This window comes from Rhodococcus sp. FG69, assembly GCF_057808915.1.
Window position 1 is genome coordinate 107,157 of the sequence record NZ_JBMDIX010000012.1, and the last position, 42,363, is coordinate 149,519.

Consider the following 42,363-nt stretch of genomic DNA (forward strand, 5'->3'; position numbering starts at 1 on the left):
CAACCACTCGGATTCTCTAGTTCGGGTTCACACGGGGGATGACAAGCAATATGCGGATCACAGTGTTCGGGACCGGCTATCTCGGAGCGACTCATGCGGCCTGCATGGCCGAGTTGGGCCACGAGGTGCTGGGCGTCGACGTCGACCCGGCCAAGATTGCCAAGCTCGAAGCAGGTGAGGTCCCGTTCTACGAGCCTGGGCTCGAAGAGGTCCTTCAGCGCAACATCGCGGCGGGACGACTCCGGTTCACTGCTTCGTATGAAGAGGCTGTTGAGTTCGCAGACGTCCACTTCCTCGGCGTGGGTACACCGCAGAAGAAGGGCGAATTCGCGGCCGACATGATCTACGTCGACTCCGTTATTGAGACCCTTGCCCCATTGCTTACCAAGCCGGCCGTCGTCTTCGGCAAGTCAACAGTCCCCGTCGGTACCGCCGCCCGTTTGGGTGCGCTTGCTCGCGAGCTCGCGCCCGCAGGTGACGACGTCGAGATCGCATGGAACCCGGAATTCCTGCGCGAGGGGTTTGCCGTCCAGGACACCCTGCATCCCGACAGACTGGTTCTGGGGGTGGATCGCGACAGGCCAGGTCGCGCGGAAGCGCTCGCCCGCGAGGTCTACGCGCAGCTCCTCGACGAGAACATCCCGTTCCTAGTGACCGATCTGGCGACAGCTGAGCTGGTCAAGGCTTCCGCCAACGCGTTCCTGGCCACCAAGATCTCGTTCATCAACGCGATCGCTGAGGTCTGTGAAGCCTCCGGCGCGGACGTGAAGATCCTGGCCGATGCGATCGGTCACGACGACCGTATCGGTCGAAAGTTCTTGAACGCAGGTATCGGGTTCGGTGGTGGTTGCCTCCCCAAGGACATCCGTGCGTTCATGGCCCGTGCGGGCGAGCTAGGCGCTGACCAGGCATTGACGTTCCTTCGTGAGGTCGACAACATCAATATGCGTCGGCGTACCCGCATGGTGGAGCTGGCCAGGGAAGCGTGCGGGTCCCTCCTCGGTGCTCGTGTCGGCGTCCTGGGTGCTGCGTTCAAGCCCGACTCTGACGACGTCCGAGACTCGCCTGCCCTCAACGTCGCTGGTCAGATCCAGCTTCAGGGCGCCGCTGTGAATGTCTACGACCCCAAAGCGATGGACAACTCGCGGGCGCTCTTCCCGACGCTTGGCTACAGTGCCTCGGCGCTCGATGCGTGCGAGGGCGCCGACGTCGTCTTGGTGCTCACCGAGTGGAAAGAGTTCAAGGCGCTGAAGCCTGCCGATTTCGATGGGGTGGTTCGGGCGAAAACCTTGATCGACGGCCGTAACTGTCTCGACCCGGAGGAATGGCGGGCAGCTGGCTGGACCTACCGCGGGCTTGGGCGACCGTAGCCATCCCTGGAGACTGACTTCGTCTACCTCTCGGGACGAAAAATTGGGGTCATTCGATTGACCTACAGATTCCTTGCAGCACGTTTGTGTAGTCATACCGAACCGGGCACAATCACCGGTTGCTACCGGTGAATCATCCACGGGATTGCTTCGTCTGAATTCCTCCTTCTGATAAGAGAACCAATCGTGCATTAATGTTTCGCCTGTGTTACTTCGCCGGTGGAGTGGAAACTGTTGTGATTTGAACTCAGAGATCGTCTGTAGCGCAGTGAGATTCGACAAGAAGTCGAGGTCGACTCGATACCTCGGTAACAAATGTTGACTGATTGTCGATTCATTCTGTGCCGGAAGTTCTCACGCGCAAACCCCGCGGGTCGATCGTGAGTGTGGTAAACAAACTGGGTCGGTGTAATCATTTTGTGATGTGACCCACTCAGCGAGTCGCTTTACAGATAGCGTGCGAAAATTTGAATGCTTGAGCAGCGCGACAGAGTTACAACCGGTCCTCATGTCAGTGACGACGTGTCGTGACCACAGTTCATGTACCAAAGGCAGTCGGCACAAGCTGCAAGGCAGAAGTGAGGAGGGGGGGTCGGTGGCAACAATCGGAACGGTGCAGCAGACTCCACGCGGGGGTGCTACTGACAAGGCCCAGAAGCCCGTGGAGAGAGTCAACCATCTGACGTCGAGACGGGTGTGGGAGCGCCAGTACGTCGACAGGCTCAGAGTCACCGACGTGGCGGTCGTGATCGCAGCGGTGGCGACCGCTCAACTCATTCGGTTCGGTGAACTACAGGTTGAGGGCGCGAAAGCGCTCGCAAGCTACACAGGTGTCTCGGTCGGACTAGCAGCGCTATGGATCGCCTTTCTCGCAATCTTTCGAACACGCTCTCCCCGCGTCATCGGCAACGGGGCTGAAGAGTATCGCCGGATCGTTTCCGCTACGTTCCGCCTTTTCGGAGTCATCGCAATTCTCTCCCTGTTATTGAAGATAGACATCGCGAGGCTCTATCTCGCTATTGCCCTTCCTGTTGGGCTGCTCGGGCTGCTGGTCAGTCGGTGGCTGTGGCGGAAGGGTGTCTCCAAGCAGCGCAGCAAAGGGAAGTACCAAACGGCTGTGTTGATCGTGGGCAGCCGCAAGGCCGCGGTATCGATGGCCAAGCAGTTCGAGCGATCACCGGGCGCCGGGTACAGCGTGGTGGGGATGTGCCTGCCTGGATACGAGCCGGAGCGCGACGCAATCTTTCTGGATGGCTACGAGATTCCTGTCCTGGGCGACGAGTACAGCGTTGTCGAAGCTATCGAGACCTCAGGGGCCGATACGGTCGCAGTGACCGCGACCGAACATCTAGGTACCAAGGGCATTCGCAAGATGGTGTGGGACCTCGAGAAGAAGAACGTCGACCTTGTAGTCGCACCTGGCGTCGTCGATGTCGCAGGACCCCGCCTGGTCATGCGCCCAGTCGCTGGCTTTCCATTGATCCATGTCGAGAAGCCTCAGTACAACGGTGCAACGCGCTTCAGCAAGACCGCATTCGACTTCCTCTTCGCTACTGCAGTCCTTCTCGTGATCGCACCGATTCTCTTGATTGCAGCGGTCGCGGTGAAGGCTACTAGCCGCGGACCGATCTTCTACAGGTCGGAGCGAATGGGCATCGACGGCAAGCCCTTCCCGATGATCAAGTTTCGCAGCATGGTTCAGGACGCCGATCAAAAGGTGGACTCTCTTCTTGCTCAGAACGAGAGCGAGGGCGGTGTCTTGTTCAAGATGCGTGACGATCCGCGAGTCACCAAGGTCGGGAAGTTCATGCGGCGTTTCAGCATCGACGAGCTACCCCAATTCATAAACGTGCTCAGACGGGAAATGAGCGTAGTCGGACCGAGGCCGCCTCTTCGCCGTGAAGTTGAGACATACGATGGTGACGTTCGCCGTCGGCTGTTGGTCAAGCCTGGCATCACCGGCTTGTGGCAGGTCAGCGGTAGGTCGGATCTGTCCTGGGAAGAAACAGTGCGGCTTGATCTTTCGTACGTGGAGAACTGGTCGATGGTCGGCGACCTGCTGATCATCGCGAAGACGGTGAAGGCAGTTGCGGTTAGCGACGGCGCTTACTAGCGAACTCTTGCGCACCGTTGGCGAAAGTACTTGATTGAGAGGACACCTGTTGTGGGCAGGTCAGTTGCAATTCTAGGAACAAGGGGATATCCGAGCTACTACGGCGGATTCGAGACATTGGTTCGACGCCTTGCCCCATCTCTAGCCGATGACGGGTGGGACGTCACGGTGTACGGACGCGCCGACGCGATCAAAGACGACGATCCGACAGTAGACCCCAGAGTCAAGTCCAAAACATCCTACGGCCTCGACACCCGATCGATAAGTACGCTCTCCTTCGGACTCAGTTCTACCATCGATGTGGTACGAAGTAAGCCGGACGTCGCTCTTGTCATGAATGTCGCCAACGGTTATTGGCTTCCAGCACTACGGGCCAGATCGATTCCGACGGTTGTCAACGTAGATGGGATCGAATGGGAACGGGACAAGTGGGGTCGTGTCGCAAAGTCAGTATTTCGCGGCGGAGCCGCGATGACTGGCAAATACGCAGACCACATTGTTTGCGACTCGATCGAAATTGAAAGACGATGGCAGTCTCAGTTCAGAAGGTCCGGGATATTTATTCCCTACGGTGGCGATGCTCCTGAGCAGCTACCCCTGGTGAAGCCATTCGAACGCAGGAAATACGTTCTTTTGGTTGCTCGGTTCGTGCCGGAAAATTCAATCAACGAATTCATCGAAGCGGCGGAAAGAATATCAGCGAGTCATGTTGTCGTCATTGTAGGGTCGTCAGGGTACGGTGGTGAGATAGAGGATCGAGTAAGGTCGCTCGCCGATCGCGCTCACCGGGTCCATTGGCTCGGACATCTGAGCGACGACCGAAAGCTCTTCTCTCTCTGGCAAAACGCCGGCGCGTATTTCCATGGCCACAGTGTAGGTGGAACCAATCCGGCGCTCGTGCAAGCTATGGCCTGCGGCGCACCAATTGTCGCGCGCGATACCGTTTACAATCGGGAAGTGTTGGGCAGCTCGGGAGTGTTCACAACACCAACTAGCGAAGATATCTTTCAGACTACTACTTCTCTGCTAAAAGACGCTGAACTAATGGAAAGTCTGAGTTGCGCTGCAGCAGCACGAGCTGCGAGTGACTACAGCTGGAAGGATGTCTGCGACCGTTACGCGAAGGCCCTCTCAGAAGCACTTCAACCCGTGGGGCGAGCAAAAGCATGATGAAAATGCCACACTCACCGGTTTGGATAATACACGCGGGACGATCCGAGGCTACCCGTGTCTACTGACCCTAGGCTGCGCATTTTGTTGGATGGGTACTGGTGGGAGGATGGCCCCCCGTCCGGAAAGATGGTCTTAAGAGAAATAGTTAAAGCATGGCAAAGCGAATTCCCACGCGACGAGTTGGGGCTCCTCGTACCGTCCGCAGCTGGTATCGAGGTAACAGTCCCCGATGAAGTGGAGATATTTCGGACACCATTTCGGTTGCACCCAATCAACAACTTCGCCTTGCTACCGCTTATAGCGAGGCAACACAAATTTGACGTTATGTTGTCGCAAAACTTCGCAGCGCCGGGTAGACGATCGTTTGTCTATGTTCACGATGCAATCTTCAAGACAAATCCTGAATGGTTTACCCGACGCGAGCGAGCATACTTATCCGCCATATTTCCCAGTCTCAAACTCTGTAGCACCATATTTACCTCGTCTACTACTGAGCGCAGGCGGATTACCCGATTCTCAGGGAGAGCCCCCGGCGATGTAATCCCGACTGGGTTAGCTGCTCCAAGCTCACTGTTCGATAGTTCAGTCAGACCCGATGTAGACCTGACCTCCAACAAGTTTATCTTGTCAGTCGGTCGACTAAATGTGAGAAAAAACCTCAAAAGGACGATTGAGGCTGCGGTGCAATCGACTGCTCTGTCGGCAGACTTCCCACTAGTCATTGTGGGCGAAAAATCAGGCAGGTTTGCTGAGCTCGGGTCCGAGATACAGGCCGCTGTCGAATCGGGCAAAGTCATCTTCATGGGGCATGTGGCTGACGAAAACCTACGATGGCTATACGGCAACTGCGCACTATTCTGTTACCTTTCTCTGGACGAAGGGTTTGGTCTTCCGCCAATCGAAGCTTCGATGTTGGGCGCTGCAGTGTTGGTTAGCGATATCAACATATTCCACGAAGTTCTAGGAGATAGCGCTGATTACGTTGAACCACATTCAACGGATCTGATAGCTGCGGCCATTGTCCGGATCATTAAAGAGGGCAAGGGTCGACGCCCAGAAATTGCTGGTAAATCCTGGGGATCGGTAGTGCGCACAATGCGAACTGTGATTATCCAGGATTCACTCCAATCTTCGGAGATTAGGAGCAGTCTTGCTTAGAAACATCATAAATAATCTATATAGCCGCGCACGAGGACTAGACGCAGCCGTCGACTCCAACGTCAGCAACGGATATCTAGCGCGAGAGGTCGGCGGCAAGATTACACAGAAGATCCGATCTGTTCGCAGAGGTTTCCCTGCTGCATACATTGGACCGCAAGTCCGGATCCGAGGAGGAGCTCAGCTCAAATTGGGGAAAAGCGTTGTTCTCGCGCACGGAGTGCTAATCAACGCTTTGTCGCTGGAGGGTGTAAGAATCGGCGCACGTTCCACAATAGATGAATACGCCGTCTTGAGAGGAAGTGGAGTAATTAGAAACATAGGTGTCGGTATAAGCGTTGGAAGCCGGACCGCGATTGGGGCGCGAAACATCATTTTAGGCCAGGGCGGGGTGTACATAGGGAACGACTGCCTGCTCGGGCCGAATGTGACTATTGTCTCTGAAAATCACAATATTTCCGATCCTGAGACGCCGATTAGAGCGCAAGGCGAAACGCGAGCATCTATACACATCGATGACGACGTGTGGATTGGCGCGGGTGCGACGATACTGGCTGGTGCGAAGCTCGGAAAGGGTGTTGTGGTGGCTGCCGGAGCTGTCGTACGGGGCAACATAGACGAGATGACAATTGTCGGTGGCGTTCCAGCTAAATTGATTGGATCGCGACGTGCATCGGATGCCCCCGTCGCCTGAGCAGACCATAATCCTGAAGGCGCTTGCACAAGTCGCGCATTCTAGGAATGCTTGAGCAGTAACTATGACAGGCTGGAGCTCCTGATGGCGACTCGGATTCACGATCGGCGATCCGCATCGATCGCGATTGCTCTTGTAATTTCATCAGTAGTGGTGCTCGGACTTCTCTACATAGTTGCTGAGTCTGCCTCGGTTGGAATCGCCAGCGTAGGTGTAGTTTTGCTTGCCCTCGCTGTAGTCACAGTACTTGCGTCGGCCATGAAGTACGAGCATGCTGCAGGCATTCTGCTCCTCTTCTGTCTTGGATTGTCGGGCTTAAAGCTCGACGTCGGGCCGGTTTCAGTTTTACCCGAGCATCTAGCGATCGCGGTCTTGACGCTCCACTTGATACGTTCAAAGCTAAATTCTAAAGCTGTCCAATCATCGTCTACACTCCTGAGTGCCGCATTCCTACTGACGGCCTGGTTTGCGATCGCGATCACGACGAGCATCGTTGCAGCGCCGCTTCCCGCCCAAAGTCTGAAATTGTGCATGTGGCTTGCAATTGGCTTTTACGGATTGATTTTGGTCTATAAATCTGATCGCAGCGCAGAGTCCTGGGCACGAGATAGCGCAGGCGTTGCGATCGCATATGCCTCAATCTGCATCGTCGGATGGATCACTGAACAGATCGCGGGTAGCGCGTCGTTGTTTGCTGAGAGAGACTACAACAACGGCTTCATCCGGGCCAAAGGCCTGATGTTGGAGCCGAATATCCTCGCGTCGTTCCTATTGATGTCGTTGTGCGTTTCTCTTGCGTTTGCATCAAAGATCAAGCCATCAATGCTCGTCATGCAATTCGCAACATCGGGCTTTCTAATCTTTGTGTCGCTCACTCGGGTCTCCTGGCCAATTTACGCCCTACTCGCGACGATTTTCTACTTGCGGCACGCCTCGTTCAGGACGTGGTATTTCACTGCTGTATCCGCAGTGACTGCTGTTTTCGTTTTTCCAAGGGTCGGACCTACTCTTGGGTTAGGGTCAGAGTTTGTCGACACATTGCAACAGCGGTTTACGGATTTGTTCGATACATCATCGGGAACGGGTAGGTCCAGGTCCTACTCGGCGGATAATGCACTAGAAATTATTCGGAACACCGGATGGTGGATTGGACGAGGAGTAAACGCGTATCCGCAAACTGAGATCAACGAGACCGCGTCCAACGGTCAAGACTACCTCTCCTTTTGGTGGCTAGCTCTAATCTACGACACTGGCCTAATTGGTGCACTGTTGTTTGTCGGGGCACTGGTTCTGGTAGCACTCCGCCTGGGCCGACGCGGTATATTGATAACGCTGACGATAGTACTGGTTTCTATTACGACCAACCCCCTTTGGTACGCATATCCGTGGGTGCTTCTGGGAATTGTGCTGAAAAAACACTCAGAGGATAGTAATATGTTCGATAAATACAATGACCAGAACGCAAACGCACGTTCTCGATCAAGCGGCAGTGGTGGCCAAATCGTACGTCTAGACGACCGCGCAGTCGGTCCAACCAAGCTTCGGGTCGTGCCGTGACCATGAAGGTGGCCTTTGTTACGAGGTCGCCACAGGTCTGGGGCGCGGAGGAGAGCCTCCTTCTGATTCTTGGTGAAATTCAGAAGCTTGGGATTGATGCAACTGTAGTCATCCCCGAAGACTCGCCTCTAACGGCACGGCTTGATGGGGAGGGTCTGAACTATCAAGTAGTGAAATTTCCTGAACACCGTGTATTCGGCGCTGGAGGAAGCTTCTCGAAGTCGTCGCGCCTGCAGAAACTTGGCGAAATGTTCGCAGTTCTGCAAGGCGTAGCGACATTTACCCGAACGGTCCGCAGATATGACCTGGTTGTCGGCTTCAGTTTGTGGAATTTGGCAGAGTTGCGATTGGCAACGATGCTCGTTAATAAGCCGTACATAGTGGATTTGCATGACACAATTACCAGTGAGTTTGGTAAAGCTCTGATTGGCTGTATCGGCCGATACAGCACCGCTGTCATATCCCCTTCAGCAACCCTGCTTAGGTCGTATGGTTTGGATTCACTCACAGAATCGCATCGAGTGCCTCGCCCACTCAAACCGTCATCAGCGGTTGCAGCGGCGCCTCCGAGGCTCTGCAATCGGATGAGAGTGGCTGTTTGCGGGCAAATGGTGGAGCATAAAGGTATCCGCAGGATAGTCGAAGGGTTTGAAAAGTCAAACAAGGACAATTTGGAACTGTGGCTGATTGGCGGGGTTTCTGATGAGGCGCAACGGTCTGCGTTTGAATCGGAGATCAGGGTCAGGGTCTTGAAGAGTCAGTTGGCGATACGTGTAATAGATAGAGTTGACGATGTGTATCCGCTATTGGCGGAATGTGACTGCGTACTCAACGCATCCGAACACGAGGCGTTTGGACGAACAATGATTGAGGCTCTAGAAGTTGGTCGCCTTCCAGTAGCGTTAGAAGGTGATGGTCCTGCTGAGATTATCGACTCCGTTGGCATAGGAGTCATTCTAGAGCGTGACGCCGACATATCAGAATTCTTCGACGCGGTATCTATTGGCAGGTACGATAAAGATATTCAGCAAGCGAGGGATACTGGACGTGCGGCCGCGAAAGAGTTCGGGGCGGAATCAATCGCACGAAGATATGCAAATGTGTTGAGAAGGTTCCTTTGATGGGCTTACGTCAGCGTAGGAAAAGGTATCGATCCGGCACCGCGCGCATTGACCCGCTAGTCGTAATGCAGTCGTTTACGTCTGTGTCGGACCAGTCCAATCCATTTGTACACCTCCTTGACCGGAGTCTACCAAGCAACGTCGTATCGATGCCCTTTTCATGGAGGTACGCTTTGCGCGGGGGTTACGATGTGTTCCATGTTCATTGGCCGGAAGCTATGGTACGTCGCCGTGGAAGGTTTGCAAGCGAGGCGCGATGCATTGTCTTGTTCGCCGTCCTGTTAAGGATATGGATTTGTGGAATTCCAATTGTGCGTACAGTCCACAACGTTTCACCTCATGAGAAGTCGGCGTCACTGACTGAGGGCCTTGCATTTAAGTGGATTGATGCCATGTGTTTTGACTACATTGATCTAAACGGCGCAGTAGGCGTCGATTCGCTTCGCGGAAATATTCACACAATTCTTCACGGTCACTACCGCGACTGGTACGCCGGTCAGCACCTCCAGATCGACCGCTGCGATCACGTCCCTAATCGTATTCTATTTTTCGGCTTGATCCGTCCGTATAAGAACGTTCTGGGCCTGATCAAGGCTTTTCGAGAGATTGACGATGAGGATCTCGAACTCAGAGTCGCGGGTGGAATTGACGATGATTCTTTAAAGGGCGACATTACATTAGCGGCGGCTCAGGACTCCCGAGTCTCGTTGGCATTCGGGTATTTGACAGATGTTGAGGTAGTCAAAGAGGCGCAAAATGCCAGACTGATCGTCTTGCCGTACTCCACTTTGTTTAATTCAGGCGTAGCATTACTGGCGCTTTCGCTCGGCACCCCCATCCTATTGCCTGCTGGTGCGGTTGCGGATTCCATGGTCAAAGAGTTTGGCAGTGTTTGGATCAGTCAGTTCAATCCTCCACTGACATCTGAAGCCATTAATTCTGCTCGATCGAAGGGCATTCCGAAGCAGCGTGTTACGTTCGGTGTTGAGCGAGAATGGGACTTCATCGGTCGACGACATAGCGAAGTGTATATCTCGGCAGTGGAACGTAGAGCTTGATGTCGCGATTTCGCTTCGACTCTGTGAAGGGTGGTATCGGAGCCACCTTAGCCGGCCAGATTCTTCGCTTTGGCACTCAAATCTTGTCCCTTGCGATTTTGAGCAGGATCTTGGAACCGGCGGATTTCGGTGCTGTTGCAATGGTAAGTTCAGTTATCGGAGTTGCGGCGGTGCTTTCAGATTTCGGACTCTCGATGGCTGCGATTCAACGTCGTTCACTGTCCGATCATGAATCGTCCACGTTGTTCTGGATCAATACTGCTATCGGAATATTTGTGTGCGGATGTATAAACGTCGCAGCCGGTCCTGTCGCTGACTTCTATGGTAGCCCATCACTTCAGGAAGTAATCAGTCTCCTGAGTCTCGTGTTTCTATTCAATGGAATGTCAGTCCAATTTAGGGTGCTACTTACTCGTAGATTACGTTTTGGAACGCTGGCGTTGGTAGAAATTTTGCCGCAGATCCTTGGTCTTGTTATTGCTGTAGTGTTAGCCCTATCAGGGCTTGGCGTTTACGCACTGGCCTGGCAACAGGTGGCGGTTGCGCTCGTAGGGGCTGTCGGCCTGGCTGCCGCGAGTCGGTGGGTCCCTAGCTGGCCTCGGCGGGGTGTATCTATTCGGGCCTTTTTGGGGTTCAGTGCTGCTACGACATTGACTCAGTTGGTCAACTATTTAAGCGTCAATCTGCAGACAATTTCGGTCGGTAGAGTGCTGGGTGCATCGATGGCGGGGGTGTACAACCGGTCATTTCAACTTTTCATGCTCCCACTCTCGCAAATTGCAGCGCCTATGACGCGAGTGTTGTTGCCCCATCTCTCGCGCCAGGTATCGACGGAGAACTACGGACGAAGTGTTACGCGTCTGCACGTTGCCTTCTCGTACGTCCTCGTGCCTGTTCTCGTCTTGCTTGGCATTAATGCCGCGCTGGTCTCGGATGTAGTTCTGGGTTCACAGTGGTCAGATGCAGAGTCCGTTATTCGAATTTTGGCGTTTGGTGGTGTGTTTCAAGCTTTAGGATATGTCTATTATTGGATATTTCTATCCGAGGCAAAAATGGGAAGTTTGCTCTTGGCCGAGCTCCCTGGCCGTGTTGCAATGATTTTTCTGACCGTTGTGCTGTGTTCATCTGGAGTCGAGTATGTTGCCTTTTCGTACGCGATCGGATGTATTCTAATCTGGTTGGCCAGTACGTTTATGGCAAAGCAGCGATCTTCTGCGGATACGCTGTCAGTTCTTTTTGTTTCGATGCGGTTAATAATCGTCACGTTGCTTTCGTTCATGGTTCCTGGCGCGGTGACTGTGTTTAGCCTTGATGATCCGCTTAGCGAGGTTGCCGTTCTGCTGATATCAAACGGGTTGTTGCTTGCGATTTGTACGGTATCGGCGTGTCTGCCTTGCTACCGCCGGGATATACGATCAATTCTTGCCGAATTACCAGCTTCGATGAAGAGCCGTTGATTCTCGTCCAGCCAGGTGAATTGCGTGTGCGAGGGATATTCGTGGCCGTGTCGGTCGGGCGCAGGAGTGACGGAGTGCCAAATGGCGCCAAGTCGGATCTGGTCAACCTGGTGAACCAACAAGCGCAACTGCTGGAGGCGTACTGATCCAGCGCGAAGCGGCCCCTTGGCTCGTTGTCGCGATCGCATCAACTCGCACTGTCATCGGTCAAGGTAGCCGCTCTGCGACGGACAGACTGGTTCGAGCGTCCAAGGACCGAACGAAAATCGTATGGCCTAGATAGGACGAAAGTCCGCGACCCGTACCACGGTCATGGCACCAATCGGACCCGTAGGTCGGGAACCCGCACCCCCACGGAGTGTCAGCATGAGTAAAACCACGACCCGATCGATCCTCGTCTGCGTTGCTGCCATACCCCTCTCTATCGCCCTCGCGACACCTGCCGCTGCGGCACCCGGAGACGTCACCTACTCAGTGACTACCGCCGGTGCCACCGTCACTAGCACGTTCAACAACAATTTGGTTGCTGAAATCCAGTGTGAATACTTTGGACTCAACGAGCCTTACGATCCAGAGACCGACTACGCCGGGAGCTACCCATACGCAGTGGCGACTGGAACTGTGGTTGTCCCGGTCGGCCAGACAGCGAGTATGACCGCTTTGGCCATCCCGGTCCGCTGTCCGGGTTCGTCCTCAGTCAGTGCTGCACTGTGTACGGCCGGCCAAACTGCGTGGAGACACCAGGTGCGAACAGCACCGAGTCCGGTGGCCGGCTGGAGACATTCGGAAGTCCCGCAGCTCCGACGAGCTGGTCGTTGCAGTGAGTGACCGAGGCATCCGACAGTTGCCAGCGCCGGTGCACGTTCGGCACGTAGAGAAGTCGTCCTGCGAAAGAAGTGTGCAGACCCCAACGCGCCGTGAGGAATACAGCAAGTGGGTCGTCGGACATGTCGCGCGAGCCACGAACCACGCCGAAATCTGTTGAGACGCCGCGGTGTGGTGGTGCCAGGCGCGTACTTCGGTAGGCGATCTTCGAGGTGTCGTCATCGATGGTCATGGAGGCCCATCGATAGGGAACGCGGGCGAGGTTGGTTCCCGCGACCACCGCGAGACGGCTCGCTTCGAGAGATCGGAACGCGACTCCCCGTCGGCCTTCTGCGTCCACCGAATACAGCCGAACGTTGATCTCTGGAAACGTGCCCAGATAGGGGACGGGACGCCGGTACCCCAACCCCGCACCCACCATGTGAAACCCGATCAGGCCAACCCACGACGAACCGTCGAACTCGTCGGGGACACACCCACGAGGCAGGAGCGGAGCGACAAGGTCACTGGGGACGCGCCAATGCAGGAACACGAGCCGTTCCCAGTGTTGGTCCATCAGAATCGGGCGCGGCAGAAGAGGAGGCCTCGGCCAGAGTCGTCGTCCACCATCGCGGTCCACACCACCCACAGTAGGCGTGGTTCTCAGTTGGTCGTCAACGCCGAACATCACAACGCTCACCAACGTCGGAATGCCAGCAGTCGGCCCATCCTGGAGCAAAACCAGTACTCGGTCACCGTCTCGGAGGGCTTGCGGACTCACGTCGCTGATGTACAGAACGGGATCCAGGCTTGTGGCTTTCGGAGACGTACTTGAATATCCGATTGCAGTCCTCCAGTGGGCGCCGCGACGCAAACTGAAGCCAAAATGAGGGTCCCGAGAATCACCGGCGTCGCCATGCCGGGAATTTGAACTGCCAGTCCGACAGCAGCTATGAGCTCGGTTGTCTTCATTGCCTGCGATGGGAACCGAGGCAATCCCGGTGCTGTTCGATCAGTTCTACCTCGATCCTCCCTTGCCTCCGATCAACAGCTTTGCAGTGGGAAATGCGTTGCTGCAGCTTGCTGTCCCGTCGGATTGCGACCGGATGGCTGCGGTCGCGGCGGACCGGACATTGGGCTCGGGTCGGGCGGCGATTCTGGAGTGGCTGATCAAGCAGGGACGCCCCGATGGTCTCGACATCGTCGTCGGTGAGGTCGAGGATCCATCCGTCCGCGCGCTGGGCATCAAGTAAATCCGTCAGTACAAGCCTCTGCCTTCCGGCCTGCGGCCCAAAATCGAGCCTTACGCGGATGATCCGGATAGCGAAGTCCGCAAGCAGGTCAAGCTGACATTGGCGAAGCTTCCGGGATAGCTCAGAGTCCCTGATTCTGTTGCGCTCGCTCGTTGACTTGCTGGCGAGCGGAAAGTCTCTCGCGGTGAACGAAGTCGACACCGGCGCCAGTCTCGCTTGCCTGCGAACATTTGCGAGGTCCTGGTCCACAACGCACCTGTGATGATCGATCGGCGATCAAACCGTATCCGACGGGCCGAGTTGTCGACGTTCCGGAACCCGCACGCAGATCGTTTCACCTGTTTGACCAATCGGTTGTATCCCTCCGTCTTGGCGTTGGTGATTCCGGTGGTGATGAACGCGTTGATCTCCGACCACCACGTGTCGACCACCTGACTTGGCTCAAATTAGTGTCCACGTCGGATCGCGTCCAGTGTTTCGCGCAGGTCCTCAGGTAGCGGGTCTGCTGCAGTGATGGTTTGTTGGCCGACTGAGATAGTGATGGTTCGGTAGCGGCGAGCGGTGGTGACGAACTCTTTGATCGACCATTCCGTGCGGCATGGCAGTCTGTTGTCTGGGAGACTGCCATGTATGCGGGGAATCATTTTGGCGGGCGGTACCGGGTCGCGTCTTCATCCGATCACGATGGGAATCAGCAAGCAGCTTGTTCCGGTCTACGACAAACCGATGATCTACTACCCGCTCTCGACGCTGATTCTGGCGAACATCCGCGACATCTTGATCATCACCACCGCGCAAGACTCCGAGCAGTTCCAGCGTCTGCTCGGTGACGGCTCGCAGTTCGGCATCAACCTCACCTACAAGGTCCAGCACACCCCGAACGGTCTCGCGCAAGCATTCGTCCTCGGTGCCGACCACATCGGGACCGAGGGTGCTGCTCTGGTGCTCGGTGACAACATCTTCTACGGCCCAGGGCTGGGCTCGCAGCTGGGTAGATTCGAGGCGATCGAGGGCGGCGCGATCTTCGCCTACGAGGTCAAGGACCCCAGCGCGTACGGCGTCATCGAATTCGACGCCTCCGGTCGAGCGATCTCGCTGGAGGAGAAGCCGAAGGACCCCAAGTCCAATTACTCTGTGCCGGGTCTGTACTTCTACGACAACGATGTCCTGGCCATCGCCCGTGATCTGAAGCCATCGGCGCGGGGGGAATACGAGATCACCGACGTCAACCGGCACTATCTCGATGCGGGCCGGTTGGCGGTGCAGGTGCTGCCGCGCGGGACTGCGTGGCTCGATACCGGCACCTTCGATTCGTTGCTCGATGCCTCCAACTATGTGCGCACCATCGAGCAGCGTCAGGGTCTCAAGATCGGGGCGCCGGAGGAAGTGTCGTGGCGTCGAGGGTTCATCAGCGACGACGAACTGCGTGAGCGGGCGGAGAAGCTCGTCAAGTCCGGATACGGGCAGTACCTGCTCGACCTCCTCGACCGCCGTCAGTGAGAAAAGTGAGCAATGAGTTTTCGTGAGTTGAAGATCGCCGGCGCGTACGAGTACACCCCGCGTCAGTTCGGTGACGATCGTGGTGTGTTCTTCGAGTGGTTCAAATCCTCGGCGTTCACCGATGCGGTCGGGCGGCCCTTGGCGTTGGAGCAGGCGAACTGTTCGGTCTCCGCTGCCGGGGTGCTCCGCGGAATCCACTTCACCGATACCCCACCGGGGCAGGCGAAGTACGTCACCTGCACCCGTGGCGCTTTTCTCGATGTGATCATCGACCTGCGGGTGGGGTCGCCGACGTTCGGGCAGTGGGACAGTGTGCTCATCGACGATGTCGATCGGCGTGCGGTGTATCTGTCGGAAGGTTTGGGGCATGCGATCTTGTCGCTCGAGGACGGTTCGACGGTGATGTACCTGTGCTCGATCGAGTACACCCCGTCTCTGGACCGGGACATCGATCCGTTGGATCCGGATCTGGGTATCGACTGGCCGACCCTCGCACGCGACGGGTCACCGCTCGAGTACCAACTCTCTGACAAAGACCGTGCGGCACCCTCGCTCGCGGACGCCATCGCCGCCGGCTATTTGCCCACATACGAGGGCTGATCCTCAAAACCGTTTCACGGCAACGGTTGTGTGGTGGCTCTCAATTGCACCCGGGTTAAAAGGCACTCTACTCAGTTGATCGATTGATTGACTCGAACCAAAATTCGTTCCGATTAGCTACTCACGAGTCCAACAACAGGCCGAGCACGTGCATTCCGAAGATTCGGGGCGAATGGGCCGCAATACTTCCAGTAGTTGTTTCACTATGTTCCAATGCAGAATCATTGGCCGTCCTTCCGGTCGTTGACTTAGAGACGCTATGGTTGGAACGGTGCGACATCGCGCTTGAATCCCCAGCGCCAAACTTGTTCCAACCGGGCTAGACGTGCGCCCCGCGACGATGACGATGCGCCGCCAGCGATGGCCCCTAATAGCGTGACGACCGCGAGCTCGACGCGCTGAAAATAGCTTGCGAATCGTCTACAGTGGTACGCACTGAGTCGAATAGCAGCATCAGCCCGCGCTCGTTCCACCAAGTGTCCGTAGCTCGTCTGAGACGAGGCGGCGACGTGAGCGACTTCAGCTCGTCTTGCCAGAATGAGTGACACGCCCTCGGCCGCCGCCCTCCGCGACAAATCGGCGTCTTCGCCGTACAGGAAGAACCGCGGATCGAAGGGGCCCAACTGCGCGAGTAGCGCCCGATCAGCGAACAGAGCTCCACCACATACCTTCTCGACGATGAGGTCATCATCAACGGCAGCTAGGGCAGCAGCAAACCTCCTACGCTTTCGTAATCTCGAGACTGAAAAGTCCCACTGCATGTACGCGTCGGATTGCACCACACCATCTCGGTGCAGCCAGCCGCCCACCAGAGATCGCTGATGATGCGCGGCGGACTGGAGGAATTGCGCTAGCCCGTCAGGCGCGATTGCGGCGTCGGGATTCAGCATCAAGATGGAGTCAGCCACGGAGGTCCGGACACCGTAATTGACGGCGCGGCCAAAGCCCACATTGATGTCCATGCGCAAGGTCTGCATGGAAGTCGTGTCGATTGTCTCGTCCACGGGCTTATCGCTCGCGTTGTCCACCAGAATGATGGATCCTTCGACTCCGCAGGCCTTGTACGACGCATGGACCGAATCTGTGCAGAGCTGCAATAGTTCTGGATCGGAGTTGAAGCAGACGATGACGACATCCACCTTTGTATTATCCGGCACTGAGGGACTCCTTGGATGAGTATGAACGCAGACCCAGAAGGCCGATCCCGACCCCGAACAACAGCAATGTAGATCGGATGTAGAGCGCGTCGTAGAAGATCCCTGAGACGACGACGGACACGATCAGCAGGGCCCCGGCACGATTGAGCGCTGAACTGGCTTGGGCGAGTGTCCGGATGGCCAACACGACAATGACGAGTATGCCGACCAGCATTAAGATGCCGAAGTCCCACAACAAGCTCAAGAACAGATTGTCCACCGTGGAGAACCCGCGAAACCCGAGTCCACTACTGAGCGCGCCGAGTAGGCTTCGGGCGCCCGAACCGAAGACAACACATGCACCGCTGCAGGATTGGCCCCAATCTGCGAATACCATTGCGGCGTAGTTTCGGTTTTCGAGTGATGCTGACCCAGTTAGCTCATTGAAGCTGAACACTCGCTGCTCGGACAACGTCTTCCATGAGAGTGCCAATGTGAGTACGCCTGCGGCCAGAAGCAACGGTGCTGCCCAGGCCAATTGGCTGTCGATCTTGGTCCGTCTGCTGGAGCTTCTGAACATAGAACAGGCAACGGTTACGGCTACGACGACCAATGCGCACAAGATCGCCGACCGGGTGCCGGATGTGATCACCGATACCCCGGTGGACGTAACAACCAGCCATCGAATTGTTGCTCGATAGCGATTGGCAGTCGATGAAAGCATAAATGCTGCTGATCCGAGACCGACTGCGATCATGCTCGCGGGCACAGCCTGTCCGATAAGGCCACGTGACCGAAAGATGTCGCGGGAGCTGGCCGTGTAGTTCTCAACACCGAAAAGCGGACCGAACAAATGATCCTGTGCAAGGTAGTCGGCACCCATTCCCACCGCGAGGACGATCGACATCCCTACCATCACTGCCAGTGGGTTTTTGAGTGCAACTGCAAGACCTGCACCGACAGCCACTGGCGCCAGGAGGGTTAGGAAGCCGATTGGGTTAAAACTCATAAGCTGGTTCACAGAAATGATGCAGAACCCGAATGCGAGCGTCGGCCAAACTACCGTTGTCGTCCTGCGGCTGAGCAGCAATAGTGACGCAAGAACTCCGACGAGAAGACTCGCTAAGGTGAGATAGCGCCACACCTGACCGACCTGCACGAAGTCGACTGGAACGAAGAAGGTCACTGCTGCAGCGACGAACACGGTCGGCGCCAGCAGGCCTCGTCTTTCGACAATGGGCCTTGAGGTAGACAATTCAGTCATGTTGCACCGCTCTGCTTTTCCAGCCGCAGCAATGCGTTCCCGGCATCCACGGCGCACAGGTCCGAAACACGGTCTGCGACCACGTCGTCATCCCAATCCCACCATCGGAGCGACCGCAAACGGGCGATGTCCTCGTCGCCAAAGCGTCGGCGGACTACCTTCGCGGGATTGCCCGCCACGATGGAGTAGGGCTCGACGCTATGGACGACCACACTCCCTGCGGCAATGATGGCGCCGTCTCCAATGTGCACACCCGAAACGATGGTTGAACCGAATCCGATCCATACATCGTTTCCGATAACGACATCCCCTTTGCTGGAGGGGAACCCGTCGGTACCGGCGCCGTTTAGGTTCAATTTGTGGCGAATAGGGAACGTGGTCAATCGATCAGTCGGGTGATTGCCTCCGAGTAGAATGTTGACCTCAGCCGCTATCGAACTGTAGCTTCCGATGTGTAAACGCGTGGAGTCATCGCCCGAGTACAAACGCACTTGCGGGATGCCGTAACTGTGGGCGCCCATCGTGACTCGACCTGATGCGATCAGTTTGCGCAGTACTCGTCGGCGGTATCTGTTGGGATCCAATATCTTTAGTGCGTGTCCGATCATGTGAGTACCTCCCGGACGTAGCGGACGGATGAAGCGGTGAACCACAGCGAAAGCGCCATCATCGCCGACGCCCACAGCGCTATTAGGGCAGTGCCGTTGTCCGTCGCGATCCCAGTGGCGTACGCGATCGCGACGATGCCTGCGAGAGGCACGAGGTAGCGGAGTTCGAAATCGGGGCGCCCCGCACCGGCCAGGACGTTCACTGGCGCGATTGTCATGCAATTTGCGCCGTGCGCCAACGCAATAAGTGCGACAACCGCGAGCGAGGGTGCGATTCCGAGTGCGGTCTGCTGCGCCAGATATGCCACGGCGGCTGCACCGACCATGAGCGGCACCATCAGCAAGAGGACGAGCTTTTGGACCCGAGCGAGGAGGGCCGTGCCCTCGTCTTTCGTCGCCAGTCTGCTGGAGTCGGCGACCAGCCCAGCGGCCAACGCGATGAGAACAATCTTTGGGATCATCACGAACCGGGTGGCGATGTCGTAGCGGGCAAGTAGTTCAGCATCGCCGAGAAGCCCCAAAGCCCATCGATCCAGCTGGGTGATCCACAAGCCCAACATTGCAACAAACACGCGCGTCTTCATGAACAGCAGTATCATTCGGCGAACTGCTGCGCCTGCATCGGGTCCTAGTCTCATATCGTTCCTGCTCTTGCCGCCCTCCATCGCGAATCCGATGACGAGTTGCACGAACCCCGCTGCGATCGTGCCGATACCGAGCGACACCAGTCCGGTACCGGCTTCGAGTGCCGCAAGCGTCACTGCGAGCTGCACGGACCCGCCAAAGAACAACACGGCGGTGCGACGGTAGAAGTGCATTCGGCCGAGGGCGGCTGCGCCGTACACGATTCCGATGCTGCGTAACATTCCACCGACCGAAATTAGGCCAATGAGGAGTATCGCTGTTCCGTTGTCGGAGTTGAGATCCGCAGCGTTTGAGTAGGCCGGCCAGATGCCAATCGATAGCACTCCGAGCGCAATTGGTGGAACTGCCGAGAGCCCGCACAGGGTCAACGAAGTGCGGAAATCCAATTCGCCCGATCCTGCCAACTTCGTGGCAAGCGTGGGAGTGCCGAAGTCGAACACTATGAAGATGGTCGACAGCGTCGCTGCCAGTGCCCATACCGCGTAGTCGTCGACTGAGAGATAAACAGAACCGAGTATCGGAACGAAGGCCACGAAGGCGCTCGCGGCGATGGCCGGCAACCCGCCTTTGACGAGGCGCAGCGCGAGGGCGGCGGTACCTGTCTTGGTGTCAGTTGACGCCATGGTCCACCGCCGGCCCGTGGGAACGCTCCAGCAATGTGCGAACTTGCACGTCAGACTCGAACTTCTTTGTCTTGAGCAGCACGAGCTCGGACCGGTCGATGAGCGCAACACAATCTGCGTTGGCGCCCTCCGGTAGGCCGGGACTGTCGAGGTATCTGCGCTGGGCGACGGGAGAATCGGTACTGGTCGCTCCGCCGGTACCGCAGGCTGGAGCCTCTGTCACGAACTACTCCGCTGTTCAACTGGTGTGACCAGAGTGAGCAAGTCCCGGGTCAGATTCTCACGCGCTTCAGACGACCGGGCGAGTGCGACGGTCACCGTCTCCGCGTATGAGGACCGTTCGGACTCGTTGTTTAGCAGTCTGTGCACCTGCCGGAGCACTCGGGCGGGTTCGAACTTGTTGACGTTGTGGACATAGACACCCAGACCTAGGTCGTGAAAGGCGCCGAATCCCTTACGCTCGTAGGCGAGGTGGATTACGAAGTGGCCCGCTCGGATTGCCATTAGCGCGGCGTGCAGACGCACGGCAACGACGACGCGTGAGTGCACGCCCGGTTCGGACATCAGCTCCGAGCGTGGGAGCAGTCTACGTGCGCCCAGCGACGTAACTGCATGCACGTCGTCGTTGCCCCCGGTGGCGCTTTGGATGTAGCCGTCAAAGGTTCCGAGCTGGCGCGCAAGGTCCAAGACCAGCGGACCGACTTTGCCACGAACCGCGCGCACTGTCAGCACTGGGACGGGATCGACCTGGAGGCCCTTGCGCTGGATCTGACCGGCTCCCAGGATCGCCATGTCACTGGTGCGACGGACCTTCGCCGTGGCGTAGTCAGCCGAGCTGCGATCGTCTCGGACGTAGAATGCGTCAATGCGTCCGATTGCACGTGCCAAGATTCGTCTGACCACTGATGCGGCAGGTCCGACGCTCTGCGGCAGGTAGAGGGTTGGGGTGACTGTATGTGCTGCCGCGCGCAACTGGGGGCCGTGTACGAGTAACGTCTTGACCGCCTCCAGCCCGTATCCCGCTCGTAGGTAACCTCCTCCGACGCCAACGACGAGGTCGAAGTCGTCTAGCGAACGGAGTAGTCGACGGTACTCGTTGTCGTAGCCGGTCACGGATGGACTGGAGTCGACGATTCGGGCGTCGATTCCGGTGAACGTTTCTGGATGAGAAGCCGCCAGCACAAATTCGACGCTATCCCCAAGAGCCGACCTCACGAGTTGAATTGCTTCGTCGACGAGCAACCCATCCCCGGCATTGTCGGCACTATAGCAGTGGAGTAGAACAACTTTCATCTGTCAAGGACCTTCTTGTAGATGCCGAGGTGCGCTTCGACGCTGGCATCCCAGGTAAACGAGGAAGCCCACCTGCGGCCGAGTTGCACGACGCGGGTACGCCAGTGTTCGTCGGTGACGGCCTGCACAATCCCTTCGGCTATTGATTCCGGCTCGGTGGAGTTGAGGGCCATGGAGGGACCCGAAATGTCCCGCAGCGCGCCAGCACGGGTAGTGAGTACTGGAGCACCTGCGGCCATCGCTTCGAGTACCGGGAATCCAAAGCCTTCGTAGCGGCTCGGAAACACGAATAGAGTGGCGCGCTGCATCAATGCGGTTCTGTCAGAATCCGAGACGAACCCAAGATGGATGACGTCGGGACTGCCTTCGATCGCGGAGAGAGCTGTCTGGAAGTTCCAGGCAGGTTTTCCCGCAACCACCAGTGGAAGGCCGAGCGCACGCACATCAGGAGACGTGATGGCTTCGACGAGGGCCAAGATATTCTTGCGAGGTTCGATGTTGCCGACGTACAACAGGAAATCACCGGGTACCCGCTCGCGAATATTGGGAGACATCTGCTCGGAGCGGTTGAACTTCTCCCAGTCGATACCGTGCGGGATGACGTTGATGTCGTCGATGTCGCAGCCGAATACACTGGCAATGTCAGTCGCGCTCGAATTCGACACTGTGACAACGGTGTCGGTGGAGTCAATAGCGCGTCGAACACGCGTTCTCCAGACTCGCTCCTGGGTGGGTGAACGAACGCCGTCTAGCCACCGACTCGCAACTCCGTGCACGGTCACAACCGATGGCGTGCGCGTGCGTACTAGGGGACCGGTGTCAGCTACGTAGTGCAGAACACTGTCGGTGCGTTGCCGCATACCTTGGGCCGTCTCCGAGACCATCGTCGCGACGGCATTTCCGTAAAACGCCATCGACTCTACATCGACTCCACGAGTTGTGAGGCCCAGTGCAAGTTCGCGCGCGTAAGTGGTATTGCCTCCAACGTGCCGATCCAGGATCCGGCCCGGCATCGAAACTCTCACCCAGCCCTCCCGTACAGTGCGGTCAATGCAGCGGACTGGATAACTGGGGAGTGCACCAGAACGGAGTCTTCTGTCGCAGCCTGGGCTGTTCTCCGGTAATTGCTGTCGCTGAAGAAGCGATCCACCGCTTGGGCGGCTGCACGAGGACAGTCATCGGTGAGCAGGTATCCAAGGCCTTCCATGGATTGAACCCCTCTCGCAAGCACGGGAGTCCCGACAGCGGCAGCCTCTAGCACCGTAATGGGCGCTCCTTCCCACTTAGCGGAATGCAAGTAGAGGTCGGCTTCGGCGATCTGTTGCTTGACGAGATCGTTCGGCAGCCAACCGGTGACGGTAACCCCGGCCCGCTCCAGCTCATTCCTCATGTCAGCGTCGCCGTCACCTACCCACGTCCACTTGACGTCACTGTGAGCCGCACGGGCAGTCATTGCGAAGAAGGCAGGGTCTTTCTGGGCAGATATTCGTCCAGCCATCACTACTTTGAACCGTTTGTTCGAGGCTGGGGACGACGGTGCAGGGCGGGCAACGTGGGGTACAACATTCGGCAGATACACGACCTCGGTAGATTTGCCTGCCATCTTCGCGGCTGATGCTGCCTCGAACGGACTGATGGCGGCTATTGTCTGGGTGCGCTTGCTCAGAGCCGATTCAGCGAGTTTGTAGACTCCGCGCGCTAGCAGCGAGCAGTCCCGACGCAAGAACGCGTACGCATGAGGTGTGTAGATGATCTTGATATCCGGTCCGAAATCGAACATTCGCAAGAGCCCGGCAAAGCTGGAGTGTAGGTGAACAATTGGGGGGCGACTTTGCGAGATGTGCGTGCGTGCAGCGACTAAAAAACCGGGAAGAGTACCGTTGTAGCATACGGCCCGTGCTGAACAGACTTCGGCGATGTCATGTTCGGTCCGAGTGCGTACCAATACTTGATGAACGAGTCTTGGTGAATTCTCGATGTATCTCGACATGGCTGATTGGACGCCGCCGCCATAGGCTTCGGAGACATGTAGAACATCTGGAATATTGTAGTCAGCATCCGAAAACTCGTGTACCACCGTGATACTCCCGACGAAGTTTGCCTGGTTGAAGCACCTGGGAAGGCTGTAGACCCAAGCTCAACCGGGCGGATGTCATTGGATGTTGATTGGACCAATGTCGATGGCGAATTGCTGCGAATTTTCGTCATCTAGCTAAATAACACACGTTCGGCGGAATGTTGTCAATCTGAGATCGATTGAGGCAATCGGCCAGATCGGTTTCTTTATATAAACCGAATCTGTATTCATCAAACTCTGTCATTGGTGGTCTTATGCGTGTTAATCAGGAGCGACAAAGGCGTTTCGTGCATATTGAGAGGATAAATTGGTCAGAGGCGAATAAATCTTTCAGAAAACAGTCAAATCGCCCAGAATATCCCGCCCCGCCACCGGTCCGCCCGTTTTCGGCCCCGCTTTGGCAGGTGCAGGAGTCCCGCATCGGTCCATCGATTGTGCTCTTTGCGCGGCGACAACCACAGCAGAAGGCAAGGCCGTAGTACCGACGTGCCGCCACCCCTCGGAGAGAGACGGTGGCCGCTCGTCGGACCCAAATGCCGGGGAGGGCGCTGGGGAAGGAAAGGGATGTGTCGGGGATGACGTGTCGATCAGGGACGGAGCCTTCATCTGGATGGACAAGGGGACGCAGTCTGATGGGTGTCCTGGTCTCACAGCTGCGATTGTGGACGCCGCAGGCGCGGCTGAGGTCGGATCCAACGCAGGAACCCTAAGTGAAGAGCAGTCAGTCGTTGCGCTTCCTGCCAGGCGCGAGACTGGATCGCGTGCACGCGGAATTTCAGGGCCAATTCGAGCTCAATGGATTCGCGCCATACGCCGATAGAGAAACCGTCTCTATCGGGTCGCAGTACGTCGGCGTCGACAGCTAGATAGTGGTTCCGGCCACTGACACGCTGGCCCGAACACGATGGTGGCTTGATGGAACGTGTCGGGGAACCTTCGACCGGGGAATCCGCACGAGAACGTCACCGGATATGTACGTCCTGGTCGCGTAGCTCAGGCCAACCGGCAACCTGGGTATCGGTGCTTAGTCCCCGTGCTCCCGTTTGCGAACGCGGACCTCCATCGACGACCCGGGCAGGTGGCGGTTGCTCAACCCTGCAGGAAGGAGCGAAGAGCGCTCGCTAGCAGGAAGGAATCTCGATGACCGCCTCGGCGTCTTCTGTCTGTGGCTGAATCGGTGCTTGCGCCTGTCCCGGTGCGACTGGCTCCTCGAACTCGTACTCGATGACGTTCGTCTGACCGGGCTCGGTGACGACCGGAACATAGTAGATCGGGTGACCGCGTTCCAAGCCGCCGCCGAGAAGGAACAGCGACGTGCCGTTCAGTGTCGCCTTCTTCAGCACTGCTCCCTGCGTCGCGTACAGCGAGACTACAGATCGATTGGTTCCAGGTGGTCCGTCGTACCGGGTGGAGTCGTTTTGCCGGCCAGCAATATAGACCGGATAGTCCTGTGCCGGAGCATTGTTGGTGATTGAGGCAGTGACCTTAGTTGGCCGCGTCGTGCCCTCGCACGAGCCTCCGGTGTACGTGACCGAACGCTCGAGGTAGTAGTCGAGCTTTCCGCCTGCACCGTTGTTGACGACGACCGCCGCGTACGGGGCTGGCGAATCGGGGACCTCGTGGCCGATCTTCGTCGGACCGATGATCCGCTGAATCTCCGGGTCGGCACTCCATACGGCAAGGTGCCCTTCGCTTGCTGCCTTTCCGATGGCGTCGAGTAGTGCAGACGGTGATGCGATGCCACCTTGCATCTTCAGAACGACTGCCGCGGCTATGTCCTGCAGGTACTGCTTTCGCGCGGCTTGATCGGTTGGGAACCGAAAGTAGGCATCCGACTGAGTAATTCGAACGACATTGTCTGCATTGATGACTTCACCGTCGGCAAGCTGGACTGGCCCGACGACCTCGAGGATGTAACTCAACGCGACCGGATCCGTGGCGATCGCGCCATCGATGACCTGCCCGGTTTCTTGCCGCCACATCGATTGCCAGATCTGCCCCGCGTAGGGGAAGTGAGGGCTCAGATTGCTGTTCTGCCAGTTCGACGTTGCCTGGAACCGTTGTTCGTAGGCGTTGTAGAAGTCAGGGCCGAGATCAATAGGGTCGTAGTTCCTCGAGAATTCTTTGTTGCTCGCCAGATCGTCGACTTGGACCCGGCCGTCGGCCGCGGACAGAATGGCGAATCCTCCGATCAGACCGCCGGTCCCACGCGACTCTGCGTTGGTCTGGAACGCCATGAAGTAGCTGCGCGGACCGTCGGCACCGATCATCGACGGCAAGACTTGAGCGGCGATCCTCGTGTTGGACAGTAGGCCGGCGAGGTCGGTCACCTGCTCTTGCAGTTGCACACGCGCGTCACCGATCTGGTCGATCGACGTGGACTCAGGGATGGCGTCGGCCTGGACTTTCAGCTCATCGGCGGAGTCGGCAATCTGAATGAGAACCGGCGCTGCGTCGCGCAACGCCTGAACATCGAGCCGGCCATCGGCGGAGCGAAGCTGGCTGGGGTCGAGAACGGGACCCAATTGCACCGCGGGTTCCAACACGTTCTTTGCGAGACCGTCGACCACGTCAATGATCTGTGTAACCGAGTCGAGTGGGTTGCCCAAGAACGGAACAGCCGCTGCAAGACGCCAAATGGGTGAATCGGAGGCTTGCTTCGCGCTTGCCGATGCCTCGACTGCTTCTGCGGCTTGCTTCACGGCATCGTCCGGTTTTCCTGAAGTCACGGACGCCCGTGCTGCCGATGCAGAGTTCTTTGCAATGTTCAGATCTGAGTACGCCGTCTTTGCTGTGTAGCCGAGCCATCCAAGCAGCGCCGCCACGACAACGATGCCGATTCCGCACCCGATCAGAATCCGACGGCGAAGGGGATGGCGCCGCTGACGTGCGGAGCTGCGGCGCCTGCGCCGTTCGCGGTTGCGGCGACTCGATGTGTCGGTCCAGCCGCCGTAAGCGTCGTAGCTGGACGGTCTGCCATTGCTCATGAGTCGAAACGGTCCCTTCGTCGAGCGTCAGACTATAAGAGTGCGCGGACGTTGACATCTCGGACATGTCACATGGAAAGAACGGTGACGGCGTAGTCACGCAAAACGGCGAAGTGCGCTGTGACATCACCCAATAACCAGCGATAGACCGGTTGTCGGAGTCGACTGAGGGCCCTGACCAGTTGTGAGTTCTGGGGCGCTGATCCAAGTCCCCCTGTTAACCTGACTCACGCGCCGGGGAGGGCGCTGGGGGAGGAGAAGGACATATGGGGGGCGACTGTGTAGTTCGTGGTCACTGTTGCCTGTCGGATCAGCACGGATACGCACTGTGATGGGCGTCCTGATCTCGAATGACCAGCACCAGATCCTAGCGACGGCCGCGGTGACTGCTCGCAGGGGACGAGGTAAAAGAAGATGATCGCGTCGTACCGCCTGGCAGTTGCTGCCATCTCGGCGGCTGTAGTGCTGGCGAGCGTGGTCTCCTGCTCGTCGAACGGAGGTAGAAACGTGAACGAGTCCTTGACGTCCGACGACGCGCGAGATCGGACAACGGAGTATTTCGAACAATCATTGGCCGCACTGCCACCCGGTGCGAGACTGGACCGAGTTCACCCCGACCTTCCGAGCAGCGGCGTCGGATTCGGCGGGTTCAAGCCCTGCTACGACAGCAACACGATCACCGACGGGCCACAGTACTTCGGCGCAAGCTACTGGGTAGTGGACGGCGGTGACGGGCGGGCAGGGTTGAAGGCCCTGATGGCGCGATGGAACGAGTGGGGCTGGACAGTAGAAGACGCGACGGTCGACGGCGGAAACTCCGCGCGTGGAGCGTCATCCGAGGACTACCGTCTGACGGTGAAGATCAGCACCAACGGATTTCTGAGCCTCAGTGGGTCGTCACCGTGCTTCCCGTTCGAGAACGGCGCCGATCTGGATGCGCAAGCCCCCGGGACTATCGAGCAGCCATAACGGCCGGTGCTGTCACTGGCACGAGCCGTCCAAGCTGAACGGCGGGCACGACAGCTCTTTGCGGATACGGGTGGAGTAATAACTTTTATCCTCACCGCGAGGGATGTGCTCGCGCTTCAAATCCCTCTCCGATCACACGATGCCGCTGCTATTCTGACCCACGCGCCGGGGAGGGCGCAGGGGGAGGAGAAGGACGTATGGGGGATAGCGGGCACAGCTGTCCGATGGATCAACACGGACGCGCGCTCTGATGGGCGTGCTCGTCTCGCAGCTGCGTTCGTGGGCGCCGAAGGCGCTGGTCGATGTCTCGACTGCCGTCGGATCCATCAACGCTGATTTCGACGCCCGACTGACTCAGATGGAACGCAGCACCGACGAAGCCTTGTCGGATTGGGAAGGCGACGCGGCTGCCGCTGCGTTGGCTCGCTCCCTGTCCGACCGGATTGCCGGGACTCACATCGTGACAGCTGTAGCCGCTGTTTCCGAAGCATTCGGGCAGGCCGCCAGCCAACTTGTTGCTGTGCGAGATCCAGCCCTGAGAATCGTCGATTCTGCGATCGCAGAGGGCTTTTCCGTCGACGATTCCGGCAAAGTGACCGCCCCGTCCAGTTCCACCGGTGATGTCGTGATCGACATGCTCATGCAGTCGAGCTTCGATGAGAAGGCCAGAACCTTCCAAGCCGGCCTCGTCCCTCTACTCGAGTCTGCAGCGGAAGTCGATCGCGCGTGCGCCGCACGCCTGGCCGACGCCGTGGCCGATCTCGCCGACATCACCACTGCGTCGCCTGCTGCATCCTCGTATTCGCCCGAGGTCCGAGCAATCCTCGACGGGAATGCACTCCTGCCTGAGGATCCGGTGGCGCTCGCAGCGTTCTGGGACGAGCTGTCACCGGCCGAGAAAGACGGACTTGCTGCCTGGGATCCCACCATCGGCAATCGTGATGGACTGCCCGCATTCGACAAGTCCCGCTACAACGAAGAACTGCTGGAGACGTTGTCCGCCAACGCAGATGCGAATCTCGATGCAATCGTGGCCCGCCACCCCGACTGGATGAGGGGAGAGAACCTCCCTCCGACCGAGGGAATCGTCAGCGACGAGGACAGTGATAGGCAGCGCGAATTGGACCGATGGCTCGACGAGAGGGCCGCAGCCGAAGAAGCCGCCTTCGGATACCACGAGGTTCGCACACAGCTCGACAACGACGGCGTGCCCCGCTATCTGATGAATATCGATGGCGAGGGCCGAGGTGCCATCGCCCTCAACAACCCCGACAGCGCAGGCCACGTCGCCACGTATGTTCCCGGGACGAGCTCGGGGTTGCCGTCCCTCGGAGGCGATATGATCCGAGCCGAGAATCTGCTGGCCGAAGCCTCGTTCGACAACGATTCGCCCACTTCGATCGTCACATGGGTCGGTTACAACGCCCCACCCGAAGTTCACAATGCCGGATCCTCCGAGTACGCCGCAGCAGGCGCACCAAGGCTGGACAGTTTCCAGGACGGGCTGCGGGCAGCGCACGAGGGCGCACCGTCGGTCAATACCGTGATCGGACACAGCTACGGCAGCACTGTCATCGGGCACGCGATGAGCGGCGGCAATTCACTCGACGCCGACAGCGTCATCTTCGTCGGAAGCCCGGGCGTCGGAAACGGTATCGACGGGGTGGAAGACCTCAGACTCGACAACGTAGACCCGTCGTCGAATCACGAACGCATCTTCGCAACGGCGGCGGCGACGGACCCGGTGACCTGGATCGGCGGAGCGGCCGACAGTTTGTCCGAAACAGCTTCGGTGATAGGCCTTCCCGGTGACATCAGCCTGATACACGGATCCGACCCGACCAACTCGTCGTTCGGAGCGACCGTCTTCGAGAGCGACCCAGGCCCGAGCATCGATATCGGCGGCATGGACTTCGGGGTCTCGCCGTCCACTCACAGTGACTACTTCGTCATCAACAATCCGGGACTGCAAGAAATGGGCAGAATCATTGCAGGCACGAGGTAGACGATGACACTCTTGTATCGCCGGGTCTTGGTAACCCTGTCGACGCTGTGGTCCTGTCGACTGCAGTAGTTGCGTGCTCGACCAGCGGAGGTAGGAGCCTCAACTAATCCTTGACGTCCGACTCGTCGATGAAGCAGACGATCGAGTACCTCCAACTATCTGTTTCCGCGCTTCCCGCCGGTGCCAGATTGGTCCGCGTGCACCCGGAACTGCAGGCGGACCTGGCATTTGGCGGGTTCGGGCCCTGCTATGACAGCAACACGATCACCGAGGGGCCGGAATATTTCGGCGCAAGCTACTGGGTCGTCGATGGCGGTGACGGGCTAGCAGGTGTGAATGCCCTGGTGGCGCGATGGAACGAATGGGGCTGGACAGTAGAAGATGCGACGGTCGACGGCGGAAACTCAGCGCGTGGAACGTCATCCGACGACTACCTTCTGATAGCGAGGATCAGCAGCAATGGATTTCTGAGTCTGGGTGGGTCGTCACCGTGCTTCCCGTTCGAGAACGGCACCGATCTGGACGCGCAGGCTCCCGGGGTGATCGAGCAGCCCTGATGGCCGGTTCTAAGAACGCAATCGGCATAGCGTGGCTGCCCGGTCGCTTGCCTGTTGGTGACACGATGTTCCATGCCTGCGCTGTGTGTCGCGTGCAACGGCGGTTTGCGAAGTACGAATGGAAAGTCTGGCCGCCCAGCCATTTAGGGGTGATAGACAGGTGGCAACGAATCGTCAGGACGATGACGCCACAGTGAAAGAACTGTGAGGATCACTGGAATCAGGAAGACGGCGTAGGGAGCTGCGACAACCCACTCCTCGCCAGCCGTCAACTCGGGACTCCAGCTGGTCGGGTCGCGCGGGGCAGGCGGATCGATCGTGTTGAGGATTGGATTGGACAACTCCAGCAGGCAGAACAGTGCAGTCAACGATAATCCTGCGGTGGCATACCGACGACCTCGGCGGAACGTCGTCGGAGACTGAAGGTGCGCGACGCTGTTCCCCGCGAACATCGCGGCCGGGATCAAGAGGATCAACCCGACCGCGGTGTCGATATTCCAGGTCACCACGACGTTGCCGATGGTTTCCCACCAGAGCCCTAGTGCAGCGGCGGCCAGTGACAGGCACCACCACAGCAACGGGAGCAGAACCACGACGGTCACTCCCAGCGTGAGTCGTGTCGCTGGCGCCGTGGAGTTCGTCATGAATGCCATCCTTCCTTTCGCGGTCATGGAGGCGGTGGTGCTAGTTCGAGAACGTGTGCATCAGAATCCGGTTGCGTCTGCGAATTCTCGAGGTCATCACTACAGCTGTCACGATCATTCCGGCGCCAACCACGAGCGCGATACTGGACCAAAGGTCGACTTCGTACACCTCGTATGCCACGTCGAACTCGGCGGCAACGCAGGCGACAACGACCGGCACGACTGCTCTGTGACTGTCCTGGACGAACGATCCCGGCAATCGGATGGCGCAGAGTTCTTGCGCCGATCTGCCAAGCCCGAGAGATGTGAACGCGCCGTATGCGGCGAGCACTAGCAGAATCCCAGTGACGACCAGCGCCGCAGCGATGAGACTCGCGCGACGATTCTGGTTCATATCAAGAAACCGTACTGGCGATGACCATGGCATGGGTGCGGCCCGCTGCATTTCATGGGACTGCCTGCTGGCGGATTGGTCACCGCGATTCCGCTGATCGGTTGGCCATCCCGCGCCGCAGGCCGTAGATCAGGGCACCGACCACGATGACCGCAGCTCCCGTCGTCACCGACACCAGCGGCAGCGCGAATGCGAGCACCACACACCCGGCAAGACCCACCACCGGCACGATCCGGTTGGGACGGCCCTCAGCCGAAGTCAAGGTCCACGCTGCGGCATTGGCGATGGCGTAATAGATCAACACCCCGAACGACGAGAAGCCGATCGCGTCGCGCACATCAGCAGTCGCGGCGACCACCACGACGACAGCGGCGACGGCCAGTTCGGCGCGATGAGGGACTTTGAACCGCGGGTGCACAGCGGCGAGCGCATGCGGCAAGTGGTGATCGCGGGCCATAGCCAACACGGTCCGCGACACCCCCAGCACCAGGGCCAGCAGCGAACCCAACGCGGCGATCGCAGCTCCTACCTGCACGACCGGCACCAGCCACGGCACACCTGCGGCGCGTACCGCATCGGCCAACGGGGCAGTCGACGCGCCCAACGTGTCGGCTCCCAAGACAGCCAGCACCGCAACCGCCACAAGGGTGTACACGACCAAGGCAATCCCCAACGCCAGCGGGATCGCACGCGGAATCGTGCGAGCGGGGTCGCGGACCTCCTCGCCCAACGTGGCGATGCGGGCGTAGCCGGCGAACGCGAAGAACAACAACCCGCCTGCTTGGAGCACTCCACCGATGCTGACGTCTGCACCGATATCCATACGCGCGACATCGGCCTGTATCGAGGACGAGCTGGCCACTACGACGAACGCCAGGACCGCCAGAACGATTGCCACGATGACGCGGGTCAACAGCGCCGACTTCTGCACGCCCCGATAGTTCACCGCGGTCAACGCGACGACGGCTGCGACCGCGACAGCGTTGGCATGCGCAGGCCAGGCGTAGGCGCCGACGGTCAACGCCATTGCCGCACATGATGCAGTCTTGCCGACGACGAACGCCCACCCGGCCAGATAGCCCCAGAAGTCGCCCAGCCGCTCTCGCCCGTACACGTATGTCCCGCCCGATACCGGGTATCGAGCAGCCAGCTTCGCCGACGATGTCGCGTTGCAGTACGCCACCACTGCGGCGACCGCCAACCCGACCAGGAGACCCGATCCCGACCCCGCTGCCGCAGCAGCGGGCGTCAGGGCGACGAAGATGCCCGCGCCGATCATCGACCCCAGCCCGATCACCACCGCGTCGAACACACCGAGTCGACGCTGAAGTTGTGGCTCATCTCGTGACGGCGTGCTCATCTGTGTCCCCTCCGACCGAATCATCGGCAGCGCTAACCGCTACCTGCGTGAGGGCGACGACTGTATATGGAAAGGGTGACAGCTCGTGGCTACGAAATCGATATTGGGCCGATGTTCCGCGTGACGTGCCAGCCGTCGTTCGATTCTTCGACCAAGTACGTAGTTCCGAAGCCGCAATCGACGCCGCACCAGAAGCCGGCGCCGACTACGACTGTGCCCTCAGGGGGTTCTTCGATAGCCGAGAGGCCGATGACAACTCCGTCGTTCTGCACGCCGGTCACGCCCTGTCCGCCTAGAGCGGCTCGAGTATCGAATTGATCGACGAATTCGACGGGCGGCAACCCATCGGACAGTTCCACGATCTCGGACTTCAATGCTTCCTCCAACGGCGCGCCGTCCGCGTCGATGAAGAGGTCCGAGCTACCGGATGAGAGGGCATCGAGGACGTACACGGCCTTGAACGGTGACGGATAGCCAACTCCGAAGGTGTGGTCCGTCAAGACCAGGCGATGAACGACAGCGGAGTAGATCTGAGCTTCCGGACTGAACACTGGTGGCGCTTCCGACGACGTGGACACACTGCGGTCATCGGATCCACCAGAGTCCGTGGAGCACCCGGCCACGGCGAACACAAAGAGGAGAAGCAGTGCGACCGCGCGATTGCCCATTGCAGGACCGTACCGCCGACTTCGACGTGGGTGGATCGAATCCTCCATCGAGTGGGGAATGTTCCGAGCTCGGTGCTGGATCGGCGGCCCGCGCGGAGCTGTTGATTGCAATTGGCTGAAGTAAGAGGCCGCCACCACGAATGGACGATGACAACGTTGGTTCTGCCAATCATCGGATCACTACGGTGGTTCGTATTCGGAAGATCGAGGGCTTCGGACTGGCGCCCGACGTTTCGCAGGGAGCTGGCAAGCTGTATTCGGGCTTGCTGTTCGGTATCGGGATCGAGTCCCTCGGCAAGAGCTGCCTGGTACAGCGGGATGGCGTTTCCCTCGTTGCCTCGCGCATCTTCGAACGACGCTTGCTGGACAGTCCGGTGGTGGCTCTGTCATCGAAACGTCCTTCCTCGGATGGGTCCGAAGCCAGCAGGCGGTGGGTTTGGAAAGTGCCGGGGTCGTTGCTTATTCGAGTGGTCATGCTTCGATGGCGTCGGACCTAACCATGAGATCGCTCATCGCATCTCGAAAGTCTGAGCGTCGCTGTTGATTCCAACCCGCTGTAAGTTCGGCGAAAACCTTCTCCTGCCAGGCATGAGCCTGGTCCAGGATCGCATGCCCAGCAGTAGTAACGGTTATTTCCCGGCGACGCCCGTCGCCCGCGCACCGGGACATCTCAAGGTATTGAGTGTCGATGGCATTTTTGACGAGGCGGGAGGCCCCGCTTTGATCGATTCCGAGCTCGCGTGCGATCGCGTTCACCGAAGCGGGTATGTTGCGTGCGATCAACGAGTTCACCGCCTCGATCGTCATCATGAGCCGGCCCTGCTCCGGGAGCAGAGCATCGCCACTGGGCGCCCGCCGTGACCAATGCCGAACGAAGGTGAACAGGAGCTGGCCCGGCCCTGACGTGTTCATTCGGACGCGGCCATCTCGCGGCAGATGTAAGCAAGTTCCAAAGCTGATCTCAAATCCGGTAGCCGTAAGGCCGCAGTCACTTTGGTGTCGGCGACGCGAAAGACCGTCGCTACGCGCGTAGGTTGTTGGTTCTCCGGCCAGGTCGCATCCTGTTCTACTACCATCAGACGCTCGCTTATCGGGTGCCAGGAACGCGGGATCAATCGGATGCCTGATCGTTCGACCCAGTCGGCGAACTGGCTAGGTGTGATCGGGCCCGCGCCTTTCGGCCCGAGAACGACTACCGGATTGCCGACGGCCGCAGCGGACCGCATGAGAGCCCCAGCGTTCACGCTTGCGTGCCATTCGTTGATGGCCGCTTCCAAATTCATGGTCATGGCAAAAGTGTATGCGAATCGCATATAGTAGGCCAAGGATGAGCGCCGTCACCGACGGAAGTTCTTGTCGGTGCTCGGTTGTAGCTTTCGGGGCATGCAGAAGTTGGGGGACTTTCAGAGCGCACACACGCTCTCCGATCAGGAGCTCGTGTCCGCACTGGCGCATATCCACACCACCGAAACCTCCCTCGCCGCATCGAAACTGGCAGTCCTCGCCGAATCCGACCGCCGAGGACTGGGCTTGAAACTCGGCTACTCCTCCGTCGCCTACTGGCACGCCAAATCCACCCGAACCCGCGAAGCCCAGTCCACCCACCACATCCGCCTCGGCTACTGGCTCACAGAACACCCCACCGTCGCCGAAGCACTCACCGACGCCGACATCCACCACGCCCACGCAACCGCCATCGCCGACGGCTACACCCTCATCCACACCGCAGACCCCGCCCTCGACGACGCTGCGATGGCCGCCCATGTCGCGACGCTGCTCGACGTCGCCACCCGCTCCCTCGCCTCCACCGTCACCACACGCGCCCGCGAACTCGCCCACCACGCCGCAGCCGACGCCCAAGCCCGACACGACGCCACCCGCAAAGCCGCCGAAGCCCACGAAGCCGCCCGGCGCGCACGTGAAGAGCAAGCCCGACGCGACGCGGAAGAGAAAGCCCGCCGCACCGGCACACCTTCACCTGACCCCGAACCCGAAGACACCGACACTGCTGACCCCGCGCCCGATCTGCCCGACGGCCCCCGCCCACCATCAGCGGCAGAGAACCCCGCACTGAACGTGTTGAAGATCTTCCAGCTCCCCGACGGGCGGAGCCGAGTCGAAGGCAACCTCGACACCCTCACCGCCGAGAAACTCCGCACCGCCCTCTCCCCACTGACCGCACCGAAACCCGGACCCGGCGGCGCCCTCGACCCGCGGTCCCCCGCCCGGCGTAACGCTGATGGTCTCGCCGAGATCCTCGACCGCCACCTCGCCGGCGGCAAAGGTACGACGTTCACCGCCCCAGCGCGGGTCAACCTCATCGTCAACCTCGCCGACCTCCTCAAACGACCCTGCAGTCACCACAGTGCCGGGGAAGGCAGTCCGCTCGATCGGGAATGGCCGTTCGACATGGAGTGGACCGGACCGATCTCGGGACAACTCGCCGAACTCCTGACCTGCGATGCCGATATGACGCCGATCATCGTCGACGGCGCAGGCGTGCCCCTGGCGATGGGCCGAGAAGTTCGCCTCGCCCCACCGGAACTGCGGAACGCAGTCATCGCACGAGATCGATGTTGTGTCATGTGCGGACGACCCGCAGGCTGGTGCCAAGTCCACCACATCGAGTACTGGACTGACGGCGGACCGACCGATCTGACCAACTCGGCGCTGGTATGCGGGCGCTGCCACCGCTCCATCCACCACGGAGACTGGGAAGTCGTCCTCGGCGAGGACGGACACCCACACGCCATCCCGCCCGCCGCCGTCGACCCGAACCGACAACCTATCCCCAGCTACCACCGCCGACGACAACGCACCGCCTGACACACGGGGGCATCCCAACGATGCACAACTTCGATCTCGGCGGGAGGGTTGGGAGTGGCCCGAGAATTCGGTGGAACCGGATGCGCACCTGGTGCGTCAAAGGAAAGTGTAGGGGTGGTGCGGTCGGCGGGCGCTTGGGCGCGTTCGCCCGAGCGAGGGGAGCGAAAGATGCTCGAGGTCGACTCGGAGTCGTTGCGAGCGTTGTCGTCATCGCTGATCGAGACAGCGGACGCCGTCGCCGCGCTCGACCCGTCACCGCCAGTGGAGACCGGTGCCGCAGCCATGCCCAACTCGGCGTTCGGAGCAGCGGCAGCCGCATCCGCGGAACCGATACTCGCCGCTTACCGAGCAACAGCCGAACGCATCCGCGCGATGGCCGACGCCGCACTGGCCAGCGCCCACAGCTACGACGAAGCCGAAGCAGCCTTCCGTGACCAGCTCATCGAATACCAAGGCGGGCTGTGATGGCAGTATCCGTATCGCAGCTACGGGGGTGGAATCCGGTCCTGCTCACCGGCATCGCCGAGGACATCGCCCGGGTCAACAACATGTTCGACGTACGCGTCCACTACGCCCGGCGCACCGTCAGCGAGACACGTCCGCACTGGCAAGGCACCGCCGCAGATGCAGCCGACGCCCGCTCACTCGCCGACGAACTCGCCAACACTCACCTCATCGCCGCCGTCGACGCGTACTCCGCAGCATTCGGGACCGCAGCACGCGAGATCGACGCCGTCCGGAATTCGGTCCTCGCCGTGGTCGACTCGGCCCTCGCCGACGGATTCAGCGTCCTCGACGACGGACGTGTCCTCGCCCCCGTCAGCTCGACCGGCGATGCCGTCGTCGATCTCGTTCTGCAGTCGGACTTCGAGGAGCGAGCACGCGGCATCGAGGCGCAGCTCAAGCCGTTGCTGACGGACGCCGCCGACACCGACGGAACCTGCGCCGCCAGACTCCAGCAGGCCGTCGACACCGTCCGCGGCCTCGAGCCCACGGAAAGTGCAGCAGAGTCCTACAGTCCACAGGTCACGGCGATCCTCGACGGGCACGCACACCTGCCGGACGAACCGGCGGCGCTCGCCGACTTCTGGGATCAGCTGACACCCACGGACAAGGACGGCCTCGCGGCGTGGGATCCGACCATCGGTAACCGGGACGGACTCCCCGCCGTCGACAAATCCCGATACAACACCCAACTGCTGGGCACTCTCACCGTCGACGCCAGGGCCAACCTCGACGCCATCGAAGCCCGCCACCCCGACTGGATGACGGACCGCAATCTCCCGCGCGAGGTGGGCGCGCATCCGGCCGAGGACGCGGAAGTTCTACGCGAATACGCACGGTGGCTCGACGACCGTGACGCCGCGGAAGTCAGCCTCGCCGGCTACGAGAACGTCCACACCCAACTGGGCCGAGACGGCGCTCCCGCGTTCCTGCTGAACATCGACGACAGTGGCCGTGGGGCGATGGCGCTCAACAACCCCGACACCGCCCAGAACGTCGCCACCTACGTGCCGGGGACGTCGACGGTGCTCGCCTCCATCGACCGTGACATGAGCCGCGCCGAGAACCTGCTCGACGCCGCCAACATGGCCAGTCCCGGACCCAATTCGGTTGTCACCTGGCTCAATTACACCGCACCGCCCGATCTGCACGCTGCGACCTCGGAGAAATTCGCCGACGCCGGCGCGCTCCGGCTCGACCGATTCCAGGACGGTCTCCGGGCGGCACACGATGGACTGCCCGCACACACCACCGTGATCGGCCACAGCTACGGCAGCACCGTCATCGGACACGCGATGCGCGACGGTGCCTCACTCGACGTCGACGACGTCGTCTTCGTCGGAAGCCCCGGTGTCGGGGTGGCCGCAGCCGAGGAACTCTCGTTCCACGGATTCGACCCGTCCGAGAACGCAGCCCACGTATATGCGACCGCCGCGATGTCCGACCCCGTCGCATGGACAGGCGGTGTCGTTCCTGACGCGCACGGATCCAACCCCGTCGCAACGCACTTCGGTGCCACGGTGTTCGGGAGCGACCCCGAAACAACACCGACTTCACACAACAACTATTTCGATCGGGGTAACCCGGGGCTCGACACGATCGGCGCGATCATCGTCGGGCGGGGCGCGAGCGCATGAACCAATCGATGACCTCGACACAGGCGCAGGACCGTTCGATGGACGCGCTGGAGCAATCGCTGTCCGTGCTGCCCGCAGGCGTCCGGTTGGACCGCGTTCACCCGGAGTTTCCCTGGGCGCAGCTCGGATTCGCGAAATTCGAACCCTGCTACGACGACAACACCACTATCGATGGACCACACCGCTTCTCGGCCACGTTCTGGGTGGTGGGCAGCGACGGCCGAGCCGATCTGACGCTGCTGATCGAACGATGGACTCAGTGGGGGTGGGCCGTCGACGACCGGTCCGAACAGCGACTCGGATCGGCGCGCGCAACCTCGAGCGACGACTACCGTCTCGTCGCGAGGCTCAACGAGGACGGAAAGTTGAGCCTCGGTGTCTCGTCGCCGTGCTTCCCGTTCGAGAACCTCGACAACGTGCGCGCGATCGGGCACCGATGACCGAGTGGGAACAGCTCACGGTCAGGGCCGCCCGCATCCAGCGCGCGGTGCACGCCGTGCGGGGGAGCGCAGTCTCCGACGGCGGACACGTGCGCATCGAGGTGGGTGTCGACGGATCGATCACCGATATCGTTCTCAGCCAGTCCTTTTCGATGTTTCCCGCCGAGGCGGGCGCTCAACTGATCGCGTCTACCCACGCTGCGGCACTGACAGCAGCCAACCAGGCCGCGCACGGCATCAGGCGGGAGCTGCTCGAGGACCCGCGCGTCGCACGGTTGGTCGATCAGACCATGGCGCAGCCCGACCCGCCCGCGCCGATACCGACCCGGCCCAGGCGACGAGACGACGACTACGCCGTCGCCGAACCCGTGCAGCCCACGTCGATCTACGACCGCTGGTAGGGGCGGCACGCGGTGGGGGCCGACAGCGCAACTAGCTCGTCGAACGTCGAGACGATCGGGAAGGCGGGGAGGGCAGGGACGGAGCCAGGTCGATCCTGCCGCCTCCGCGGTCGGACGCTCGCCGCGACCTGGTGTCGGGTGTAGGGGCTCGTCGTGGCGGTGCAGGTGAGTCCTCGGTCTCGATGCGATCGCGTCTGGGAGCCGTAACACGTCGACACTTGGAAATGCGTATGAGTCGAACTTAATTCACCTGAATGACAATTAGATGTCGTCGGTGCCGGAGAATCACCACCGGGTGTCGTGATCGTAACGTGATGGTGATTACATACGACATTGAAGTGAGGTGTCGGGAAGGTGGAACGAGTTCGTGTCGAGTGAACGGGTGGACCGAAGCGACGATGAGTCGTCCCATTCGGCTGCCGCGACCGTGGCCTTGAGTTCGTGGGATGCGGGCGTCAAATCGATTTTCGACAAGATCGTTTCGACGGGAATGCTCGTAGTGCTGGCACCGATCCTTTTGTTGTGCTGGGCATATGTGAAAAGTGCCAATCCTGGAAAGCCCGCAATCGTGAAGTTGCCCAGAATTGGATTCGGTGGACGCCGGTTCGAGGTACTCAACTTCCGCTCCGCACCCGGCCACCCGATGATCACGTACGGGCTCGTTCACCTGCCCGAACTCATCAACGTCCTGCGCGGAGAGATGAGCCTGGTCGGCCCACGTCCCCGGCCCTTCGACGACACTCGGGTGGGCACCCTGGACACTCCGGCATCGGTGCGGGTCGAACTCCACCCGGGCATGACCGGACTGTGGATTCTAACTCCCCGTACCGAACTCACGCCACAGGACATTTTCTCGCTCGACCGCTCGTACCTGGAGTCGTGGTCGCTTTCCCGAGACATCCACATCTTGTTCGCCGCCGCGCGAAAAGTTCGGTACGGACGCGAAACTGTTTGACTCACCGGATGCGGGTGCGGAAACAAGCGGTTGGACCTTTTTTCGACGGCTTTTCGAGTGTCCACCGGAATTCGTAGATCTAACGGTCGAAGAATGTGCACGACAATGTTCGACGAGTAGAGCAATTTCCGTGTGTCCACTAGTTTGTACATGGGGGCGCTGAGAATCAACGTTGCTGGGCGACGTTCGGGGTAAGAACGCACAGTCGTCGAGATCGTTGAGGAGGGGTTGCAGAAGTGGCAGTTGCGAGTGGGCTGTTGACTCGGCCTGACTTTGGGCACTCCCCGACTTCTGGTGCCCAAATGAACACCCACCTCGAGTTCGCCGGTCGTCCATGTCAGTGCAGCGTCGACGTCTACGAGTGCGAACCGAACCATCCCAGCTCGGGGGAGAAGTGCGTCACCGTCGGCCCGGCCGACGTGACCGGTGCACTCTCTGCTTCGTATCGGTCCAGGGGTAGAGGAATGTTCCCGCACACCACACTAATTCGACCACAGGTTCGGTTCATCATGGAAGACAACGCCCCAGGCGGCAGGCCAGCTCTGTCCGATATGGGTGGAAATCCGCAGACGCCGAGGCCACAGCCGATGAGTTGACCGAGCGGCACCACCGAAGACCATGAAACTATTGCTGAAGCTGTGCACAAAGAATGAGGGAGCCCCAAGTGGAAATCCAGGACTACCTGCAGATCCTGCGCGCACGATGGATGGTCATCGTCGTCACCGTTGCTGTGGCGGTGTTGGGGGCACTTGCTGTCTCGCTACTCACCACGCCGACGTACCAGTCGTGCAGTCGCGTGTTCGTTTCCACCTCCGGCGGGTCGACCGTCAGCGAGTCGTACCAGGGCAACCTGTTCTCACAGCAGCGCGTTGCGTCGTACTCCGAACTGGTCACCGGTGAAACATTGGCGTCGAGGACGATCGACGACCTCGGCTTGAGCATGTCGCCGGCCGCGTTGGCATCGAAAGTGACAGCGACGTCGACGCCGGACACCGTGCTGCTCGATATCTGCGTGGTCGACTCCGCTCCTGCCCTCGCCAGCGGCATCGCGAACTCCCTCGCATCGCAGCTGACCACCCTGGTCCGTGAACTCGAGACACCGGAAGACGGCGGATCACCGGCCGCCGGAGTGCGTCTGGTCGAGGAAGCAAAGGAATCCGCGACACCGGTCAGCCCGAAGACCACACGTAACCTCGCGCTCGGAGCGGCCGTCGGTCTGCTGCTCGGCATCGCGCTCGCAGTGCTTCGTGACCGTCTCGACAACACCATCAAGACGCGCATCAGGCTCGAAGCTGCATCCAAGACGCCGCTCGTCGGCACCCTGCCGTTCGACAAGACGCTCAAGGAGACGGCGGTCGTCAAGTTCGGTGCCGGGCATTCGCCGAGTGCCGAGGCGTACCGCGAACTGCGTACCAATCTGCAGTTCCTCGAGGTCGACCACCCGCCGCGCGTCATCGTCGTCACCAGTGCTGTCCCCGCCGAAGGTAAGACGACGGTTGCCGTCAACCTTGCACTCGCGCTCGCCGAGGCTGGGCACCACGTTGCCCTCGTGGAAGGCGACCTGCGTCGTCCTCGCGTCTCGAAGTACCTGAATCTGATCGGCTCGGTCGGTCTGTCGACCGTATTGGCAAATCAGGCCGACCTGTCCGACGTGTTGCAGCCGACCCCCTACGAGGGCCTGGAAGTTCTTGCGTCGGGACCTCTTCCGCCGAACCCGTCCGAACTGCTCGGTTCCGAGGCGTCGCGCCGCGTGATCGAGGAACTGCGTGGTCGGTTCGACTACGTCATCATCGACGGTGCTCCGTTGCTGCCGGTGACCGACTCTGCGCTGCTCACCACACACAGTGACGGCGCGCTCATGGTCGCTCGTTTCGGCCACACCACCGAGAGCGAGGTCGGCCGGGCGGTCGGCAATCTCGAGACGATCGGCGCGCACATCCTCGGCGCCGTGTTCACGATGATGCCTGCCGGACGCAAGGGCAGTGACAACTACTCGTACTACTACGAGACCGACAGCACCATCCCGCGCCAGACACCCCACCCCGTCGCTCCGGGATCCATCGTCAACCCGGTAGCCGGAGCCACTGCATGGGACGGGTCGATGCCGTCGGCACCGCAGGTCTCGCAGCCGACAGCACCTGCGCCGCAGCCTATTGCGACGCCGGCAGCTCCGTATGTATCGGCACCGCCGGCTCCGCACGCGTCGACACCGCCGGCCGAACCCGAACCTGAGGCCGCGGCACCGGTATACGCGCCGATACCACCTCGGTCGACTCCTCGTCCGCCGTCATCCGTCCCGCGTCCACCGGCAGCGACGCCTCGTCCGCCGTCGGCGTCCACGCGCGCGTCGGGAAGCGCACCGCAGAACGGTGCGGCACCGTCCTCGCGGCGATACAAGGAATGACGGCGGTACAGGAATAGCGGCGGTACAGGAGTAACGATGCCGGGGTGCAGGCGATTTCGCTGCACCCCGCCAGTAGATTGCCACCACCAGCGGGGGCGTGGATGTAGT

The 42,363-nt window shown here is 59.6% G+C and carries 39 protein-coding genes and 1 pseudogene; 22 read left to right on the plus strand and 18 right to left on the minus strand.

Annotation, left to right across the window (positions count from 1 at the left end):
• The first annotated feature begins 50 nt into the window (after positions 1-50).
• The 9 genes from ACODSO_RS12020 to ACODSO_RS12060 all read left to right on the plus strand — a co-directional run bounded on the left by ACODSO_RS12020 (position 51) and on the right by ACODSO_RS12060 (position 11,701).
• Positions 51-1,370 carry a UDP-glucose dehydrogenase family protein gene (locus ACODSO_RS12020; RefSeq protein ID WP_068372556.1) on the plus strand — a complete coding sequence of 440 codons (1,320 nt, stop codon included), beginning with the start codon at positions 51-53 and terminating at the stop codon, positions 1,368-1,370.
• 661 nt (positions 1,371-2,031) lie between these two features.
• Positions 2,032-3,483 (plus strand): sugar transferase, encoded by a 1,452-nt coding sequence (locus ACODSO_RS12025; protein WP_231912458.1) that lies wholly within the window; start codon positions 2,032-2,034, stop codon positions 3,481-3,483.
• A gap of 51 nt (positions 3,484-3,534) precedes the next feature.
• Positions 3,535-4,653 (plus strand): glycosyltransferase, encoded by a 1,119-nt coding sequence (locus tag ACODSO_RS12030; protein ID WP_082897718.1) that lies wholly within the window; start codon positions 3,535-3,537, stop codon positions 4,651-4,653.
• A 327-nt stretch (positions 4,654-4,980) separates the two neighbouring features.
• On the plus strand, positions 4,981-5,814 hold the full coding sequence (locus ACODSO_RS12035; protein WP_442971336.1) for a glycosyltransferase family 4 protein: 834 nt from the start codon (positions 4,981-4,983) through the stop codon (positions 5,812-5,814).
• A gap of 190 nt (positions 5,815-6,004) precedes the next feature.
• Positions 6,005-6,508 (plus strand): acyltransferase, encoded by a 504-nt coding sequence (locus ACODSO_RS12040; protein ID WP_156520291.1) that lies wholly within the window; start codon positions 6,005-6,007, stop codon positions 6,506-6,508.
• A 51-nt stretch (positions 6,509-6,559) separates the two neighbouring features.
• On the plus strand, positions 6,560-8,065 hold the full coding sequence (locus ACODSO_RS12045; protein WP_156520292.1) for an O-antigen ligase family protein: 1,506 nt from the start codon (positions 6,560-6,562) through the stop codon (positions 8,063-8,065).
• A 2-nt stretch (positions 8,066-8,067) separates the two neighbouring features.
• On the plus strand, positions 8,068-9,186 hold the full coding sequence (locus tag ACODSO_RS12050; protein WP_068372565.1) for a glycosyltransferase family 4 protein: 1,119 nt from the start codon (positions 8,068-8,070) through the stop codon (positions 9,184-9,186).
• Between the two features lie 311 nt (positions 9,187-9,497).
• A complete protein-coding gene (locus ACODSO_RS12055) occupies positions 9,498-10,244 on the plus strand; it encodes a glycosyltransferase (protein ID WP_197480688.1) in 747 nt (248 codons plus the stop codon).
• 23 nt (positions 10,245-10,267) lie between these two features.
• A complete protein-coding gene (locus ACODSO_RS12060; protein WP_068372570.1) occupies positions 10,268-11,701 on the plus strand; it encodes a lipopolysaccharide biosynthesis protein in 1,434 nt (477 codons plus the stop codon).
• 697 nt (positions 11,702-12,398) lie between these two features.
• Here the strand turns inward: ACODSO_RS12060 and ACODSO_RS12065 are convergent.
• Positions 12,399-13,145 carry a YqjF family protein gene (locus ACODSO_RS12065; protein ID WP_489037164.1) on the minus strand — a complete coding sequence of 249 codons (747 nt, stop codon included), beginning with the start codon at positions 13,143-13,145 and terminating at the stop codon, positions 12,399-12,401.
• A 340-nt stretch (positions 13,146-13,485) separates the two neighbouring features.
• Here ACODSO_RS12065 and ACODSO_RS12070 point away from each other — a divergent pair, with 340 nt between their 5' ends.
• Complete coding sequence (locus tag ACODSO_RS12070) at positions 13,486-13,758, plus strand: hypothetical protein (protein WP_231912460.1); 273 nt, start codon at positions 13,486-13,488, stop codon at positions 13,756-13,758.
• A gap of 50 nt (positions 13,759-13,808) precedes the next feature.
• Here ACODSO_RS12070 and ACODSO_RS12075 read toward each other — a convergent pair whose 3' ends face one another.
• Positions 13,809-14,189: a transposase gene (locus tag ACODSO_RS12075; RefSeq protein WP_082897725.1), complete on the minus strand. Its 381-nt coding sequence runs from the start codon at positions 14,187-14,189 to the stop codon at positions 13,809-13,811.
• 199 nt (positions 14,190-14,388) lie between these two features.
• Between ACODSO_RS12075 and rfbA the strand changes: the two genes are divergently transcribed.
• Entirely contained in the window at positions 14,389-15,258 is an 870-nt protein-coding gene (gene rfbA / locus ACODSO_RS12080; RefSeq protein WP_489037165.1) for a glucose-1-phosphate thymidylyltransferase RfbA, read from the plus strand.
• 12 nt (positions 15,259-15,270) lie between these two features.
• A complete protein-coding gene (locus ACODSO_RS12085) occupies positions 15,271-15,858 on the plus strand; it encodes a dTDP-4-dehydrorhamnose 3,5-epimerase family protein (protein ID WP_489037166.1) in 588 nt (195 codons plus the stop codon).
• Between the two features lie 257 nt (positions 15,859-16,115).
• On the opposite strand, the gene ACODSO_RS12090 is transcribed toward ACODSO_RS12085, so the two are convergent.
• From ACODSO_RS12090 to ACODSO_RS12130, 9 genes are all read right to left on the minus strand, one after another.
• On the minus strand, positions 16,116-16,997 hold the full coding sequence (locus tag ACODSO_RS12090; RefSeq protein WP_197480693.1) for a glycosyltransferase family 2 protein: 882 nt from the start codon (positions 16,995-16,997) through the stop codon (positions 16,116-16,118).
• Between the two features lie 7 nt (positions 16,998-17,004).
• Complete coding sequence (locus ACODSO_RS12095) at positions 17,005-18,258, minus strand: hypothetical protein (RefSeq protein WP_156520296.1); 1,254 nt, start codon at positions 18,256-18,258, stop codon at positions 17,005-17,007.
• The gene (locus tag ACODSO_RS12100) at positions 18,255-18,779 is read right to left on the minus strand and encodes a CatB-related O-acetyltransferase (protein ID WP_489037167.1); all 525 of its coding nucleotides are present in this window, start codon (positions 18,777-18,779) and stop codon (positions 18,255-18,257) included. Before ACODSO_RS12100 ends, ACODSO_RS12095 begins: the two co-directional genes overlap by 4 nt.
• A gap of 83 nt (positions 18,780-18,862) precedes the next feature.
• Positions 18,863-20,134 carry an oligosaccharide flippase family protein gene (locus ACODSO_RS12105; protein WP_068372617.1) on the minus strand — a complete coding sequence of 424 codons (1,272 nt, stop codon included), beginning with the start codon at positions 20,132-20,134 and terminating at the stop codon, positions 18,863-18,865.
• Positions 20,121-20,357: a hypothetical protein gene (locus tag ACODSO_RS12110; protein WP_068372619.1), complete on the minus strand. Its 237-nt coding sequence runs from the start codon at positions 20,355-20,357 to the stop codon at positions 20,121-20,123. The genes ACODSO_RS12105 and ACODSO_RS12110 overlap by 14 nt, the downstream gene beginning before the upstream one ends.
• Entirely contained in the window at positions 20,354-21,427 is a 1,074-nt protein-coding gene (locus tag ACODSO_RS12115) for a polysaccharide pyruvyl transferase family protein (protein WP_068372620.1), read from the minus strand. The genes ACODSO_RS12110 and ACODSO_RS12115 overlap by 4 nt, the downstream gene beginning before the upstream one ends.
• Positions 21,424-22,440 (minus strand): glycosyltransferase family 4 protein, encoded by a 1,017-nt coding sequence (locus tag ACODSO_RS12120; protein WP_068372621.1) that lies wholly within the window; start codon positions 22,438-22,440, stop codon positions 21,424-21,426. The genes ACODSO_RS12115 and ACODSO_RS12120 overlap by 4 nt, the downstream gene beginning before the upstream one ends.
• An 8-nt stretch (positions 22,441-22,448) precedes the next feature.
• Complete coding sequence (locus tag ACODSO_RS12125) at positions 22,449-23,504, minus strand: glycosyltransferase (RefSeq protein WP_231912463.1); 1,056 nt, start codon at positions 23,502-23,504, stop codon at positions 22,449-22,451.
• Between the two features lie 1,121 nt (positions 23,505-24,625).
• Positions 24,626-26,491: a DUF4012 domain-containing protein gene (locus tag ACODSO_RS12130; protein ID WP_082897727.1), complete on the minus strand. Its 1,866-nt coding sequence runs from the start codon at positions 26,489-26,491 to the stop codon at positions 24,626-24,628.
• 414 nt (positions 26,492-26,905) lie between these two features.
• Here ACODSO_RS12130 and ACODSO_RS12135 point away from each other — a divergent pair, with 414 nt between their 5' ends.
• The 3 genes from ACODSO_RS12135 (at position 26,906) to ACODSO_RS12145 (ending at position 30,022) form a co-directional block, all read left to right on the plus strand.
• Complete coding sequence (locus ACODSO_RS12135; protein WP_082897728.1) at positions 26,906-27,460, plus strand: hypothetical protein; 555 nt, start codon at positions 26,906-26,908, stop codon at positions 27,458-27,460.
• Between the two features lie 250 nt (positions 27,461-27,710).
• Positions 27,711-29,465, plus strand: coding sequence for an alpha/beta hydrolase (locus tag ACODSO_RS12140; RefSeq protein ID WP_068372633.1), 1,755 nt, complete (start codon positions 27,711-27,713; stop codon positions 29,463-29,465).
• A gap of 110 nt (positions 29,466-29,575) precedes the next feature.
• Entirely contained in the window at positions 29,576-30,022 is a 447-nt protein-coding gene (locus ACODSO_RS12145) for a hypothetical protein (RefSeq protein ID WP_082897729.1), read from the plus strand.
• Between the two features lie 143 nt (positions 30,023-30,165).
• On the opposite strand, the gene ACODSO_RS12150 is transcribed toward ACODSO_RS12145, so the two are convergent.
• From ACODSO_RS12150 to ACODSO_RS12180, 7 genes and pseudogenes are all read right to left on the minus strand, one after another.
• Positions 30,166-30,666: a hypothetical protein gene (locus ACODSO_RS12150; protein WP_156520297.1), complete on the minus strand. Its 501-nt coding sequence runs from the start codon at positions 30,664-30,666 to the stop codon at positions 30,166-30,168.
• Between the two features lie 40 nt (positions 30,667-30,706).
• Entirely contained in the window at positions 30,707-31,060 is a 354-nt protein-coding gene (locus tag ACODSO_RS12155) for a hypothetical protein (protein WP_489037168.1), read from the minus strand.
• Between the two features lie 79 nt (positions 31,061-31,139).
• Positions 31,140-32,420 (minus strand): APC family permease, encoded by a 1,281-nt coding sequence (locus ACODSO_RS12160; RefSeq protein WP_489037169.1) that lies wholly within the window; start codon positions 32,418-32,420, stop codon positions 31,140-31,142.
• Between the two features lie 89 nt (positions 32,421-32,509).
• Positions 32,510-33,088: a hypothetical protein gene (locus ACODSO_RS12165; protein WP_068372648.1), complete on the minus strand. Its 579-nt coding sequence runs from the start codon at positions 33,086-33,088 to the stop codon at positions 32,510-32,512.
• 200 nt (positions 33,089-33,288) lie between these two features.
• Positions 33,289-33,444: pseudogene (locus ACODSO_RS12170) on the minus strand (tetratricopeptide repeat protein); the annotation flags it as partial.
• 115 nt (positions 33,445-33,559) lie between these two features.
• A complete protein-coding gene (locus ACODSO_RS12175) occupies positions 33,560-34,000 on the minus strand; it encodes a MarR family winged helix-turn-helix transcriptional regulator (protein ID WP_068372655.1) in 441 nt (146 codons plus the stop codon).
• Positions 33,997-34,377, minus strand: a complete 381-nt coding sequence (locus ACODSO_RS12180; RefSeq protein ID WP_068372677.1) for a hypothetical protein — start codon at positions 34,375-34,377, stop codon at positions 33,997-33,999. Before ACODSO_RS12180 ends, ACODSO_RS12175 begins: the two co-directional genes overlap by 4 nt.
• A gap of 94 nt (positions 34,378-34,471) precedes the next feature.
• On the opposite strand from ACODSO_RS12180, the gene ACODSO_RS12185 reads away from it, so the two are divergent.
• The 7 genes from ACODSO_RS12185 (at position 34,472) to ACODSO_RS12215 (ending at position 42,255) form a co-directional block, all read left to right on the plus strand.
• Positions 34,472-35,914 (plus strand): HNH endonuclease, encoded by a 1,443-nt coding sequence (locus tag ACODSO_RS12185; RefSeq protein ID WP_068372658.1) that lies wholly within the window; start codon positions 34,472-34,474, stop codon positions 35,912-35,914.
• A 168-nt stretch (positions 35,915-36,082) separates the two neighbouring features.
• Complete coding sequence (locus ACODSO_RS12190) at positions 36,083-36,379, plus strand: hypothetical protein (RefSeq protein ID WP_068372661.1); 297 nt, start codon at positions 36,083-36,085, stop codon at positions 36,377-36,379.
• On the plus strand, positions 36,379-38,055 hold the full coding sequence (locus tag ACODSO_RS12195; protein ID WP_068372663.1) for an alpha/beta hydrolase: 1,677 nt from the start codon (positions 36,379-36,381) through the stop codon (positions 38,053-38,055). Before ACODSO_RS12190 ends, ACODSO_RS12195 begins: the two co-directional genes overlap by 1 nt.
• An 8-nt stretch (positions 38,056-38,063) precedes the next feature.
• Complete coding sequence (locus ACODSO_RS12200) at positions 38,064-38,495, plus strand: hypothetical protein (protein ID WP_231912465.1); 432 nt, start codon at positions 38,064-38,066, stop codon at positions 38,493-38,495.
• Positions 38,492-38,896: a YbaB/EbfC family nucleoid-associated protein gene (locus ACODSO_RS12205; protein ID WP_068372668.1), complete on the plus strand. Its 405-nt coding sequence runs from the start codon at positions 38,492-38,494 to the stop codon at positions 38,894-38,896. Before ACODSO_RS12200 ends, ACODSO_RS12205 begins: the two co-directional genes overlap by 4 nt.
• Before the next feature lie 367 nt (positions 38,897-39,263).
• Complete coding sequence (locus tag ACODSO_RS12210; RefSeq protein ID WP_156520298.1) at positions 39,264-39,851, plus strand: sugar transferase; 588 nt, start codon at positions 39,264-39,266, stop codon at positions 39,849-39,851.
• 649 nt (positions 39,852-40,500) lie between these two features.
• Positions 40,501-42,255 (plus strand): tyrosine-protein kinase domain-containing protein, encoded by a 1,755-nt coding sequence (locus tag ACODSO_RS12215; RefSeq protein ID WP_489037170.1) that lies wholly within the window; start codon positions 40,501-40,503, stop codon positions 42,253-42,255.
• Positions 42,256-42,363: the final 108 nt, after the last annotated feature.

What these genes read in the sequence shown, in the direction of transcription:
- ACODSO_RS12180 (WP_068372677.1), bottom strand. Translation starts at nt 34,377, where the DNA reads ATGACCATGAATTTGGAAGCGGCCATCAACGAATGGCACGCAAGCGTG.
- ACODSO_RS12215 (WP_489037170.1), top strand. Translation starts at nt 40,501, where the DNA reads ATGAGGGAGCCCCAAGTGGAAATCCAGGACTACCTGCAGATCCTGCGC.
- ACODSO_RS12160 (WP_489037169.1), bottom strand. Translation starts at nt 32,420, where the DNA reads ATGAGCACGCCGTCACGAGATGAGCCACAACTTCAGCGTCGACTCGGT.
- ACODSO_RS12185 (WP_068372658.1), top strand. Translation starts at nt 34,472, where the DNA reads ATGCAGAAGTTGGGGGACTTTCAGAGCGCACACACGCTCTCCGATCAG.
- ACODSO_RS12205 (WP_068372668.1), top strand. Translation starts at nt 38,492, where the DNA reads ATGACCGAGTGGGAACAGCTCACGGTCAGGGCCGCCCGCATCCAGCGC.
- ACODSO_RS12190 (WP_068372661.1), top strand. Translation starts at nt 36,083, where the DNA reads ATGCTCGAGGTCGACTCGGAGTCGTTGCGAGCGTTGTCGTCATCGCTG.
- ACODSO_RS12165 (WP_068372648.1), bottom strand. Translation starts at nt 33,088, where the DNA reads ATGGGCAATCGCGCGGTCGCACTGCTTCTCCTCTTTGTGTTCGCCGTG.
- ACODSO_RS12020 (WP_068372556.1), top strand. Translation starts at nt 51, where the DNA reads ATGCGGATCACAGTGTTCGGGACCGGCTATCTCGGAGCGACTCATGCG.
- ACODSO_RS12105 (WP_068372617.1), bottom strand. Translation starts at nt 20,134, where the DNA reads ATGGCGTCAACTGACACCAAGACAGGTACCGCCGCCCTCGCGCTGCGC.
- ACODSO_RS12195 (WP_068372663.1), top strand. Translation starts at nt 36,379, where the DNA reads ATGGCAGTATCCGTATCGCAGCTACGGGGGTGGAATCCGGTCCTGCTC.
- ACODSO_RS12140 (WP_068372633.1), top strand. Translation starts at nt 27,711, where the DNA reads ATGGGCGTGCTCGTCTCGCAGCTGCGTTCGTGGGCGCCGAAGGCGCTG.
- ACODSO_RS12050 (WP_068372565.1), top strand. Translation starts at nt 8,068, where the DNA reads ATGAAGGTGGCCTTTGTTACGAGGTCGCCACAGGTCTGGGGCGCGGAG.
- ACODSO_RS12175 (WP_068372655.1), bottom strand. Translation starts at nt 34,000, where the DNA reads ATGAACACGTCAGGGCCGGGCCAGCTCCTGTTCACCTTCGTTCGGCAT.
- ACODSO_RS12130 (WP_082897727.1), bottom strand. Translation starts at nt 26,491, where the DNA reads ATGAGCAATGGCAGACCGTCCAGCTACGACGCTTACGGCGGCTGGACC.
- ACODSO_RS12100 (WP_489037167.1), bottom strand. Translation starts at nt 18,779, where the DNA reads ATGGGCGCCCACAGTTACGGCATCCCGCAAGTGCGTTTGTACTCGGGC.
- ACODSO_RS12070 (WP_231912460.1), top strand. Translation starts at nt 13,486, where the DNA reads ATGGGAACCGAGGCAATCCCGGTGCTGTTCGATCAGTTCTACCTCGAT.
- ACODSO_RS12150 (WP_156520297.1), bottom strand. Translation starts at nt 30,666, where the DNA reads ATGACGAACTCCACGGCGCCAGCGACACGACTCACGCTGGGAGTGACC.
- ACODSO_RS12085 (WP_489037166.1), top strand. Translation starts at nt 15,271, where the DNA reads ATGAGTTTTCGTGAGTTGAAGATCGCCGGCGCGTACGAGTACACCCCG.
- ACODSO_RS12120 (WP_068372621.1), bottom strand. Translation starts at nt 22,440, where the DNA reads ATGCCGGGCCGGATCCTGGATCGGCACGTTGGAGGCAATACCACTTAC.
- ACODSO_RS12200 (WP_231912465.1), top strand. Translation starts at nt 38,064, where the DNA reads ATGACCTCGACACAGGCGCAGGACCGTTCGATGGACGCGCTGGAGCAA.
- ACODSO_RS12095 (WP_156520296.1), bottom strand. Translation starts at nt 18,258, where the DNA reads ATGACTGAATTGTCTACCTCAAGGCCCATTGTCGAAAGACGAGGCCTG.
- ACODSO_RS12115 (WP_068372620.1), bottom strand. Translation starts at nt 21,427, where the DNA reads ATGAAAGTTGTTCTACTCCACTGCTATAGTGCCGACAATGCCGGGGAT.
- ACODSO_RS12135 (WP_082897728.1), top strand. Translation starts at nt 26,906, where the DNA reads ATGATCGCGTCGTACCGCCTGGCAGTTGCTGCCATCTCGGCGGCTGTA.
- rfbA (WP_489037165.1), top strand. Translation starts at nt 14,389, where the DNA reads ATGCGGGGAATCATTTTGGCGGGCGGTACCGGGTCGCGTCTTCATCCG.
- ACODSO_RS12035 (WP_442971336.1), top strand. Translation starts at nt 4,981, where the DNA reads ATGTTGTCGCAAAACTTCGCAGCGCCGGGTAGACGATCGTTTGTCTAT.
- ACODSO_RS12155 (WP_489037168.1), bottom strand. Translation starts at nt 31,060, where the DNA reads ATGAACCAGAATCGTCGCGCGAGTCTCATCGCTGCGGCGCTGGTCGTC.